Genomic DNA, 55,887 nt, shown 5'->3' on the forward strand with positions numbered 1-55,887 from the left:
CGAACAGCGCCCCGAGCCAAGGGGCGCGCCGCTGCCGAAAGCGACGAGCGACCAGCGAGGTACGAGCGCCGGAGCGAGGAGCGTCGGCAGCGGACCAGAGCGCCCCGGAGGCGAGCGCCCCAGCAACGCACGAGCCCCCGTCCACAGGCTGTGGACGGGGGCTCGTGCGTTGCTGGGGCGCGTCAGTGGGTCTCGGTGACCTTGGCGAGCGCGCGGGGGGCGTCCGGGTCCTGGCCGCGGGCGATGGTGACCTCGTAGGCCAGCAGCTGCAGCGGCAGGATCTCCAGGATCGGCTGCACCTCCTCGGGCACGCCGGCCGGCAGCGCGAAGCCCGCCGAGGCGGCCTCGACCTGCGCCTGCTGGCCGACCACGACCAGGTCGGCGCCGCGGCCGCGCAGGCGGTCCAGGACCGGCTGCAGGGCCTCGCCGCCCTTGCCGTCCGGGACGATCGCGATGACCGGCGAGACGTTGTCGACCATGGCCAGCGGGCCGTGCAGCAGGTCGGCGCCGGAGAACGGGGAGGCCGGGATGTAGGTGGTCTCCATGAGCTTCAGCGCCGCCTCGCGGGCGGTCGGGTAGCCGTAGCCGCGCGAGGTGATGACCAGGCGCTGGGCGAAGCGGTAGCGCTCGGCCAGGGCCTTGACCTCGTCCTGGCGGGCCAGGATGCCCGTGGCCAGCTCCGGCAGGCCCTTGGCGGCCGCGCCGTCGCCGCCGCGCAGGCCCTCGACCAGCAGGTAGAGGGCGAGCAGCTCGGCGGTGTAGGTCTTGGTGGCGGGCAGCGCCTTCTCCGGCCCGGCCAGCACGTCGATGTGGAACTCGGAGACCTCGGCCAGCGGCGAACCGGCGTTGTTGGTCACCGCCAGGGTGATCGCACCGGCCTCGCGGGCCGCCTTGGTGGAGGCGACGAGGTCCGGCGAGCCGCCCGACTGGCTGACGGTGATCACCAGCACGTCGGTCAGGTCCGGCTTGGCGCCGTAGGCGGTGGTGGTGGACATCGAGGTCAGGCCGGCCGGCTTGCCCAGCAGGATCTCGATCAGGTACTTGGCGTACAGCGCCGCATTGTCCGAAGTGCCCCGCGCGGTCAGGAGGACGAACCGCGGCTTGCGGGCGGCGATCCGGGACGCGATCTCGAAGATCCTGGGGGCGCCCTCGTCGAGAATGCGCTGCAGGACGGCCGGCTGCTCGGCCATCTCCGCCGCCATGATCCGGCCAGGGACGGTCTGCGTGTCGGACATCGTGTGGGGCCTCCGATGAGATGGTTCCACCCCGGCCGGGCGGGAATGCCCGGCGGGGACCTCTACGGCGGCGAGTCCGCACACTCGCTGCGGTGAATACTGCGGCAATCCTACGGGGGCCGCCCGCCCGGGGCACATCCGAGGAGGCCCCTCACGGCGGATGCCGCGGGCCCCGGCGTGCGCGGAGCCCCTCCCGGCGGTGCGGGGAGGGGCTCCGGCGTCCGGGGGACGGCGGCTCAGCCGGCCTTGTTGATCAGCTGGTCGATGGCGGCGTCCGCCTCCTTGGCGGCCTGGTCCACCGGCTTGCCCCGCAGGATGGCGGTCAGCATGTCGGGCAGGATCTTCTGCTTCTCCACCAGGCCCCAGCCGGGGGCCAGCGGGGTGAACCAGGCGTCCGGCACCGCGTTGGCCGCGGCGGCGGTGGCCGGCTTGCTCTTCAGCGGGTTCAGCTGGGTGAGGTTGTTCGGCAGGATGTCCTTGTCGGCCAGCGCCTGCTCGGACTTGGCGCTGGTGAACATCCGGACCCAGTCGGTGGCCAGGGCCGCCGAGGGCGACTTCGCGGTGACGGCGAGGGCCGAGCCGCCGATGAAGGTCGGCAGCGGCTTGCCGCCCGGGCCGGGCATGGTGGCGACCTTGACCGAGTCCTTGAGGCTCGGGTCGCCGGTCACCGGCGCGACGACGCTGGACGCCTCGTAGCCGTTGCCGTAGAAGGACGCCGCGTGGCCGCGGGCCATCGCCTCGTACTGGTTCTGCTCGTTGACCGCCTGGTCGCCCTTGTTGTACTTGCGCACCAGGTCGACGAAGTGGTTGATGCCCTGCTGGGACTTGGGGTCGCTCAGGGTGCCGTGCCAGTTGCCGCCGCTGTCGAAGCGGGCGATGGCGCCGCCGTACGCGGAGACGTAGCTCATCGCGGCGTACCAGTACGGGCCGGGCAGGTAGAGCGAGGAGAAGGTCCGGTCGTTCTTGTTCTTCTCCGCGATCTTGTCGAGCGCCGCACGCAGCTCGTCCTCGGTCTTGGGGAAGTCGGCGCTGCCGGTGGCCTGCTGGAAGGCCGTCGAGTTGTAGATGGCGACCCGGGCGCCCGCGTAGTAGGGCACGCACCAGAGCTTGTCCTGGTAGGTGCAGGTGTTGGCGAGCGCCTTGATCCAGGTGTCCGAGTTGTCGAAGGTGGTGCGCTCCACCGGGGCCAGCGCGCCGGAGAGCACGTACTTCATCGTCTCGGTGTTGCCGAGCTCGACCACGTCCGGGGCGTTGCCGTCGGTGATCGCCTTGTCGAGCTTGGCCACCTTGTCGGCCCAGCCCTGGTAGGCCAGCTTGAGGGTGGCCTTCGGGTACTTGGCGGCGAACTCGTCGTTGACCCGCTGGACGAGGTCGGGCCAGTTCTTCTGGGCGTCGTCCATCAGCCAGACCGTGACGGTACCGGTCGCGGCCTGCGGGTCCGCCGAGGCGGTCTTGGCGTCGTCCGACGCCGAGCCGCCCGATGAACACGCCGTCAGTCCGGCGGCCAGCGCCATGATTCCGACCGTCGCCATGAACCGACGCTTTCTCACGCCATCCTCCGAGGGTTTAGAGCTTGTGCCCGCCGGCGGCGCGCCGGCGCCCGACGGGACGGGTGTCCAGGGAGGGGCGGCGAAGAGCTTCGGGGTGGGCCAATACCACATCCGACGAAATTGAAATTCGAACCGGATGGACTGGAGCCTGGCCTAGACCACTGTTGGTGTCAACGCCAAATGGCCTGGCGGTCAAGGCCGTTGCAGACCTGTTGTACCGCGTGGCGATCAGTCGCCCGACGGTCACCCTAAGTAGAACTTAAGACTGCCTTAAGGCCGATTTGAGGGAACACCGTCAGATGACGAAGCCGCAGGTCACACGGCGTCCGAACAGTCGGGAAACGCAACGGGCCCGCCATGCGACATGCGCATGACGGGCCCGCTGGGCGGATGCCTTCGACACCCGGCGTAACGGTCCTACGTGGCCTCAGCCGACGGCCACCGACTGGCCGGTGAGCACCTCGACGGCGGCCAGCCCGCAGACCCGGGCGGCGCCGTGGGTGGCGATGTACAGCGCGCCGACGGGCTCGGACTGCGGCAGGCCCATCTCGACCACCGCGGCGTCCGGACGGGCCGCCAGCAGGCGGGCCAGCGCGGCCGTCATCCACTCGTGCCGGTGGGCGTCGCGGACCACCAGCACCAGGTGGCGGTCGGCGGCGCCGGCCAGCACCTCGGACACCAGCGCGTCCAGCACCGCGGCCTCGGCGATCTCCGGGCCGACCTCGCGGGTGCGGGTGCCCGGGAAGCGGTCGGCCAGCATGCCGGCCACGCCCCACGGGGTGACGTCGCCGACGGCGATGTTCGGCTCGGCGGAGAACGAGGCCACGAACGGGCGCTCGGTCACCGGCAGGGCCTCGCGGCCCGGCGCGCGGACCACCCGCAGCGCCCGGCGGGCCGCCCGCAGGCCGACCGCGAGGTCCGCCTCCGGCCGCTCGCCCTGGGCCGCGATCCGGGCCCAGCTGCCGAGCGCGCGCACCCGGGCGGCCGCGTCGGCGAGCCGCTCCTCCGGGATCCGGCCGGAGCGCACGCCCGCCACGATGGCGTCGCGCAGCATCAGCACGGTGTCCTCGTCGGCCAGGCCGCCGCCCACGCAGATCGCGTCCGCGCCGGCCGCCAGGGCCAGCACGGTGCCCTCGCCCATGCCGAAGGTGTCGGCGATGGCACCCATCTCGATCGCGTCGCTGACGATCAGGCCCTGGTAGCCGAGGCCGCCGTCCGCGGGGGCCGCGCGCAGCAGGTCGCGCAGCACGGCGGGGCTGAGCGTGGCGGGCAGCTTGGGATCGAGCGCCGGGATCATGATGTGGGCCGTCATCACGGCCTTGGTGTCGGCGGCGATCGCGGCCTGGAACGGGATCAGGTCGCGGGCGCGCAGCACGTCCAGGTCGACGTCGATGACCGGCAGGCCGTGGTGCGAGTCGACGGCGGTGTCGCCGTGGCCCGGGAAGTGCTTGGAGCAGGCCGCGACACCGGCCGACTGCAGGCCCTCCACCCAGGCGGCGGTGTGCCGGGCGCACAGCTCCGGGTCGGCGCCGAAGGAGCGCACGCCGATGACCGGGTTGCGCGGGTTGGAGTTGACGTCCGCGGTGGGCGCCCAGTTGTAGTTGACGCCGGCGGCGGCCAGCGCGCGGCCCAGCTCGCGGGCGACGTCGCGGGTCAGCGCCGGGTCGTCGATGGCACCGAGGGCGAGGTTGCCCGGCCAGGACGAGCCGGAGCCGGCCTCCAGCCGGGTGACGTCGCCGGACTCCTCGTCGATGGCGATCAGCAGGTCGGGGTTCTCGGCCCGCAGCGCGGCGGTGAGCGCGGCGAGCTGGCCGAGGTCGGCCACGTTGCGGTCGAACAGCGCGACCGAGCCGAGGCCCGCCGCCAGGTGGCGGCGCAGCCACTCCGGCGGCTCGGTGCCGACGAAGCCGGGCTGCAGGACGGTCAGCGCGTCACGGTGCAGCTGGTCGGAGGCCGGGAGGGTGGGGACGAGGATGCTCACGGGGATCAGCCCTTCACGGCGCCGTCGGTGAGGCCACCGACCGCCTTGCGCTGCAGGAAGACGAACAGGATCAGCACCGGGAGGGCGAACAGCGTCGACGCCGCCATCGTGGCGCCCCAGTCGTTGCCGAAGGCGGTCTGGAAGGAGGACAGCCACAGCGGCAGGGTCTGGCCGTCGGTCTTGTTGACGATCAGGACGAGCGGGAACTCGTTCCAGGCCGTGATGAAGCCGAACAGCGAGGTGGACATCAGGCCCGGCGCCAGCAGCGGGAAGATCACCTTCACGAAGGCCTGGGTGCGGGTGCAGCCGTCGACCATCGCGGACTCCTCCAGCTCCTTCGGCACCGCGGCGATGAAGCCGCGGAGCGTCCAGATGGTGAAGGGCAGCACCATCATCATGTAGAAGGCGGTGAGCGGGACGAGGCTGTTCAGCATGCCGTTGTCGCGGGAGATCAGGTAGACCGCGATGGTCATGACCTCCCAGGGCGCCATCTGGGCGGCCATGATGACCAGCACGAAGGTCTTGCGGCCGCGGAACTTCATCCGGGCGATGGCGAAGGACGCCAGGGTGGCGATCACCAGCGAGATCACCACGGCGAGGATGGTGACGATGAAGCTGTTGGCGGTGTACGTCCAGAACTTGGGGACGTTGACCGCGGTCTTGAAGTGCTCCAGGGTCGCGTCGAACGGGATGAACACCGGCGTCTGGCTGGCGATGTCCTTCGTCGGCTTGAAGGCCGTGCTGATCATCCAGTAGACGGGGAACGCGAAGAAGACGAAGAGGACGACCGCGATGACGTTCGGCCAGGTGCGTCCGATGAGCGAGCGCCTCACAGCTCGTCCTCCTGCTTCAGAATGATCCGGAAGTAGTACGCCATCAGGACGCCCAGGATCAGGATGGTGAGCACCGCGATCGCGGCACCGGTGCCGTAGTGCTGGCGGCCGGAGCCCTCCAGGAAGGCGTGGATCGGCAGCGTGCGGGTGAGACCGTCGGGGCCGCCGGCCTTGATCGCGTAGATCTGGGTGAAGGCCTTGAAGATCCAGATGACCTCGAGGAAGGTCGTGGCCAGGAAGAACGGCTTCAGGTTGGGGAACATCACCGCGGTGAAGATCTTGACCGGGCCGGCGCCGTCCATCCGGGCCGCCTCGTAGAGCTCCTTCGGGATGGTGGTCAGCGCCGCGTACATGTTGAACGCCACGAACGGGATCGAGCCCCAGACCAGCAGCAGGAGGATCACGAAGAAGGTCGAGTACTGGGTGCTGGTCCAGTTGTAGGCGGCCATCGAGTGCCAGCCCAGGGCGTCCAGGATCCAGTTGACGACGCCGAAGCGGGCGTCGAACAGCCAGGTGTAGACGGTGGTCGAGGCGACCACCGGCATCGCCCAGGCGAACAGCAGGCCGACCGACAGCAGCAGCCGCATCCTCTTGCCGAGCCGGTTGAGCAGCAGACCGACCAGCGCGCCGCCCACCATGATCAGGAAGACGTTCAGCGCGGTGAACGCCACGGAGCGGCCGGTGACCGACCAGAACTCCGGGTCGGACAGCTGCTCGGTGTAGTTCTCGAAGCCGTTCCACTCGGTCAGGTGCTGGACGAGCTGGCGCGCGTTCAGGTTCTGGAACGAGACCAGAATGGTCTTCAGCAAGGGCCAGCCCAGCAGGCCCAGGGTGGCCACAGTGGCCGGCAGGAGCAGCAGGTACGGCGCGAACTTGGAGCCGAGGCTCCGTCCGTCCGCCGCTCTGGCGCTCTTCTTCGGGGTGCCGCCGCCACCGCGCACGGCGTCCGTCTTCATAGGGGCCACAGCAGCCTTCCCTGAATCCGGGGACTGTGTCTGCACCCGCTCCGAATGCACAGCCATCGTTCTCTCTTCCTCACAACCCGACCACGACGGACAGGCGCCGCCCACCGGCCCCCCGCCGGGAGCCGGTGAGCGACGCCGCTCGACTGCTACTGCTTGGCGTTGAGGCGCTTCGCGATCTCCTCGTCGGCCTTCTTCGCCGCGGCGTTGTAGTCGCCGGTCAGGGCCGCGGTCAGGAACTCCTTGATCGGGTTCGGGTCGTTCTCCACGGCCGACCAGTTCGGGGTGGTCGGGGTGATGCCACCGACGCCCGAGGCCACCTTCGCGGCGGTGGCGAAGTCGCCGACGACCTTGTCGTTGAGCGAGGTCTTGTTCGGGATGAGACCCGAGGCGGCGACGGCGCCCTCGTTCTTGTCGTTCAGGGCGATCTTGAGGAAGTCCTTCGCCATGTCGGTGTTCTTGCTCGCCGCCGAGATGGCGATGTTCGAGCCACCGAGGAACACGCCGGAGGGCTTGTCGGCGGTCTTGCCCGGGAGCGCGAAGTGGCCGATCTTGTCCTTGGTCAGCGGGGCCTTCTCGTCCGGCACCTCCCAGCCGAGGCCGATGATGGTGCCGATGTTGCCCGCGCCGAAGATGTCCTTCTGCTGCGGCTTGGCCTCGTCCTTGTCCTTGAGACCCGTGGTCGAGTAGCTCTGGAGCTTCTTGTAGACGTCGAAGGCCTTCTGCGCCTCGGGGGTGGACAGGCCGCCCACCCACTTGTCGCCGTCCTTCTTCGCCAGCTTGCCACCCTCGCTGGTGAGCAGACCGAAGTAGACGTACCACTCCTGGCCCGGCATGTAGAGCGGGTCGGTGACGCCCGCGGTGGTCTTCAGCTTCTCCAGGGCGGTGTAGAACTCGTCCAGGGTCTTCGGGATGCTCAGCCCGGCGGCGGCCCAGAGGTCCTTGTTGTAGGTGACCGCGCGGTTGGTGACGAACCACGGGGCGGCGTACTGCTTGCCGTCCAGGATCGCGGACTCGCTCTGGTTGGCGGCCCAGTCGGCACCCCCGAGGGCGGCCTTGTCCTTGGTGATGTCCAGCAGACCACCGGTGGCGGCGTAGCCGGCCGTCTGGGTGTTGCCGATCTCCAGGACGTCGACGGAGCCCTCGGACAGCGCGGCGGTGATCTTCGGACCGATGCCGGTCCACTCCTGGGTCTGGTACTCGACCTTGGAGCCCGGGTAGGTGGACTCGAACTCGGTCTTGACCGCGTCGTCCCAGCCCTTGGGGGCGGAGCCCGACATCAGCCACACCTTGAGCGTCTTGCCGTTGTAGTCCTTCTTGCCGGCAGCGGACGTGTTGCCCGACCCGTTGTTGCCGCTGTCGTCCTTCTTGGCGTCCGAGCCGCAGGCCGCGAGACCAACAACCATGGCCGCGACGCCGACCGCCGCGATGAGCTGACGCTTCACGCCATCCTCCTGAGGGATGCCTTGGTGACCCCCGTCGGGTGGCAGCGGCATACCCACGCAAGGTGGGAGGAATGGGCCGCGGACTCCAGCGAACGGGTGGGGGGATTCATAGTGACCGGCCTAGTGGTGTAGACCAGATGCCAGGAGCTTGGCCTAGACCAATGGGCCTGTCAACGGCTGTTCGACCGATCCGGACCACCCGTTATCAAGCCGACACCGCACATCGTTCATCGCGTGATGAGGTATTCGTTCCGTAGCCATACATGCAACGATGTGAGCCGTTAATCATGTGGTGGGGCTCCCCGGAGCCCTGCGAGAAGCGGGAGACAGGTCCGATGAGCAGCGACGGGGGCAGCACGGCCCAGGTCAACGACCCCCAGGTGAAGAATCTCGCCGCCCAGGGCGGCGCGGACCCGACCGCCCGGGTGCCGAAGTACTACGGCCTCAAGCGCCACCTGCTGCAGCTTACCGAGACCCAGCCCGCCGGCACCCCGGTTCCGCCCGAACGGGCCCTGGCCGCGCAGTTCGACACCTCCCGCACCACCGTGCGGCAGGCCCTGCAGGAGCTCGTCGTCGAGGGCCGGCTGGAGCGCATCCAGGGCAAGGGCACCTTCGTCGCCAAGCCCAAGGTGGCGCAGGCCCTCCAGCTCACCTCCTACACCGAGGACATGCGCGCCCAGGGCCTGGAGCCCACCTCCCGGCTGATCGAGATCGGCTACATCTCCGCCGACGACCGGCTGGCCCCGCTGCTGGACATCAAGCCCGGCGGCCGGGTGCTGCGGATCGAGCGCCTGCGGCTGGCCAACGGCGACCCGATGGCCATCGAGGTGGCCCACCTGTCCGCCAAGCGCTTCCCCGCCCTGCGCCGCAACCTGGCCAAGCACAACTCGCTGTACACCGCGCTGCGCGAGGTCTACGGGGTGACCGTGGCCGAGGCCGAGGAGACCATCGAGACCACCCTCGCCAACCCCCGCGAGGCCGGGCTGCTCGGCTCCGACCTCGGCCTGCCGATGCTCCAGCTCGCCCGGCACTCCTTCGACCCGGACGGGGACCCGGTCGAGTGGGTGCGCTCCATCTACCGCGGCGACCGCTACAAGTTCATCACCCGCCTCAAGCGGCCGGAGTAGTCCGGCCCGGCGCCCGCGAACTTTCCGGGCCCCGGCGTGCGCGAGGAGCGCGCGCCGGGGCCCGTTGCGTCGAGGCGGCGCGCGGGAGGTCCGGACGGCGGGAAGTTGTCCTGAATCCGGTGACACGGATCACCTGATGCTCTAGATTCCGCATCCGTACCGACTGCCGATCACCAGTGGTGCCGCTCGGCGGACCCACGGGGGGCGTGCGGCTCCCCGGGGGTTGCGGCGCCGGCGAGGTGAGCCCTCCGAAGCGGAGCCGAACCATGTCGTCAGACCTCACCGACCGACCTGTCATGCCCGAGCCAGAAGAACCCGGGGAACCCGGCCTCCCGACGGTCACCCCCGAGCGGGTGCTGGCCGCGCTCGCCCTGCTGGTGCCGATCGTCGCGATGCTCTGGGTGGGCTCGTACGACAAGCCCGAGCCCGAAGCGGGCGGCGTCCCCTTCTTCTACTGGTACCAGCTGCTCTGGGTGCCGGTCTCGGCCGTCTTCACGGTCGCCGCCTACCTGCTGGTCGACCGGGACGAGAAGGCCCGCCGGGCCGCCCGGGCGCGGAAGGCGGGTGGCGCCCGGTGAACGGGGTCAACGTGCCCGCGCTGGCGGTCTTCGTCCTCTTCTTCCTGCTGGTCACCGTGATGGGCTTCCTCGCCTCCCGGTGGCGGCGCGCCGACAACGCCCTCCACCTCGACGAGTGGGGCCTCGGCGGGCGCAGCTTCGGGACCTGGATCACCTGGTTCCTGCTCGGCGGCGACCTCTACACCGCGTACACCTTCGTCGCCGTCCCCGCCGCCGTCTACGCGACCGGCGCCGCGGGCTTCTTCGCCGTCCCCTACACGATCATCGCCTACCCGCTGGTCTTCCTCTTCCTCCCCCGGCTCTGGTCGGTCTCCCGGGTGCACGGCTACGTCACCCCGGCCGACTTCGTGCGCGGGCGCTACGGCTCCCGGCCGCTGGCGCTGGTGGTCGCGCTGACCGGCATCCTCGCCACCATGCCGTACATCGCGCTCCAGCTGGTCGGCATCCAGGCGGTGCTGGACGTGCTGGGCGTCGGCGGCGGCGAGAGCGCCAACTGGTTCGTCCAGGACCTGCCGCTGTTCATCGCCTTCGGCGTGCTCGCCGCCTACACCTACTCCTCGGGGCTGCGCGCGCCGGCGCTGATCGCCTTCGTCAAGGACGCCCTCGTCTACGTGGTGATCATCGTCGCGGTGATCTACATCCCGATCCGGCTCGGCGGCTACGGCCACATCTTCGACGCGGTCGGCGAGCGGTTCGACGCCCCCGGGTCGGGCGGCTCGCTCACCCTGCCGGAGAACAAGCAGTGGACGTACGCGACGCTGGCGCTCGGCTCGGCGATGGCGCTGTTCCTGTACCCGCACTCGGTGACCGGCGTGCTGGCGAGCAGGTCCCGCAACACGGTGCGCCGGAACATGGCGATCATGCCCGCGTACTCGCTGATGCTCGGGCTGCTGGCGCTGCTCGGCTTCATGGCGATCGCGGCCGGGATCGGCAGGGGCGACAAGGACTTCAACACCCAGCTCGCGGTGCCGCAGCTGTTCGAGAGCATGTTCCCCGACTGGTTCACCGGCGTCGCCTTCGCGGCCATCGGCATCGGCGCGCTCGTCCCGGCGGCGATCATGTCCATCGCGGCGGCGAACCTGTTCACCCGCAACGTCTACAAGGAGTACCTGAAGCCCTCCGCCACCCCGGCCGACGAGACCCGGGTCGCCAAGCTGGTCTCGCTGCTGGTCAAGGTCGGCGCGCTGGTCTTCGTGCTCGGCATGGACAAGCAGGCGGCGATCAACCTCCAGCTGCTCGGCGGCCTGTGGATCCTGCAGACCTTCGTCTCGATCGTCGGCGGCCTGTTCACCCGCTGGTTCCACCACTGGGCGCTGCTCGCCGGCTGGGCGGCCGGCATGGTCTACGGCACCTGGAAGGCCTACGGCATCTCCAGCCCCAAGACCAGGCACTTCGGCGGGAACGCCGCCGAGATCCCCGGCATCGGCGAGATCGGCTACATCGGGCTCACTGCCTTCGTCCTCAACCTGCTGGTGGCGGTGGCGCTCACCCTGGTCCTGCGCGCCGTGAAGGCGCCGGACGGGCCGGACGAGACCCGGCCGGGCGACTACAGCGCCGAGAGCGGCGACGAGGAACCAAAGAACGCGCCGGAGCCCGTGGCGGCGCACTGATACGCCCCGCGCGCCCTGTGGTCGCGCCGTCTCCTCCGTCAACACTGGAGGGGGCGGCGCGATCATATGTATGAACAGCCGGGTGCATGGGGCACCACACTCAGGGCACCAACCAGACCGGACCGGCAACCGGCCGGCAACTGATCGACCCACGGGGAGCGGCGGCAATGGCAGAACTCGGCACCACCCTCAACGGCCAGCACCACACCGACGGACGGCACCGGCCGGCCGCCCCGCACCGGACCGCCGGCGCCGCCGCGGCGACCCCGGCCACCGGGCTGCCCCCCGTCCCCTCCGTCCTGATCGCCACCCGCCACGGCGAGTCCACCGCCAACGTCGAGTTCCAGCTCGCCGAGGCGGCCGGCGCGCTCAGCGTGCCGATCAGCTGCCGGGACGCGGACATCCCGCTCTCCCTGCACGGCCGGCAGCAGGCCCACGCGCTCGGCCGCTGGTGGGCCGGCCTGCCCAGCGCCGACCGGCCGCGCAACGTCTGGTGCTCGCCCTACGTCCGCACCGCCGAGACCGCCCGGATCGCGCTCGCCCAGGCCGCCGGCCTCGGCGCCGTCCCGGTCTCGCTCGCCGTCCGCTACGACGAGCGGCTGCGCGACCGCGAGCTCGGCGTGCTGGAGATGCTGCCCAAGGCCGCCATCGAGACCGACCACCCCGGGGAGGCGGCCCGGCGGCGGAAGATGGGCGAGCTGTACTACCGCCCGCCCGGCGGCGAGTCCTGGGCCGACGTGGCGCTGCGGGTGCGCAGCGTACTGCGCGACATCTGCGCGGAGGAGGCCGGGCGGCCGGTCCTGCTGGTCGCGCACGACTGCACGGTGCTCATGCTCCGGTACGTGCTGGACCGGCTCACCGAGGAGCAGCTGACCGCGCTGGAGCCGGTGCGCAACTGTTCCGCGAGCGTCTGGCGGGCCGAGGGCGGCCGGCTGTGTCCGGACCGCTGGAACCAGACCGGGCACCTGGAGGACGCGGGCTGACCGGAGGGGTCTAGAACCGGGTGGCGACGGCGGCGGCGGGCTCGGCGAAGCAGCGGCGGTAGGCCAGCGGCGTCGTGCCGAGCCGGCGGCCGAAGTGGTGCCGCAGGGTCGCCGCGTTGCCGAAGCCGCAGCGGGCGGCGATGGCGTCCACCGGCTCGGTGGTGGACTCCAGCAGCCGCTGGGCGAGCAGCAGCCGCTGCCCGGTCAGCCAGCGGTGCGGGGTGGTGCCGGTCTCCTGGTGGAAGCGCCGGGCGAAGGTGCGCGGCGACATGTGGACCCGGGCGGCCAGCTGCTCGACGGTCGACTCCTGGTCGAGGTGGTGGCGCATCCAGTCGAGCAGCGGGGCCAGCGACGCGCCGTCGCCCTCCGGAAGCGGCCGGTGCACGAACTGGGCCTGACCGCCCTCCCGGTGCGGCGCCACCACCATCCGGCGGGCGATCCCCCGGGCCACCTCGGCGCCCTGCACCTTGCGCACCAGGTGCAGGCAGGCGTCGATGCCGGCCGCCGTGCCGGCGGAGGTGATCACCGGGTCGTCGTCCACGTAGAGGACGTCCGGCTCGACGGTGGTCCTCGGATGGCGGGCGGCCAGTTCGGCGGTGTACCGCCAGTGCGTGGTGGCCCGGCGGCCGTCCAGCAGGCCGGCCGCGCCGAGCACGAAGGCGCCGCTGCAGATGGACAGCGCCCGGGCGCCGCCCTCGACGGCCGCCCGCAGCGCGTCCAGCAGCGGCGCCGGGTACTCGCCGCGCAGGGAGGTGGCGGTGACCACCACCAGGTCGGCGGCGGCGAGGCGTTCGGGCCCGTGCGGGACGTCGACGGCGAAGCCGGCGTGGGTGCGGTGCGGACCCGGCCGGGCGCCGGCGATCGCGAAGTCGTAGGCGGGCAGCCCGTCGTCGCTGCGGTCCAGCCCGAACACCTCGCAGGCGACCCCGAGTTCGAAGGGGTGGACGTCCTCCATGACCACGGCCACGACGTTCTTCAGCATGCCGCCAGGGTAACCCGCCCGCTGGCAGTTTTTCGATGCAAACGGGCGTTCCTGCCACTCGCCCCGGCCCGGCACTGCGGCGAAGGTGGAGCCATGGATTCCGACACGCTCGCCAGCGCACTCGCCCTGCTCGGGGCCGTCGGCGGGTTCGGCCTGCTCGGCGCCCTGATCGGACGCGAGGTGGCGCGGCAGAAGGCCACCGGACGCGACAACTGGCACCGTCCGGGCGGCTACCCCGACGATCCCGCCCTGCCCGACCGGCTCTACGGCACCCTGCCCGCCGCCTCGCTCCGCCCGGCCGCCGACCCCGCCACCGCCGCCACCCCCGTCGCGGCCACCGCCACCGCTGCCGCCACCGTCGCCGCCGAAGCGGAGGCCCGCCCCCCGCTCGGCGCCGTCCTCCGGGATTCCGGCAAACTGGCCGGATGGACATCGTCATCCGCCCGGCCCGCGCCGAGGAGCTCGAGGAAGCCGGCCGCATAACCGTCGAGGCCTTCGTCGGCGACGGCTTCACCTCACCCGACAGCGCCTATGTGCAGCGGCTGCGCGACGCGGCCACCCGGGCCGCCGAGGCCGAACTCCTCGTCGCGGTGGACGCGGCCCACGGGACGGTCCTCGGCTGCGTCACCTTCGCCGTCGGCGGCACCGAGTGGGCGGACATCGCCACCCCCGAGGAGGGCGAGATCCGGATGCTCGCCACCGCCGCGGCCGCCCGCGGGCGGGGCGCCGGCGAGGCACTGGTGCGCGCCGCGCTCGCCCGCAGCCGCGAGCTCGGCCTGGCCGGCATGGCGTTCTCCACCCAGCCGGAGATGACCACCGCGCACCGGATCTACGAGCGGGTCGGCTTCCGCCGCACCCCGGAGCGGGACTGGTCGCCGGTCCCGGGCATCGACCTGATGGTCTACAGCATGGCCTTCTGAGCGACGGTCAGGCCTCCGGGACGGCAGCCTGAGGCCCAAGGTCGCGATCCGCCATCGGATATGACGATCGCATTTAGCCGACTGCTAGGATCCGCCGCATGACGACGGGGAGTACGCCGGCTGGCTGGTACGACGATCCTTCCGGGCAGCTCCATACGGAGCGCTGGTGGGACGGTTCCGCATGGAGCGGCCGCACCCGGCCGACCACCGCGGCCGACGCCACCACCGCGCCGGCCGGGACCGCCGGCAGCATCCCGAACCAGGGCGCCCCGGGCGCCTTCGGCCCCGCCCCCTCGGTCGCCGCGACGCCCACCGTGACCGCGCCCGCCGCGCCCGCCGCGTCCACCGCCCCGGCCGCGCCGCGGCAGCCGTTCACCCCGACCTCCGTCGTCTTCGAGACCGTCGAGCCCAACACCACCCGCCGCCGGGTGCTGCTCGGCGTCGGCGCCGTGCTGCTGTCCGTGGTCATGGCCGGCGGCGGCTACGTCGTCGGCAACCGCACCGCCGACAAGACGGGAGCCACCCCGTCGGCCGGCGGCACCGCGGGCCCGACCGCCGACCCGAAGAGCCCCAACGGCTTCATGGGCACCGCCCTGACCGGCGGTCAGCAGTTCCCCGGCGCGAAGGCGGTGACCGGCCAGGACTCGAAGATGAACTTCATGCTGCCGGCCGACTGGCAGGTCCAGACCGACGCCAAGAACCCCACCGACGTGCGCTACGCGGTCTCCCCGTACGCCTGCGTCGGCCACGGCAGCGGCGCCTGCACCCGCGGCCTGGTCGTGCAGAACCTCCGGGTGTTCAACGGCGGTTGGTCCGACCCGAAGTCCATGGTCCTCGGCATGGGCCAGCTGCTGTACAACACCCGCTTCGGCTCCGACGCGCCCACGCCGCCCGAGCCGGTGAAGCAGTCCGCCGTCAAGATCCAGGGCATGGACGGCTACCTGGCGCTCTGGCACGTGCCGATGACCAACGGCTCGTCGACCCCCGACGCCTACTGCGGCGTCCTGGAGGTGACCCCGGCGGCCGGGGCCACCACCGTGCCGGTGCTGCAGATCTGCCTGGACCAGTCCACCGAGGCCCCGCCGCTCGCGCTGATGGACCAGATCGCCAACTCGGTGAAGATCACCCCCTGATCCGGAGACGACCGGACGAACAGCGTCCGGCTGTTGCCCCCGCCCCCCGATGACCCGTCACCGGGGGGTTCCCTTATGCTCACTACCGGCCACCGGGCCCGCCGCCCGCACGGCGGGCACCAGGAAACGCACAGGCCAGGACGAGGACGACAACAGCCGCCCGGGACAACGGGGCGGCCCACAACGGGGGACCGGCTGGTGGACGCCACCGAGGAACGGACGACGCACGCCGCCGGCCGGCGCGGACGAGGACGCCACAGCAGGCTCCTGCCCGAGGCCCCGCACGAGCGGCGTGCCACCCGCAGCCAGTCCCGCAACGCCTCGGCCCGGCGGGCCTACCTGGCCTGCGCCGACACCACCGGCCCGCTGGAGGACGGCGAGGGCGTCGAGACGGTCCGCTACCGCCCCACCTCCTCACTCGGCGTCAAGATCGTGCTGACGCTGCTGGTCGCCCTCAACGCGGTGGCCGGCCTGGTGTTCGTCGGCTGGCTGCTGCTGCCCTCGCACATACCCGGGCCGGGCGTCGGCTGGTCCCCCGACTGGCGGGTGAACGTCGCCCGGATCTGCTTCTGCGCCGTGGTGACCGTCGAGGTGGTGCGGCTGGTCCAGAACCTCGCGGTCTGGGTGTTCGCCTTCCGCGCCAAGGACCCGATCCCGGTCACCGCGCAGCCCGGCCTCAAGGTCGCGGTGCTCACCACGATCGTGCCGTCCAAGGAGCCGATCGAGATCGTCGAGCAGACCCTCGCGGCGATGCTGGAGATCGAGTACGACGGCGAGGTCGACGTCTGGATCCTCGACGAGGGCGACGACGACCGGGTCAAGGCCATGGCCGCCCGGCTTGGCGTGCACCACTTCAGCCGCAAGGGCCGCCCCGAGTACAACCAGGCCGAGGGCGAGTTCCGGGCCCGGACCAAGTCCGGCAACCACAACTCCTGGCGGGCCGAGCACGAGCACAAGTACGACGTGGTGGCCCAGATGGACCCGGACCACGTCCCCCTGCCGTGCTTCCTGGAGCGCACCCTCGGCTACTTCCGCGACCCCGACACCGCCTTCGTCGTCGCCCCCCAGGTGTACGGCAACATGTACGACAACTGGGTCGCGCACGGCGCCTCCGTGCAGCAGTACCTCTTCTCCGGCCTGGTCGAACGCGGCGGCAACGGCATGGACGCCCCGCTGCTGATCGGCACCAACCACCTCTACCGGCCCGCCGCCTGGCAGCAGATCGGCGGCTACCAGGACTCGATCATCGAGGACCACCTCACCAGCATGCGGGTGCAGGCCACCGAGAACCCGGCCACCGGCCGCCGCTGGAAGGGCGTCTACACCCCGGACGTGCTCGCCATCGGCGAGGGCCCGACCTCCTGGACCGACTACTTCAACCAGCAGAAGCGCTGGGCGTTCGGGATCTGGGAGATCCTGCTCAAGACCCGGCTGCGCAAGGGCATCCAGCTGCGGATGCGCCAGCGGGTGCTGTACGGGCTGGTGCAGTTCTACTACCCGAGCGCGGCCGCGACCACCGTGCTGGGCAGCCTCGCCACCGCCGTCTACCTGGCCTGCGGGATCACCTCGATCAAGCTCGACACCGTGCTCTGGACCTCGCTGTGGGGCGCCAGCATGGGCAGTTGGTTCCTGCTCTGGCTGTGGCTGCGGCGCTTCAACCTGGCCGCCCACGAACGGCGCGAGATCGGCATGGCCGGCATGGGCCTGGCCCTGTTCGCCGGGCCGGTGTACGTCGCCGCCGCCGTCGCCGCGCTGCTGCGCCGCCCGCTCGCCTACGCGGTGACCGCCAAGGGCGACCTGCGCAGCGCCGAGCGGCTGTCGACCTTCCGGCTGCACCTGCTCTGGGCCGTCGTCGCCGCCGGGCTGCTCGGCGCGAGCTTCACCCTGCACCACGGCATCTGGCTGCTCCGGTTCTGGGCCGGTCTCAGCATGTTCACCGGCATCGCGCCACCGGTCATCTCCTTCGTCAGCGCGCGCCGGATCGCCCGCGCCGAGCGACGGGCCGAGCGCCAGTCCGAGCACCGGGCCGCGACCCGACTGCCCGCCCCGCGCCGCCCGGACACCGCCGCGGACACCGCCGCGGCCACCGCGGGAACGCACGACACGGACGCGGGAACGGACGGCACCGGGGAGGCCCCCGGGCCGGAGCTGGCGGAACTGCTGGAGCCGGCCCCGGCCGGCGGCGGTCGGAAGGGCGGCCGCTGATGCTGCGGATCACCGTGCCCCGGATCGTCGGCCTGCTCGCGCTCGCGCTGATGGTCAGCTACACCTTCGTGCTGGCGCCGAAGTACAACGCCCGCAACGCGCCCGCCCCGTACGCCTTCGCCGGCGCCGCGCCGACCGCCATGCCGGACTGGCTGGTCGCCGCGCTGGCCGAGCAGGCCCCGACCGCCACCGGCACCACCCCGGCCCCGACCGCCACCGCGACCGACCCCTCCGGCGCGCCCGCCACCACCCCGGCCCCGGCCGAACCGGCGCCGGCCCAGTTCCCGGCGCCCGGCGGCGCCTTCATGGGCATCATGACCAAGGCCGGCCCCTACGACCTCGACCCGGTCGAGGAGTTCGCCACCGCCGTACAGCACCGCCCGAACGTGCTGGAGTTCTCCGTCGGATGGTGGGACAAGCAGTTCGACCGCCGGATCTTCGACACCGTGGCCGAGCGCGGCATCATGCCGATGGTCGCCTGGGAGCCCTGGGACTTCCACAAGGAGTCCAAGGTCGACAAGCTCCGCGGCGAGCAGCCCGACTACGCGCTGAGCCGCATCGTCGGCGGCGAGTTCGACGGCTACATCAAGCAGTGGGCGGAGGGGGTCAAGAACCTCGGCTACCCGATCGCGCTGCGCTTCGCCCACGAGATGAACGGCTACTGGTACCCGTGGGCCGAGCAGGCCAACGGCAACCGCCGCGGCCAGTACGTCCAGGCCTGGAAGCACGTCCACGACCTCTTCCGGCAGGTCGGCGCCGACAAGGTGGTCTGGGTGTGGAGCCCGAACATCGACTACGAGAACGCCACCCCGCTGGACTCGCTCTACCCCGGTGACGACTACGTCGACTGGATCGGCCTGTCCGGCTACTACGGCACCGTCGGCCTGGAGAAGTACGCCTCGTTCGACCAGATCTTCGAGCCGACGCTGCGCAAGCTCCGGGCCTTCAGCCAGAAACCGGTGGTCATCACCGAGACCGCCGCCACCGACAGCTCCGGCCAGAAGGCCCGCTGGATCACCGAGATGTTCACCCAGCTCCCCCAGCACCCCGACATCATCGGCCTGATCTGGTACGAGGCCGTCAAGGAGGTCGACTGGCGGGTCACCGCGTCCGACGCGGCCAGCGCGGCGTACGCCGCCGGGGTCTCCGCGCCGCGGTACGCCGGGCAGTGGACCGTCCACACGCAGCCGCTCCGGGCGGCCCCGCCGACGGCCCCGCCGTCCGCTCCGCCCGCGCCGTCCGGCTCGCCCGCGCCGTCGCCCTCGCCGAGCGCGAAGCCCACCACCGGATCCACCGGCACCAAGCCGTCCGGCTCGGCCGGCCCGGGGAAGAAGCCGACCTCCACCAAACCCCGGACGACTCCGCCGGCCGACGCCGGATAGCCTCGACCGACCGCGGGCCCACCGGCCCGCCGAACGCCGCCGGAAGCCCCGGACGGCCCGCACACCGAACACCGGTACCCGTCGGGAGGCGACGACCATGGCCCGCCCGTTCCTGCCCGGCCCCGGGCGCCCCCGTCCGCGCGCCTGGTGGTGGCTCGCCCCCGCCGCCCTCCTGGTGCTCTGTCTGTGCGCCGTGCTGATCCCGCGCGAAGGCTCCCCGTCGACCGCGGCCGTCGCCCCGCCGCCCCCGCCGCCCCTGAGCTCGGCCGAGCCCGGCGAACTGTGCTCCACCGCGCAGAACCGCTACCCCTCGCAGCCGGTGGACTCGGGGCGGTACATCATCAACCCCAACGAGTGGAACGCCACCGGCGGCCTGTGCATCCGCGGCGGCGCCGACAGCGCCGCCTTCACCGTCACCCGCAGCGCGGTCGCCCGCGGCAACCTCACCGACCCGGCCCGCGGCCCCGGCGCCTACCCGCACATCAGCACCCCGGTCGGCGGCGACGGCGTCAGCCCGCTGCCCGTCGCCGTCGACAACCTGCGGTACGCCACCAGCAGCTGGCGCACCACCCAGGTCGACGGCGGCATCTGGAACGCCTCCTACGACCTCTGGTACAGCACCACCCGGGGCAGCTGCTCCTTCACCGAGAGCGCCGAGGTGATGGTCTGGCTGCGCGGCAACGGCACCTCGCCGTTCGGCAAGCAGTCCGGCGAGCTGCGCACCGGCGGTCAGTCCTACCGGGTGTACGAGGCGCCGAAGAAGAGCAGCCACACCCTGATCACCTACGAGTCGGCCTCCGCCACCAATGTCGTCACCGACCTCGACCTGCGCGCCTTCACCCGCGACGCGGTCCAGCGCGGCTACGTCCCGGCCGGCTCCTACCTGTGCGCCGTCCAGGCCGGCTTCGAGATCTGGGAGGGCGGCGCGGGCCTCACCACCGACGCGTTCTCCTTCGACGTCGCCGCGGGCCGCCCCAGCGGCGCGATCACCTCCGCGGTGCCCGGCTACTGCCTGGACAGCCGGGTCGCCGGCGATCCGGCCGCGGTCGGCGCCGCCACCTGCGACGGCTCCCCGGCCCAGACCTGGACCATGGGCGAGGACGGCTCCGTCGGCCAGGCCGGACGCTGCCTGGAGGACCCGGACATCGGCTTCCCGGTCCTGACCGGCTGCACCCGCCGGCCCGACCAGCGCTGGCGCGCCACCGACACCGGGCAGCTGCGGAACGAGGGCACCGGGAAGTGCGCGGAGAATCCCGCCACGGGGCCCACCGGCATCGGCACGGACTCCCCGCAGGTGCGGATGCGGCTGTGCGCCGCACGCCCCGCGCAGGAGTGGCACGCGCCCGTCTGACGGGCGCCCGAGGCCCCGGCAGCTTATCGCACCCGACCCCCGACACGCAGCCTCGCGACACTACATGTGGGGCTTCGTCTGACGGACGCCACTAGATGTATGCTCACTCCTGCTGTCGACGCAGGGGAACCCGGTGCGATTCCGGGACTGCCCCGCAGCGGTGTGCGGCCGCCTCCCCAGGTGTGCCGCGAGTCCGAGGACCTGCCGACGGCGTGCCGAAGCCTCCCCGCAGGGGCCATGGCACCAGCACAACCTTCCGGGCCTCGCGGGCGGGCCGGGGACGACACACGCGCGACGCCTCCGGGCCCGCGCGGCGTTCTCCCCTGCCCCGAACGGCCCGGCACCCGAGCCACCGCCGTCGACCGCCGCCAGGAGAGAGCGCCTTGACCACCGCTGCCTCAGCCACCCTGCCCGCCCAGGGTTCCAGCTCCGCCCCCGCCGACCCGACGGTCTCCGACCCCGGCGGTTCGCTCCTGCGCCTCCTGACCGACCGCAGCGCCGACCTCCCCCAGGTCGACCCCGGCCATGTCGCCGCCGCCGCGCTCCGCGGCCGCCACGCCGGCTCGGACTTCGCCGAGCTGCGCGGGCTGGCCGTCGACGCCGCCGCGTCGATGATTGCCGAGGACCCCCAGTACTCCAAGCTCGCGGCCCGGCTGCTCGCGCTGGAGATCGTGGACGAGGCGGCGAGCCAGGGCGTGGTCTCGTTCTCCACCTCGATCGCGGTCGGCCACGACGAAGGCCTCATCGGCGACACCACCGCCGCCTTCGTCGCCAAGCACACCGCCGCCCTGGACGCCCTGGTCGACCCCAGCGGCGACGACCGCTTCGAGTACTTCGGCCTGCGCACCGTGCAGTCCCGGTACCTGCTGCGCCACCCGATCACCCGCAAGGTCGTCGAGACCCCGCAGTACTTCCTGCTCCGCGTCGCCTGTGGCCTGGCGGTCGGCGACAACGAGCAGTCCGTCGCGGAGGTCGCCGAGCTGTACCGCCTGATGAGCCGGCTGGAGTACCTGACCTCCTCGCCGACCCTCTTCAACTCCGGCACCCGGCACCCCCAGATGTCCAGCTGCTACCTGCTGGACTCCCCGCTGGACAACCTGGACTCGATCTACTCGCGCTACGCGCAGATCGCCCGGCTGTCCAAGCACGCCGGCGGCATCGGCCTGTCCTACTCCCGGATCCGCTCGCGCGGCTCGCTGATCCGCGGCACCAACGGCAAGTCCAACGGCATCGTGCCGTTCCTGCGCACCCTCGACTCCTCGGTCGCCGCCGTCAACCAGGGCGGCCGCCGCAAGGGCGCGGCCTGCGTCTACCTGGAGACCTGGCACGCGGACATCGAGGAGTTCCTGGAGCTGCGCGACAACACCGGTGAGGAGGCGCGCCGCACCCACAACCTCAACCTGGCGCACTGGATCCCGGACGAGTTCATGCGCCGGGTCAACGCCAACGCGGACTGGTCGCTGTTCTCCCCCGCCGACGTCCCCGAGCTGGTCGACCTGTGGGGCGAGGAGTTCGACGAGGCCTACCGCAAGGCCGAGCTGGCCGGCAAGGCCGTGCGCACCATCCCCGCGCAGACCCTCTACGCCCGGATGATGCGCACCCTGGCGCAGACCGGCAACGGCTGGATGACCTTCAAGGACGCCTCCAACCGCGCCGCCAACCAGACCGCGCTGCCGGGCCGCACGGTGCACAGCTCCAACCTCTGCACCGAGATCCTGGAGGTCACGGACGACTCCGAGACCGCCGTCTGCAACCTCGGCTCGGTCAACCTCGGCGCCCACGTCGCCGACGGCGCCACCGCCGCCGACCTGCTGAACGCGCTGGACTGGGAGCGCCTGGACGCCACCGTCCGCACCGCCGTCACCTTCCTCGACCGCGTGGTGGACATCAACTTCTACCCGACCCCCGAGGCCGGCGCCTCCAACTCCCGCTGGCGCCCGGTGGGCCTCGGCGTGATGGGCCTCCAGGACGTCTTCTTCAAGCTGCGGATCGACTTCGACTCCGCCGAGGCCGCGCGGCTGTCCACGCTGATCGCCGAGCGCATCATGCTCACCGCCTACGAGCGCTCCGCCGACCTGGCCGAGCAGCTCGGCCGCCACGAGGCCTACGGCGAGACCCGCGCCGCCCGCGGCGAGCTGCACATCGACCACTTCCCGACGGCCGCGCCGGAGTGGGCCGACCGCTGGGCCGCGCTGCGCACCCGCATCGCCACCACCGGCCTGCGCAACTCGCTGCTGCTCGCGATCGCCCCGACCGCGACCATCGCGTCCATCGCCGGCGTGTACGAGTGCATCGAGCCGCAGGTGTCCAACCTGTTCAAGCGCGAGACCCTGAGCGGTGAGTTCCTCCAGGTCAACCCCTACCTGGTGCGCGACCTCAAGGAGCTGGGCGTCTGGGACCAGCAGACCCGCGACGCGCTGCGCGACGCCAACGGCTCCGTGCAGGAGCTCGGCTGGCTGCCCGCCGAGATCCGCTCGCTGTACCGCACCGCCTGGGAGCTGCCGCAGCGCGCGCTGATCGACCTGGCCGCGGCCCGCATGCCGTACATCGACCAGAGCCAGTCGCTGAACCTGTTCATGGCCGCGCCGACCATCGGCAAGCTCAGCTCGATGTACGCCTACGCGTGGAAGGTCGGTCTGAAGACCACCTACTACCTGCGCTCGCGCCCGGCCACCCGGATCGCCCAGGCCGCGTCCGGCACCGCCCGCGCCGCCGCGCCGGTGCCCGCCAACACGATCCCGGTCGGCACCCCGACCCTCACCCCGGAGGAAGAGGCCGCGCTGGCCTGCTCCCTGGAGAACCCCGAGTCCTGCGAGGCCTGCCAGTAATGTCCGACGACCGCGAGAAGATGCTGCTCGACCCCGGCTTCGAGCTGACGCTGCGCCCGATGCGCTACCCGTCGTTCTACGACCGGTACCGCGACGCCATCAAGAACACCTGGACGGTGGAGGAGGTGGACCTTCACTCGGACGTCGCCGACCTGGCGAAGCTGAGCGAGGGCGAGCGGCACATGATCGGCCGGCTGGTCGCGTTCTTCGCGACCGGTGACTCGATCGTCGCGAACAACGTGGTGTTGAGCCTCTACAAGCACATCAACTCCCCGGAGGCGCGGCTCTACCTGTCGCGTCAGCTGTTCGAGGAGGCCGTCCATGTGCAGTTCTACCTGACGCTGCTGGACACCTACCTGCCCGACCCCGAGGACCGCAACGCGGCCTTCGCCGCGGTGGAGAACATCCCCTCCATCCACCAGAAGGCCCAGTTCTGCTTCAAGTACATGAACGCGGTCGACCACATCGACTCGCTGCAGACCAAGGAAGACCGGCGGGCCTTCCTGCTGAACCTGATCTGCTTCGCGGCGTGCGTCGAGGGCCTGTTCTTCTACGGCGCGTTCGCCTACGTGTACTGGTTCCGGAGCCGGGGCCTGCTGCACGGCCTGGCGACCGGCACCAACTGGGTGTTCCGCGACGAGTCCATGCACATGGACTTCGCGTTCTCGGTGGTGGACACCGTCCGCGAGGAGGAGCCCGACCTCTTTGATGAGGAGATGGCGAAGCAGGTCACGGAGATGCTGGAGGAGGCCGTCGAGGCCGAGCTCCAGTTCGCCCAGGACCTGTGCGGTGACGGCCTGCCCGGCATGAACACCGAGTCGATGCGGGAGTACCTCCAGGCCGTCGCCGACCAGCGCCTCGCCCGCCTCGGCCTGCCGATCCGGTACGGCTCGACGAACCCGTTCGGCTTCATGGAGCTGCAGAACGTCCAGGAGCTGACCAACTTCTTCGAGCGCCGGGTGTCGGCCTACCAGGTCGCCGTCGAGGGCTCGGTCTCCTTCGACGACGACTTCTAGGAACAGAAGACGACAAAGAGGTGCCCCGCACGGCCACAGCCGCGCGGGGCACCTCTGTTTCTTCAGCCGGTCGGAAACTCCCCACCCTTGACCCCGGCCACGAAGGACACCCAGGCATCAACCGCGAACAGCAACGCCGGCCCACCCGGATCCTTCGAGTCCCGCACCGGCACAGCATCGGCCGCGCCGAGCGCCACCTCGACGCACTCACTCTGCGCACCTGAATACGAAGACTTGCGCCACTCACCTGGCGAGAACTCGCTCACGATCGAGACCTCCTCACTCGCGATGCGCTCGACAAGCGCGATCGACTTGAAGACTTCGCCTAGCTCCTCGTCTTGCAGAGGTGCCCCGCCCGCGCGGGGCACCTCTGTTGGCTCAGTTCTCTGGAAACTCCCCACCCTTGACCCCGGCCACGAAGGACGCCCACGCCTCAGCATCGAACAGCACCACTGGCCCGGCAGGGTCCTTCGAGTCCCGCACCGGCACAGCATCGGCCACACCGAACGCCACCTCAACACAGTTGCTCTGAGCCCCTGAGTATGAGGATTTTCGCCAGACCAGGCCAGCCGCAGCCGGGCCCAGGAGAGCGTCAATCATCGCTGTGCTTTCCCTTCGCGATGCGCTTGATGAGCGTGGTTCTTCGCCCTGCCTCAGCGTTCACGCTGAGGCAGGGCGATCCCGTCTTCGACAACACCCTCTACCAATGAGGCCAGAAGTGGAGGTGCCCCACGTGGCTGTGGCCACGTGGGGCACTCTCTCGTTTCAGCCGCTCGGAAACTCCCCGCCCTTGACCCCGGCCAAGAAGGCCAACCAGGCATCAGCCGCGAACAGCAGCATGGGCCCACCGGGATCCTTCGAGTCACGAACAGCCATCCCAGCCGATGCGAGGCGGCCAGTCTCCACGCAATCGTTCGCCTGAGCGCTGTAGCTGCTCTTGCACCAGTTTCGAACAGCGACTTCCGGTACGGTCATTGCGCTCACACCTCTGTCTGGTCTTGTGCTCACATCTCCGTCGCGATTGCGGAGATCATATCCAGCGAGTTCGCAGGGTTCAGGGCTGATGAGCGGAGGTACTCGAAGACCAGCCCATAGCCGTCCAGCTCTGCTTGCTGCTCCATGTAGTGGCTGCTTGTCAGCGTCTCCAGGAAGACCGCCCCAGGGTTCGGGGAGTCGGTAAACCCGAACATCACGAATGCTCCGCAAGCGCCAGCCGTGGCTCCGACCTCCATTGGAACAACCTGCAAGGTGATGTTCGGAAGCTGGGCGACCTCGGCGAGATACTCCAGCTGCGCTCGCTGGATACCCCTGCCTCCGACAGGGCACCTGAGCGCCGGCTCCCAGATGATCGCCCAGAATCTGGCCGGGTCTGCCCTGGAGAGAACCTCCTTCCGCTCCATCCGAATCTCAACAAGCTGATCGATGCGCTCTGGACGGACGGCAGCCGGATTGGCTTCCAGCACTGCGCGGGCGTAGTGCTCGGTCTGCAACAGGCCCGGCACCACCATGGATTGCCACGTGCGAATGTACCGGGCGTCCCCTTCGAGCCCCAAGAAGTCCGCATAGGCTGGCGGGATCGTATCGCCGTAATCGTGCCACCAACCGCGCTTCTTGCTCTCCCTGGACAACTTCTCAAGAGCTTCACGCTCTCCCCCGGCCACCCCGTACAGGTCCAGCAAGATCCCGAGATCCAGCCGACGAACCCCGGATGCCCCGGTCTCTATGCGGCTGATCTTGGCGCGGGAGCAGGCAAGGGCCTGCGCCGCATCGTCGGTTCCCTTGCCGACGGCTTCGCGTAAACGGCGAAGCTCCGATCCAAGTCGGCGGGCACGGACCGTCGGCCTCGGTTCATCAGCCATGCGCAAGTCCTCTCCCTGGCGAGCCTCAGTCTGCCTTGTGACGATTCGTCAATCCAGCGTAGCCAGAACTGCATCATTGCAGCTGTTCCGCTTGCAGGTTGCACCAGAACGAGTGCATGCTACCTACAGTTGTGAGCTGCGCCACAGAGAGTGATCTCGGCAGGCTCGCCACCGGGCATCCCCATGCCTGCTTCAGCTGCCGTCACCCAGACCGACCAGAGGTGGCTCCGCCATGCCTGAAACCGTCTCCCCCACCCCCATCGAGCGGACCTGCTGGCTGCCCCGGCACCGCAAGTCGCCCCGCCTCGCCCGCCAGGAGCTCCGCTCCTTCCTCCTCCCCCTCCCCTCCGGCGAACTCCTCCTCCCCAGCGGCGAGCTGCTGGTCAGTGAGCTCGTCACCAACGCCGTCCAGCACGCCCGCACGCCGCGCGACCGGCTGATCTACGTCCGCTTCCACCTCTCCCCCGGCCTCACCCTCCGGATCGAAGTGCACGACGCGGACAACGAGAAGCCCGCCCTCCGCGCCGCCTCCGACTCCGAGGAGGCCGGCCGGGGCCTGCTCCTCGTCCGCGAGTTGGCGTCCCAGTGGGGCTGCTGCCCGCGCATCGGCGGCGTCGGCAAGTTCGTCTGGTGCCACCTCTCCCCCGACCCGGCCGCCGCGTGAGCGTCGTCCGGGCCGGGATTTCGGGCATCATGCTGCCCACCGTCTTCCCGAGCCTCGACCACGCGCTGCCCATCCTCTGGGAGCGCGTCCGCCCGCTCCCGATCCGCGCGGCCCACCGCGACTTCATCCGCATCTGCATCGGCCCGGGCGGCGGCGACGGCATCGCCCGCTGCCTCGCCCGGGGCGGCCTCTGGAGCGTCACCCTCTACGTCGGCGAACTCACCAGCTGGACCGCCCACCCGATCACCATCACCACCCACCGGCCCTGACCTCCCTGCCCCGCACGGCCACAGCCGTGCAGGGCACCACAAAGAGGTTCAGCCGCTCGGAAACTCCCCGCCCTTGACCCCGGCCAGGAACGAAGCCCAGGCATCGGCCCCGAAGGCCAGCACCGGCCCACCCGGGTCCTTCGAGTCACGGACCGCCATTCCGCCTGACACCGGCCGCCTCGTCTCAACACACTCGTTGGCCTGTGCGCTGTAGGTGCTCTTGCACCAGCCGACTTCTCTCATCACGACTCACCGTCCCCTGCCCAGAGTTCAGAGCTCCCGCGATCCACCGGTCTTGTTATCCCCAGCCCCCGCCCGGCGTTCACGCCGGGCGGGGGCTGTCCGGATGAACTCGGGGGGTGCACCGGCGGGCTGTGACCGCATGCGATCCGTTCCGAACTACGGTCCGGCCACGAGCGATCGAAAGGGGACGCGTTATGGCCACCGGGGTTCTGGACTACGAGAGCGACGCGATCGTCCAGCTGATGAACATCGCCGAGGACGACTGGACCGAGCAGGAGCTCAAGGACGCCCTCCAGCGGGCCATCATGCTGGAGCTCTCCACCATCCCGCCCTACGCCACCGCGCTGTGGTCGATCACCGACCCGGACAACAGCAAGCCGGTCCGGCACACCATCCGCGAGATCGTCTTCGACGAGATGTCGCACTTCGGGCTGGTCTGCAACATGCTCACCAGCATCGGCGGCACGGTCGTCCTCACCGACCCGCTCACCGTCCCCAAGTACCCCGGGGAGCTGCCCGGCGGCGTCAACCCCGGGCTTGAGGTGTTCCTCAGCGGGCTGACCAGGGACTCCGCCGCGCTGTTCGCCGCCATCGAGAAGCCCGAGTTCCCGCTCGGCTTCGCCGCGGACGGCAACACCATCGGCGCCTTCTACCAGCGGATCGCCGACGTCTTCCCCAAGTTCGCCCACCTGCTCACCGGCCGGCAGCAGGTGAGCTTCCCGCTCGGGTCGAGCCACGGGGCCGGCAACGACATCGTCCCGATGAACGCCCTCGGCGACGTCCTGGCCGCCATCCACGTCATCCAGGCCCAGGGCGAGGGCACCACCGCCTCCCCGGAGAACCCCTTCCCCGGTGCTCCGGGCGAACTCGCCCACTACTACGCGTTCAAGGAGATCGCCGTCGGCAAGAAGTTCGTCCGCGACGAGCAGACGGGGAAGTTCGACTTCATCGGCGCCGACGTGCCGCTGCCGGACACCTTCCCGGTCGGCCGGGTCCCCCGGGGCGGCTGGGCCGACTCCCCCGGCAACGAGCCCGACGCGACCACCGCCGACCACCTGCGCACCTTCAACCAGCAGTACAGCGACATGCTGCGCGCCCTGGAGGCCGCGTGGGGGCCCGGCGGGGCGGACATCTTTCCGGCGATCGGCCTGATGGGCGACCTGCGCCGGACCGCCCAGAAAATCAACAGCATCAAGCTGCCCGTCGACCCCCGTTTCACCTACGGCCCGGAGTGGCTGTTCGTCACCTCCTGAGCCGCGGGCCGCCGTCGGCTCAGCCCTTGACCGAGCCGGCGGTGAGCCCCTGGGCGAGGTAGCGCTGGAGGAACTGATAGACCACGATCACCGGCAGCGAGGTCACCAGCGCCCCGGCCGCGAAGAGGCCGTAATTCTGGTCCTGCTGGCCGGAGATGATCCCGTAGAGGCCGACCGCCACCGTCTTGGACTCGTTGGAGGTCAGGAAGATGCCGGCCAGGATGACGTCGTTGAGCGCGGTGGTCAGCGAGAGGATCGCGACCACCACCAGCATCGGTGCGGCGAGCGGCAGGATGATCCGGAAGAAGATCTGCGCGTGCCCGGCCCCGTCCACCTTGGCGGCCTCGTCGATCTCCTTCGGGATGGTGTCCAGGTACCCCTTCATCAGCCAGGTGTTCACGCCCATCGCCCCGCCGAGGTAGACCAGGAGCAGCCCCCAGGGCGTGTCCAGGCCGATCGCCGGCAGCACGTCGCCGATCCCGGCGAACAGCAGGTAGAGCGAGACGACCGCGAGGAACTGCGGGAACATCTGCGCCAGCAGGACGGTGAGCAGCCCCACCCGCCGGCCCCGGAAGCGGAACCGGGAGAACGCGTACGCCGAGCAGACCCCGAGCAGCACGTTGAGGACGGCGAAACTGCCGCAGATCAGCGCCGTGTTGGCCAGCCACCGCCCGAACGGGTACTGCTCGTCGGTGAACAGCGCGGTGAAGTTGGCGAACGAGGCGTGCTCGGGCAGCAGCGTGGAGGACTGCAGGGTGCCGAGCGGGTTGAGCGCGGCGGAGAACACGAACAGCAGGGGGAGGAGCGCGAAGCAGACGGCGAGGACGGCGACCAGGTGCCGCCAGCCGAACCGGCGCAGCCATCGGGCGGTGGTGGTCATGCGTTCAGCTCCTCGAGGGCCCGGGTGCGGCGGAAGCCGACCAGGGTGATCAGGCCGACCAGCAGGAAGATGAAGATCGACAGGGCGGCGGCGAAGCCGTACTGGGCGCCCTGCCCGCCGAAGGCCACCCGGTAGGTGTAGCTGATCAGGATGTCGGTGGAGCCGGCCGTACCGCCGGCGCCGTCGAACGGTCCTCCGCCGGTGAGCAGTTGGACGGCGTTGAAGTTGTTGAAGTTGAAGGCGAAGGAGGAGATCAGCACCGGCGAGGCGGCCACCAGCAGCAGCGGGAAGGTGACCGCCCGGAAGGCCGTCCACGGCCCGGCGCCGTCGATCCGCGCGGACTCGTTCAGTTCGGCGGGCATCGACTGGAGCACCCCGGTGCAGATCAGCAGCATGTTGGGGAAGCCGAGCCACAGGCTGGTCAGGACGACCGCGAAGCGCGCGCTCCAGGTGTCGCCGAGCCAGTCGATCCGGGTGTGCAGCAGTTGGTTGAGCAGCCCGAAGTCCCGGTTGTACATGCTCTGCCAGATCAGGATGCCGATGAACGCGGGCATCGCGTACGGCAGTAGCAGCAGTGAGCGGTAGAGCCGCTGCCCGCGCAGCCGCGGGTGGTGCAGGGTGAAGGCGAGGCCGAGGCCGAGCGCGAAGGAGGCGCCGGTGGAGAGCGCGGCGAAGCCGAAGGTCCAGGCGAGCACGCCGAGGAAGGGGCCGCGGACGGCCGGGCTGGTGAGCACGGCGGTGAAGTTGGTGAAGCCGACGGTGCGGTGCCAGCCGGTGGGCAGGGTCCGCCCGGAGCCGTCGGTGGCGGTGAAACGGCCGCCCCCGGAGCGGTAGACGGTGCCGGTGCGGGTGTCGGTGAGGGTGTCGGCCCGGGCGTCGTACGCCAGGGTGGGCCGGGCGGTGGTGGCCGAGGAGAGTCCCTGGCCGACCACGAAGCCGCCGTCCACCGGGACCCGCAGCTCCTTCAGCTCCTGGGCCCGCCCGTTGACCTGGCCCAGGGTGAGGATCCGCAGGCCCGGCGCGGCGGTCACCCGGCCGTCGGGGGCGGTCACCGTGCCGGCCGGGGCGGGGGCCAGGCCGCGCGCGGTGCCGGCCTCGGTCCGGCCGGTCGCCGGGTCGGTGAGCAGCAGGACGAGCGGGCCGCCGGCCGGGTCGGCGGCGACGGTGAGCGTGTACGAGGCGCCGTCGGGGACGGCTTCCACGGAGTTGTCGACCAGGGTGCGGACGGCCTGCTCCTTGGTGAGCAGGTGCCCGTCGCCGTAGTCGGTGAAGGAGACCGCGACGATGTGGAGCACGGGGTAGACCACGAAGGCCAGGAAGAGCACGGTGGCCGGCAGCAGGTACTTGGCGGCGAGCCGGCGCGGCGAGAGGTAGACCCAGAAGGTCGCCCCGGTCCCCGCGGCGAGGACGCCGAGGGCGGCCCAGTGGCCGGCCTGGTAGAGCTTGGGCGCGGCGAAGAGGGCGAGCGCGGTGACGCCGGACAACAGGATGATCTTCACCAGCTGCGCGGTCACGGCGCCGGCCCGGCGGGGCGGGGGTTCGGGGGCGCCGGCAGAGGGGCGGGCCGGGCTCCTGCTGTCCTGAAGGGTGGGGGAGGTCATGGGGATGGTCCCTGGTCCGTCCGGGAGGGGCGCGGGGCGCCGGGGGTGTCAGTGGCCGGCGGCCAGGGCGGCGCGGATCGCCTCGCCGGCCTGGCGCATGGTCTCGGCCGGGTCGGCGCCGGCCACGATGTTGGCCTCGGCCTGGCCGAGCGGGCCCCAGATCGCGTTCATGGCGGGGATGGTCGGCAACGGCTGCCCGGCCGCGCCCGCCGCCGCGAAGGCGCCGATGTCCGGGTCGCCGGCGGTGGCCTTGGCGAGGGCCGAGGTCAGCGCGGGCGGCTCCGGCGAGGCCTGGTAGAGCGCCAGCTGGCCCTCCTCCGAGCCGATCGCGCGCAGCAGGAACTCCTGGGCCAGCGGCTGGTTCTTCGCCTTGGCGGAGAGGTAGAACGCCTGCACGCCGATGAAGGGGCGGGCCTGCTCCTTGCCGGCCCAGCCGGGCACCGGGGAGATCGCGTACGGCAGGCCGGCCTGCTTGACCTGCCCGAGCGCCCACGGCCCGGCCACCAGGTAGGGCGACTTGCGCCCGGTGAACAGCGAGATGGCGTTGGTGTCCACCGAGCGGTTGAACAGTCCGGCGCCCTTCTCCCCGTACTGCTTGAACAGTTCGCCGGCCGCGATCGAGCCCGGGCCGCCGACCCCGAGGTCCGCGGTGTCCCAGCCGCCGTCCGGCTTGCTGCCGAACAGGTAGCCGCCGGCCGAGGTGAACAGCGGCTGCAGGGCGTAGGCGTTGCCCTGCTGGCCGATCGGCAGCGCCAGCGGGACCTCAGCCTTCCCGGCCCGGACGGCGCCCTGGGCGGTGCCGGCCAGGTCCTCGAAGGTGGCGGGCGCGGCCGGGGCCAGTTCGGTGTTGCGGAACAGCACCAGGGTCTCGGTCGCGTACGGCAGGCCGTACTGCTGGCCGCCCTGGGCGACGGCCTCCAGGGCGGCGGGCTGGAACAGCGCCTTCTGCTGCGCGGTCAGCGGGACGGGGGCGACCGTGCCGTTCTGCACCAGGTTGCCCAGCCAGTCGGAGGCGCCGACCACCAGGTCGGGGCCCTTGCCGGCGTTGGTGGCCGTGACGTACGCCTGCTGGGTGTTGACGGACTGCGGGGCGACGGTGACCTTGACGCCGTGCTCCTGGCCGAAGCGGTCGGCGAGCGGCTGCAGGGCGGCGGCCTGCTGGGTCTGGGCCCAGATCACCAGGTCGCCCTCGGCGGCGCCGATCGGCGGGGCGGTCGTCGGCCCGTCCGCGGCGGCGCCGGCCGGCGCGGGGCCGGCGGAGGGCGAGGTGCCGCCGCAGGCCGTGACCAGCAGGGCGAGCAGGCCGAGTGCGGCGGTTCTGCGGTGGCGGGTGATCCGGTGGCTCATGGTCCGAGACTCCTTCGTCCGGGAGGGGTGCGGGGGTGGGCCGCAGGGGGGGATCGCCGGGGGGTGGGGGGTCAGATGCCGTCCGCCGGCCGGTGCCAGCGCTCGACGGTGAGGTCGAGCCGGGTGTCGCGGTCGACCCGCAGCGGGTGCAGCACCCGCCGGCCGTCGGCGTCGACGGCGTCCAGGCCCCAGCCGCGCGAGACGCCGCCGTCGAAGCCGGTGCCGCGCGGGACGGCGATCCGGCCGCGGAACCGGCCCGGCCCGGCCGGGGCGCAGGGCAGCGGGCCGAACATCACCGGGGCGTCGTCGGGGGTGCCAGGCGGGACGGTCACGGTGACCTCCAGGACCGGGTGGGCCGGCAGCTCCGGGACGACCGCGACCTCGGTGCGCGCGGCCAGCCCGTGCGCCCGGACGGTGACCGCCGTGCGTCCGGCGGCCAGCGGGCGCAGTCCGCCGTGCGGCGAGACGGCCGCCACCTCGGGGCGCTCGACCCGGTAGCCGGCCTCCAGCGCGGTGTACCGCACGCCGTCGGCGCGGACCGCGACCGGGTTGACGGCGCTCCAGGTCTCGCCGGGCGCGAGCAGGATCTCCGGCTCCACGGTGAGCGAGCGCACCGGCGAGGGCGCGCCGAACAGGTGCAGCAGCGCGTGCCGGGCGCGCGGGCGCCAGGCGTTCTCGTGGTGCGGCGCGGCCGGGTCCTCGTAGTAGAGGAGGTCGGCGCCGGAGGTGTAGCCGGCCTCGTCGACCAGCCGGCCGGCCAACTCGCGGGCGGGGCGGGCCATGATCAGCCCCTCCCGGCCGCCGATGTCCAGCCAGATCCGGCGCGGCCCGCGCCGCCGGTAGCGCTCGTGCACCACCCGCTCGCCCAGGCCGTCCGGGTCGACGTGGGTGAGGAACGGGGAGAGGACGGCGGCCAGGCCGAAGACCTCGGGGCGGCGGAAGGCGATGTGGTAGGTGACCAGGCCGCCCATCGAGGAGCCCATCAGCGCGGTGTGCTCCGGGCCGGTCCTGGTCCGGTAGCGGGCGTCGACGAACGGCTTGACCTCGTCGGTCAGGAACGCCTCGTAGCGGTGGCCCTTCAGCGGGGTGCCGGGGGTGCGCCAGTACTCGGCGACGTGCGAGTACTCGACGCCCCGGTCGACGCCGGCGTTGGGCACCGCGACCGCGATCAGCTCGGGGATCAGCCCCTCGGCGTACAGCGCCTCCAGCGTCCGGTCCACCGCCCAGGTGGGCTGCTGCCCCTGGTCGAAGACCTGCTGGCCGTCGTGCAGGTAGAGCACCGGGTAGTCGGCGTCCGGCCGGTCGTCGTAGCCGGGCGGCAGGTGGACCAGCAGGTCCCGTTCGTTGCCCAGCGGCTCGGAGCGGAAGGCGGGGATCCGTTCGATCCGGCCCCGGCGCACGGCGGACCGGCCGTGCGGGGCGGTGTCACCGTGCGGGGCGGACCAGGCGGTGTCGGCGCTCATCGGGCCACCGACCAGACGTGCACGGCCGGGCCCTCGCAGGGCAGGTCACGGCCGGGGACCAGCTGCGGCCCGCCGAGCAGGTGGGTGGCGTGCCACTCGCCGGCCACCGGCGGGTGGTCGGCCCGGCTGATCTGCACCAGGATCCGCTCCCGCTCGTCCTCCCGCTCGAACAGCAGGACGTCGCCCTCGGCGAGCAGCCAGCGCAGCCCGCCGCCGGTCAGCGCGCTGTGGCCGCGGCGCAGCCGGACCAGGTCGCGGTAGGTGCGCCAGGTGTGCTGATCCCAGGCGGACTCGTCCCAGGGGAACGGCTTGCGGCCCTCCTCCAGGCCCTCGCCCAGGACGCCGACCTCGTCGCCGGAGAACACCATGGGGATGCCGGGCAGGGTGAACAGCAGGGCCGCGCCGAGCAGTTGGCGATCCGGCCCGGCGAAGGTCCGGAACCGGGCGGTGTCGTGCGAGTCCAGCAGGGTCAGGTTGTGGGCGCGGCTGCGCCAGGGCAGCGCGGCGCCGAAGGCCGTCATGGTGGCGCGCACCCGGGCGGCGTCGTAGTCGGGGATCGGCCCGGGGACGGCCCAGAAGTCCTTCTGGTCGTGCTTCTCGACGAGCCAGCTCCAGACCGGCCGGGTGAAGCCCGCGTAGCTCATGGTGCCCTGCCAGCCGTCGCCGGCGAGGGCGAGCGAGGCGTCGTGCTGGTGCTCGGCGAGCAGGACGGCGTCGGGGTTGGCGGCCCGGACGGTGGCCGCGGTGGTGGTGGCGACCAGGTGGTTGAGCTCGACGTCGCCGCGCCGACCGGCCATCTGCGCCACGTCGACCCGCCAGCCGTCCAGGTGGAACGGCGCCCCGAGGTACTTGGCGATCACCGAGTCCGGGCCCTCGTAGAGGCGGCGGCGCAGTTCGGCCGAGCGGTGGTCGAAGGTCGGCAGGGTGCGCACGCCGAGGAAGGTCGCGTAGTCCTCCGGTCCGCCCTCGCCGAAGAAGTAGAAGCCGGCCTCGGGGCTCGCCGGGTCGGCCTGCGCGGTGCGGAACCAGTCGTGCCGGTCGCCGGAGTGGTTGAGGGTGATGTCGCCGATCACCTTGATGCCGCGCCGGTGCGCCTCGGCGGTGAGGGCGATCAGCGCCTCGTCGCCGCCGAGCGCCGGGTCGACCCGGTCGAAGGAGACGGCGTCGTAGCGGTGGTTGGAGCGGCCCTCGAAGAACGGGGTCAGGTAGATGACCGTGGCGCCGAGCCGCTGGATGTGGTCGATCTTGCGCACCACGCCCCAGAGGTCGCCGCCGTACATCTGCTGGAGGGCCTCGGCGTCACCGGTGCGCAGCGGGGTGTCCCAGTCGGCCGGGCGGGCCCAGGCGGCGAGCGGGGCGTCGCCGGAGCGGTGGTAGCGGTCCGGGAAGATCTGGTAGACCACCGCGTCGGCGGCCCAGGCGGGCGGGGCGGGGTGGGTGGTGAGGCGGAAGTCGGTGGCGTCGGGCAGGTCGTGGTCGTGCAGGCCGGCGGCGGTGAGCCAGCGCCCGCCGTCCGGGGTGTGCAGCCAGAACCGGTAGTTCATCTCCGGGTTGACCATCTCCAGGGCGGCCCGCCACCAGATGGTCCCGGTGTCCTCCACGCGGTCGACGGCGGCGGCCGTGAAGTGCGGTTCGCCGTCCGGGACGGAGCGCAGGAACACCCGCTCGACGTCCTGTCCGGCGGGCACCCGGACCAGCAGGTCGACGTGCTGCCCGAGGCGCGGGGCGAGATCGCCGACGTACCGCGCGGACCCGTCGTGGTGCGGCTGGTGGCGGGCGGCGAGGCGGTGGCTGCTGGCCGGGTCCATGGGGCTCCTCGGGGCGGGTGGACAGGTTAACGGATGCCGACATTCCGCTTATCGGGGCCGACGAGGGAACCGTAACGGCGATGAAACTGTTGCGCAATACGTTGCTAAGATCGTTTCATCCTGTTGCGCGGCCCGCCGGGCCGGGCTTTGTAAGATGCAGGCCCGACCAGACCGGAGGACCAATTGAGCGGCCCGTCACTGCGCGACATCGCCGCCCGGGCGGGCGTCAGCGCCGCCTCGGTGAGCAGGGTGATCAACGACCGGCCGGGCGTCTCCGACGACACCAAGGTGAAGGTCGCCGAGGCCATGCGGGAGCTCGGCTGGCAGCCCGACCAGGGCTACGACCCGCACCAGGGCGCGCTGATCGGCATCGTCGTCCCCGAACTCGACAACCCGGTCTTCCCGCTGCTCGCCTCCGCGATCGAGGTGCAGCTCGCCAAGCACGGCCTGACCGCCGTGGTCGGCACCTCCACCCGCCAGGGCACCGCCGAACTCGGCTACATCGACGTCCTGCTCCGCAAGGGCGTCTCCGGCCTGGTCCTGGTCTCCGGCCGGCACGCCAACCCCGACGCCGACCACGGCTTCTACCGGCTGCTGCACGAGCGCGGCATCCCGATGGTGCTGGTCAGCGGACGGGTGGAGGGCCTCGCCGTCCCCACCGTCGCCACCGACGAGGCGCTCGGCGCCCGGATCGCCGTCGCCCACCTGCGCGAACTCGGCCACCGCCGGATCGGCCTGGCCGGCGGCCAGGGCTATCTGCGCCCCTCGCTCAACCGCCTGGACGGCTACCGGCGCGCGATGCGCGAACTGCTCGGCGGGGAACCCCCCGCCGACTGGTACGCCGAGTCCGCCTACTCGATCGCCGGCGGCGCGGCGGCCGCCCGCCAACTGCTCGACGCGGACGTCACCGCGGTGATCGCCGGCAGCGACCTGATGGCCCTCGGCGTGGTCCAGGCCGCCCGCGAGGCCGGCCGCAGCGTCCCCGGCGACCTCTCGGTGATCGGCTACGACGACTGCTACCTCGCCGCCCACAGCAACCCGCCGCTCACCACCGTCCGCCAGCCGATCGACGAGATGGGCGCCGCCGTCGCCGACGCGCTCTGGCGCCAGCTGGAGGGCCACGGCGGCCGGGCCCGGGACTACCTGTTCACCCCCGTCCTGGTCGCCCGCGACTCCACCGCCCGCGCGCGCGGCTGACCCCGGACACGCCGGAGGGCCGGTGAGCTGCTGCCCACCGGCCCTCCGTCAGCTCCCGGGCGGCGTCAGTCGTTCGGGGCGGTCGCGTAGCGCGCGGTGCCCTCGGCCATCTGGCGCAGGGCGTCCTTGCGGTCCCGCTTCGACAGCTTGTCGATGTAGAGGAAACCGAACAGGTGGTCGGTCTCGTGCTGCAGGCAGCGGGCGAAGAAACCGGTGCCCTCGACCCGGATCGGGTTGCCGTCCTTGTCCTGGCCGGTCACCGCCGCGTAGTCCGGGCGGGGCAGCTCGGCGTAGGCGGTCGGCACCGACAGGCAGCCCTCGTTGCCGTCGTCCAGCACCCGCCGGCGGTCCTTCGGGAACTCCTCCAGCACCGGGTTGACCACGTGGCCGACGTGCCGCACGCCGTCGTCGTCCGGGCAGTCGTAGACGAAGACCTTCAGGTCCACGCCGATCTGGTTGGCGGCCAGGCCCACGCCCTCCGCCGCGTACATCGACTGGAACATGTCGTCGATCAGCGCGGACAGCTCGCCGTCGAAGGCCGTCACGTCCTTCACCTCGCGGTGCAGCACGGGGTTGCCGTAGACGGTGATCGGGCGCGCCGTGCCCCTGGAGAGGTCCGGCTGCTCGCCGACCACCTTCGGGGTCTCGTCGTGCTCGTGCTGCTCCTGCTCCGCCATGTCTTCCGCTTCCATAGGCCTACGCGTACCGCACCAGGGTACTCAGCGGGCTCAGCACACCTCTTCGAGATCCCGGTACGCCCGGGTTCCCGGCGACGCCGCGGCCCAGCGGTCCAGCAGCACCCGCACCAGGTGCGCCGGGGCGGCGATCCCGCACTCGCGCTCGGCCAGCCAGGACATCCCGCCCGCGCCGGGGCTCAGGTGGCTCAGGTGGCCGGGGTGCGCGGCGTCCCCGTCGTCGTGCGGGTCGTGGTGGGCAGTGTGGCCGTCGTCCGAGGCCATCCGGCTCTCCGAGCAGGCCCGGCACAGCAGCCGCACCGAGGACGTCCAGTCCTCCGCCGCGTAGCCCGCGTCCGCGACCAGCCGCTCCAGCGCGTCCCGGTCCGGCTCGGTCGCCGCCTGCAGCAGCACCACGTACGTCGGCACCGGGGACGGCGCCCACAGCTCGATCTCGTCGAACACCGGGTAGGCGACCCCGTCGGTGACCCGCTCGCCGTGCGGGGCGCCGTCGTGCAGCACCACCTCGCCCCAGCGTCTGCCGGAGGACGGCAGCGGGATCGACAGCACCTCGATCCGGGCCGGGTCCAGCCGGCGGCCCCACACCACCTCGGACTCGCCGTCCGGGGAGAGCCGCACCGGGGTCGTCCCGAGGTCCAGGCTGACCGGCCCGTCCTCGCGCGAGCCGGGGCCGCCGGGCAGCTTCAGCCCGTACGCCTGCCAGGCCCGGCGGGCCAGCGGCCAGTCCTGCAGCGCGGTCGCGGTGATGCCGAGGTTCCACCAGTCCGGGGCGCCCTGCTCGCGGTCCAGCAGCGCCACCGCCCGCAGCCCGGCCGCCCGGGCCTGCTCCCAGTCGCGGCGGAACTTGTGCAGCAGCGCCAGGTTGAACCACGAGTCCGACAGCCACGGCTCCAGGTCGGCCGCCATCACCAGCAGGGCGCCGGCGTCCTCGTACCGGCCGTCGCCGATCAACGTGAAAGCCCGGTCGGTCGTCTGCCGCCAGGTGGCGGACGGCCGGTGCCGTGCCCGGTGGAAGATCCTCACGTTCGTCCCTGCCGTCGTCGTCCGCTCGAGTCCCGCGACCGCTCCCGCGTCACGGGCCCGGTGTCCCGGGTCGGTTTTCCACGCTACGACCGCATCCAACCACGACGGCCGCCGCCCGCGCTCCCCACCGCCGGGGTTGCCCGGTTCCGTCCCGGCCCGTTTCCGGCCCCTCCCCCAGCCTGCCCGCCCGGCCCCGCCGCCTCAACCCCGGACGCCCCCCGCACGGGCCCGGACCCGGTGGTGCGGCCCGCCCGCGGCCGCCCGGGCGCGGTCAGCCGCGCACCCGCACCAGGGCGTCCACCACCCGGGCGTCGTACACCCGCCCCCGCCCCAGCCGCAGCGCCTCCAGCACCTCCAGCCGGCCCACCGCCTCCCCCGCCCCGCGCCCGCGGGCCGCCGTCAACAGGTCGTCGTGCGCGTTCGCCACCCGGATGATCCGCGCCGCCAGCGGCACCGCCCGCCCGCCGCCGTCCGGCCCGGGGAACGGGTCGGCCAGCCGGGCGACCTGCTCGGCGACCCGCCGCGGCACCCCGGTGCGCCGGATCACCTCACTGCCCAGCCGGGCGATCCGCTGCTGCTCCTCGTCCGGCAGCAGCGCCGTCGCCCCGCCCGGCACCGGCTCCACCAGCGACAGCTGCCCGACGTCGTGCATCAGCGCCGCGTACTCCAGCAGGGCCAGCTCGCGGGTGCCGAGACCCAGCTCGCGGCCGACCGCGCACGCCGTGTCGGCGACCCGGCGGGCGTGCCCCGGCGGCGTGTACCCGGCCACCTCGGTGGCCTTGGCCAGGCTGGCGATGGTCTGCCCGGTGGTGGCCCGCACCGCCGCCGCCCGCCGGAACGACACCTGCGCCAGCAGCAGCGGCGCGCAGAACAGCGGCAGCGCCCACAGCCCCACCTCCCCGGCGGCCAGGCTGACCAGCATGCCGGTGGCGGCGATCGCCGAGCCGATCCCGAACAGCGAGCGCAGCTCGTCCTCCAGCGCCGCCGGGAACCGCAGGCCGCTGCGGGCCCGCCGCAACAGCGCCGCCAGCACCGCGTCGCACAGCGCGGCCAGCGCGGCCACCGCCGTCAGGAACACGCCGTACGCCGGGCCGTCGGCGGAGAACCGGTCCACCACTCCGCTGTTGTAGAGCGGCTGGAACACGGCGGCCGCGAACCCCGCCCCGAGCAGCCGCCGCGCCGCGCCGTCCCGCCGGGCCCGCTCGCGCCACGGCGCCGGCCCGGCCGGCCCGGGCGGCCCTGCGCCCGCCGCCCGGCCCGGTGCCCGAGCGGCCGCCGCCCGCACCGCCGCGGGCAGCAGCGCCAGCAGCAGGCCCGCACCGGTCACCGCCACCACCTGGAGCACCCCCGGCCCGGCCGGCAGCCCGCGCAGCGGCCCGAGCAGCGCGTACGCCAGCGCCCCCGCCGCCCCGATCGGCGCCTGCTCACGGTCGCCCGGAAGAGTGATCCGCACGCACTCGCCGACCGCGATCAGCGCGGTGAACGCCAGCGCCACCCCCGGCTGGACCGGGCCGCGCACCGCCACCGCCCCGAAGGACGTCGCCAGCAGCGCGAGCGCCGCCCCGTGCACCGCGCGCACCGCACCGGCGCGAGCCCGCGGCGCACCCACGCGCCCGGCGCCCGACAGTCGCCGCACGCCCCCCGGTGAGTTCGTCGCGCCTGCCCGCGCACCCCGCCGCGCGCTCACGAGGACCCGGCCGTCGGCACGCCGCCGCCGCCCTGGACCGGCACCCCGCGCGGGGCCGCCCTGGGCGCCGGCTCCGGGACGCCGAGCGGGATGTCCGGCACCGCCTTGATGCAGTCCGGGGACGGCGGCAGCACCGGCTGCCAGTCGTGCACGGCCAGCGCGTCCACCAGCGCCCGCACCATCACCGGGTCGAACTGGCTGCCCGAGCAGCGCTCCAGCTCGGCGACCGCCTCGGTGACCGGCCGGCCGCGCCGGTAGGAGCGGGTGGAGGTCATCGAGTCGAAGGCGTCGGCGACCGAGATGATCCGGGCGAACTCGGGGATCTGCTCGCCGGCCAGCCCCGCCGGGTAGCCGCGGCCGTCCATCCGCTCGTGGTGGTGCAGGATCGCGGCGTGCGCCTCGCCGAGGAAGGCGATCCCGCGCACCAGCTCGTACCCGTGCACCGGGTGCACCTCGACGGCCCGGCGCTCCGCCTCGGTGAGGGGACCGTTTCTGCGCAGCAGCTCGGTGGCGACGCCCAGCTTGCCGACGTCGTGCAGGATGCCCGCGAACCGCAGGGTGCGCAGCCGCTCGGCCTCCATGCCCAGCTGATCGGCGATCAGCACCGCCGCCCGGCCCACCCGTTCGCTGTGGCCCCGGGTGTAGGCGTCCTTGATCTCCACCGCCTGGACCAGCGCCTGGACGGTCGCCTGGTGGGCGTCGCGCTCCCGGTGCCCCTGGGCGAACACCCAGGCCGAGATGGTCAGCGGCAGCAGGGCCAGCAGCGCGGCGAACGCGCCGTACGGCCCCTGCCACAGCACGGCGAGCATCAGCCCGCCCGCCGCGTGCACCAGCACCGGCACCCCCAGGGCGGCGGAGGCGCCGCGCAGCAGCACGGTCGGCCGCCGCCCCTCCGCCAGCACCCGCATCCCGCCCACCAGCACGCCGTTGACCAGGCAGAACGCGCCGAGCGCGGCGAACGCGGGCAGCAGCGCGGCCGGGAAGCGGGAGCCGAGCAGCAGCTGCGGCCCGGCCAGCAGGTGGAACACCGCGGAGGCCGCGAAGGCCGACAGCGCGAGCTGCGCGCCGTTCCACACCTGGCGCCGCCGGCCGTCCGCCTCGGCGGCCCCGAGCAGCGCGGCCGGGACGGCGACCAGCCCGGCGGCGGCCGGCGGCAGCATCAGCACCCCGGCGAACAGCACCGGGAAGAAGGCGTTGACGCCGGGCCGGACCGGCCTGCGGGCGCGCAGCGGCGGGCGGCGCAGCAGCAGCAGCGTCAACCGCAGGCAGGGCGTCGCCAGGCCCTGGGCGAGCGACTCCCAGCAGGCGTGCAGGAAGGACAGCAGCCCGACCTTCGGCCAGTCCACCGGCGCGCCCAGCCAGCGCGCCACCGCCGGCGGGGCGGGCAACGGCAGCAGGGGCAGCAGGCAGCAGGCCGCCAGCACCGGCACGGCCACCAGGTAGCGCGCGGCGCCCGGCGGCAGGTCCGTGTCTCCACTGTCGGTAGCGATAGCGATATCGACCTCCCCGCGTGCTGGCCCGCGCCGCCCTGGCCCGTCGTCCCGGCCCGCCGCCCGCCCGGGTGCGCGCCGAAGCGGCGGCGGACGGGCGGTGGTGAGCGTCCGTCAGGAGGATAGGACGCCGCCCCGGCACGGGGACGCGTGATCGCGCAATGCCGCTGCTGGCACACCGCCAACTCACTCGAACGAGTGACGGCGCGGTGCGGGCGGAGGGGACGCGGACAGCGGGCGGCCCCGGAAGCATCCGCTCCCGGGGCCGCCCGCGTCCGTCGTCCGCTGTGCGCCGTCCGGCGCACCCGTGCTCAGGTTCCGGCCGCCGCCTCCGCGGCGCGGCCCGGCCCGGCCGGCTCACCGGCCGCCTCCGCGTGCACCTCGACCGTCGTCTCGACCGCGACCACCAGCGCCTCGCCCGGCCGCTGCCCGGCCCGGATCGAGTCGATCCTGGCCAGCACCTTGCCGCGCAGGTCCGCCGGGGTGTCGTCGCAGCCGCAGGAACGCTTGATCAGCGCCTTGATCGCCTGCTCCAGCCCGTACTGCCGCAGGCACGGCGTGCACTCCTCGAAGTGCACGCGGAGCTTGACGCAGTCGCCCTCGGCCATCTCGTTGTCGAGGAATTCGTAGAGGTGGTCGAGGACCTCGCCACACTCGGTGTCGTGCGGATCGCCGCAGCTCATGAGCCCGAGCCCTTCGCTTCCTGCCCTGCCCCGCTGCCGGCCGGGACCAGCCCGCGCTCACGGGCGTAATCCTCCAGCATGCCGCGCAACTGACGACGGCCGCGGTGCAGCCGGGACATCACCGTACCGATGGGAGTACCCATGATGTCCGCGATCTCCTTGTACGCAAAGCCCTCTACGTCCGCCAGATACACCGCGATCCGGAACTCCTCCGGGATGGCCTGGAGGGCGTCCTTCACATCGCTGTCCGGCAGGTGGTCCAGGGCCTGGGTCTCCGCCGAGCGCAGACCCGTCGACATGTGCGACTCGGCCCGGGCCAGCTGCCAGTCCTCGATCTCCTCGGCGGCGGTGCGCTGCGGCTCCCGCTGCTTCTTGCGGTACGAGTTGATGAAGGTGTTGGTGAGGATGCGGTACAGCCACGCCTTGAGGTTGGTGCCCTCGCGGAACTGGTGGAACGACGCGTACGCCTTCGCGAACGCCTCCTGGAGGAGGTCCTCCGCGTCGGCCGGGTTGCGGGTCATCCGCAGCGCCGCCGAGTACATCGGGTCCAGGTAGCCCAGGGCGTCGCGCTCGAAGCGCTCCCGCCGGGCCTCCTCGGTCTCCTCCGCCGACACCCGGAAGGTGTCCTCACCGATCGCCTCGGCCAGCTCCTCACCGGTGAGCGCCTCGCCCGCGGGCAGGCCCTCCTCCGGGCCCCGGCCCGGTTCGGTCTCGTGCTCGGTCCCGACGACCGGACCCACCTCCTCGGCATGACGGTCACGGCCTACGGCAGGCCGCCCCGAAAGCGAGGATATCGGGCCGACGGGCTTCTCGCTCCCGACAACCCAGTCCGACCAGGAGGGGGCGAACGCCGATGCGGCCTCTCGCTCCTCCGACCGCTCGGGGCACGCGATCGAACCCATCTGCCCTGCCTTCCATGGGACTCCGACTGACGACCGTGTCAACCACGGCGGCCCCGCCCGCATTCCCGGCCCCCGGTGGCCCGGCTCACACCACCCGCAGCACCCAGTCCCCCACCGCCGAGACGACGAGGTCCAGCAGTTCCTGCTGCCCCGTCGCCGACCGCTTCGGCACCTCGAACCCGTGGTTGCCGGCCGGCAGCGCCACCAGCTCGTGCGAGGCCGGCAGCTCCGGGAACTCCGCCGGCCCGCCGAACGGATCCGCCGGCCCCTGCACCACCAGCGTCGGCAGCCCCGAGCCGAGCAGTTCCCCGGCCCGGCTCTTCTCCGGCCTGCCCGGCGGGTGCAGCGGGAACGCCAGCGCCACCACCCCCGCCGCCCCGCTCGCCGCCCCGGTCCGGCAGGCCACCCGCGCCCCGGCGCTGCGCCCGCCCACCACCAGCGGCAGGCCCGTCCCGGCCAGCCGCTCGGCCACCGGCACCCACCCCGCGTCCAGCGTCCGCGGCGCGGGCGCCACCTTCCTCCCCGCCACCCGCCAGGGCTGCTCCACCAGCGCCACCGACACCCCGCGGGCCGGCAGGGCGGCGGCCAGCGCCGCCAGGTCCCGCGCCTCGATCCCGCCGCCGGCGCCGTGCCCCAGCGCCAGCACCGCCCTCGGCGCGGCCGCCGGGTGCAGGGTGATCCGGGCGTCCCCGGCGGGTGTGGGCACCGGCTCCGTGGTCACGGCGGCTGGCTTCCGGTCGGTCACGGCTGCGGTCCTCTCGACGGCGGACGACGGTCAGAACGGGTCAGGACGGGTGCAGGACGGATCAGAACAGGGTGGTCTCGTACTCGACCTCGGTGTGGGGCTCGGTCAGCCCGGCGTGGTTGTTGCGGATGCTGCCGACCTCCGGCGACACCGGCGTCACCCGCAGCGCGCCCGGCGGCGGCGGTATCAGCAGCCGCCGCAGCTCCTCGGACCCGCCGTCGTCCAGCCCCGGGTCCAGCCACGCGTCGAACGAGCCCGGGTCCAGGAACAGCGGCATCCGCTCGTGGATCGGCGCCAGCAGCTCCTCCGCCTCCGTCGTCACCACCGTGAACGTCACCAGCCAGCCCTCCGGGTGGTCCGAGGGCACCGCCCGGTTGCGCCAGAACTCGTACAGCCCCGCCAGCGCCAGCGGCGCGCCGTCCGCCCGGGACACGAAGAACGGCTTCTTCCGCGCCTTCCCCCGCTCCCCCGGCACCGTCTGCCACTCGTAGTAGCCGTCCACCGGCAGCACGCACCGGCGCGAGGCGAACGCCTGCCGGTACGCCGGCTTCTCGTGCACCGTGTCCGCCCGGGCGTTGATCATCTTCACCGCCGTCTCCGGCGACTTCGCCCACTGCGGCACCAGCCCCCAGCGCAGCACCCGCAGCTGACGCACCGGCTCCGGCGCCCCCCTCGCCAGGCGCTCCAGCACCACGAAGGCGCTCTGCGTCGGCGCGACGTTCCAGCTCGGGTCCAGCGTTTCGGCCGGATCCCACTGCCGGACGCCGAACAGCTCGACGATGTCCTCGGGCCGGGTACTCGCGGCGAAGCGACCACACATACCGTCAGCTTGCCACGGCCCCGCCCGCCCCCGGATCCGCGCCCGCCGCACAGAACCACCCGGCCCCGGCCCGCCGTCCTCCCCATGGCAGGCTGCCACCCCGGGAGAGACGGCCGAACCGAGACGGAGGAGAACCATGGACGCCAGGACCCTCGACGAGCTGTGGACCGCCGTCACCGGCACCCAGCCCGCCCCGCCCGGCTGGCTCGTGCTCGCCACCGGCGCCGCCGCGCTGCTCACCGTCCTCGCCCGGCCGCTGTGGCTGGTCGCCCGGGGCGCCGTCACCATCGCCCACGAGGGCGGCCACGGCCTCGCCGCCCTCGCCACCCGCCGCAGGCTCGCCGGCATCCGGCTGCACTCCGACACCTCCGGCCTCACCCTCTCCTACGGCCGGCCCACCGGCCCCGGCATGGTCCTCACCGCCGCCGCCGGCTACACCACCCCCGCCCTGCTCGGCCTCGGCTGCGCCGCCCTGCTCGCCGCCGACCGGATCACCCTGCTGCTGTGGCTCGCCGTCGCCCTGCTGCTCGCCCTGCTCGTCCGGGTCCGCAACGCCTACGGCTTCCTCACCGTGCTGCTCACCGGCGGCGCCTTCTTCCTCGTCTCCTGGTTCGGCTCCCCCGAGGTCCAGGCCGGCTTCGCCTACCTCGGCACCTGGTTCCTGCTCCTCGGCGCCGTCCGCCCGGTCCTCGAACTCCAGCAGCAGCGCCGGCACGGCCAGGGCGGCGACTCCGACGCCGACCAGCTCGCCCGCCTCACCGGCATCCCCGGCCTCGCCTGGACCACCCTGTTCCTGGTCACCGCCCTCGCCGCCCTCGCCCTCGGCGCGAGCTGGCTGCTGCACCCCCTCTGACCGCCCCCGCGCCCCGCCGCACCCCGCCCGGCCACCGCATCGGAGGCGAACGGGCGCCCCGCACCACGGCCCCTAGACTTGGCCCCATGACCGAGACCCTGTGGCCCGCCCCCGTCGCGACCACCCCCGTGGACGCCACCGTCACCATCCCCGGCTCCAAGTCGGTCACCAACCGGGCCCTGGTGCTGGCGGCGCTCGCCGACGGCCCCGGCTGGGTCCGCCGCCCGCTGCGCAGCCGCGACTCCCAGCTGATGGCCGACGGCCTGCGCGCACTCGGCGTCACCATCGAGGAGCAGGTCAACAACGACACCGGCGGCACCGGCGGCGGCGAGGCCTGGCGGGTCATCCCGGCCCCCGTGCTGCGCGGCCCCGCCTCGGTCGACGTCGGCAACGCCGGCACGGTCATGCGCTTCCTGCCCCCCTTCGCCGTCCTCGCCGACGGCCCGGTCCACTTCGACGGCGACCCGCGCAGCCACGAGCGCCCCCAGCACGGCGTCATCGACGCGCTGCGCGTGCTCGGCGCCCGGATCGACGACGGCGGGCGCGGCACCTTCCCGCTCACCGTGCACGGCACCGGCGCCCTCGACGGCGGCACCGTCGAACTCGACGCCTCCGCCTCCTCCCAGTTCGTCTCCGCCCTGCTGCTCTCCGGCGCCCGCTACAACAACGGCGTCGAGGTCCGGCACATCGGCGGGCCCGTCCCCTCGCTGCCGCACATCCGGATGACCGTCGACATGCTGCGCCTGGCCGGCGTCCAGGTCGACGCCCCCGAGGACGGCGGCGAGAAGGACGTCTGGCGGGTCACCCCCGGCGCCCTGCTCGGCCGCGACCTGGTCGTCGAGCCCGACCTCTCCAACGCCGCGCCGTTCTTCGCCGCCGCCCTGGTCACCGGCGGCCAGGTCACCGTGCGCGACTGGCCGAAGCACACCACCCAGCCCGGCGACCAGCTGCGCGACCTCTACACCCGGATGGGCGGCGACTGCGCGTTCACCGACGAGGGCCTGCGCTTCACCGGCACCGGCCGGATCCACGGCATCGAGGCCGACCTGCACGACGTCGGCGAGCTCACCCCGGTGATCGCCGCGGTCGCCGCCCTCGCCGACTCCGAGTCCCACCTCTACGGCATCGCCCACCTGCGGCTGCACGAGACCGACCGGCTGGCGGCCCTCGCCAAGGAGATCAACGGCCTCGGCGGCGACGTCAGCGAGACCGAGGACGGCCTGCGGATCCGCCCGCGCAAGCTGACCGGCGGCGTCTTCCACACCTACGAGGACCACCGGCTGGCCACCGCCGCCGCGGTGATCGGCCTCGCCGTGCCCGGCGTCCAGGTGGAGAACGTGGCCACCACCGCGAAGACCCTGCCGGACTTCCCCGCCATGTGGGACGAGTTGCTCGCCGGACCGGTGGCGGGCGGCTGAGCGGGAGACTGGGCACATGCGCCGCTACGGCAAGGACGCCGACGAGGACGACATCCGCAACCGCCCCGCACGCCGGGGATCCCGGCCGCGGACCCGGATCCGGCCCAAGCACGAGGACGCCGCCGAGGCGATGGTGCTCACCATCGACCGCGGCCGGCTGACCTGCCTGGTCGACCCGGGGACCAAGCAGGAGCACGAGGTCGTCGCCATGAAGGCCCGCGAGCTGGGCCGCAAGGGCGTCGTCGTCGGCGACACGGTCTCCCTGGTCGGCGACCTCTCCGGGGACGCCGACACCCTGGCCCGGATCGTCCGGGTCGAGGAGCGCACCTCGGTGCTGCGGCGCACCGCGGACGACGACGACCCCTACGAGCGGATCGTCGTCGCCAACGCCGAACAGCTCGCCATCGTCACCGCGCTGGCCGACCCGGAGCCGCGGCCCCGGCTGATCGACCGCTGCCTGGTCGCCGCCTACGACGCGGGCATGGAACCGCTGCTCGTGCTCACCAAGGCCGACCTGGCCCCGGCCGCGTCGGTGCTGGAGTCCTACGCGCCGCTCGGCATCCAGTACGTCGTCACCCGCCGCGACGAGCTGGAGAGCGCCGGCGCCGAGGCCGTGCGCGAGCACCTGCGCGGTCTGCGCACCGTGTTCATCGGCCACTCCGGCGTCGGCAAGACCACCCTGGTCAACGCCCTCGTCCCGGAGCGGCAGCGGACCACCGGCCACGTCAACGCCGTCACCGGCCGGGGCCGGCACACCACCGTCTCCGCGCTCGCGCTGCGGCTGCCGCCGCCGCCCGGCGCCAAGGCCGGCTCGAAGAAGGCGCTGAACGCCGGCTGGGTGATCGACACGCCCGGCTTCCGCTCCTTCGGCCTGTCGCACATCGACCCGTCCCGGGTCATCCAGGCCTTCCCCGACCTGGAGTCCGGCACCGAGGACTGCCCGCGCGCGTGCAGCCACGACGAGCCGGACTGCGCGCTGGACGCCTGGGTGGCCGACGGCCACGCCGACCCGGCGCGGCTCTACTCGCTGCGCCGCCTGCTGGCCAGCAAGGAGGCGCGCGAGGGCGACTGACGGCCGTCGCCGCACCGGTTTCGGCATTCGAGGTGTCGAAGCGCCCTCTCGTGGTGATCATAGGAAAGTCGGGCCGGTTCACGGCCCGGCCCGCCGACCGATCCCGCCGACCGACAGGGAGAGCACGCGATGGCATGGGCCCTGGTGATCCTGGCCGGCCTGCTGGAGACCGGCTTCGCGATCAACCTCAAGCTCAGCGAGGGCTTCACCAAGCTCTGGCCCACCATCAGCTTCTGCGTCTTCGCCCTCGGCAGCTTCGGCCTGCTGACCCTCTCCCTGAAGACCCTCCCGGTCGGCCCCGCCTACGCGGTGTGGACCGGCATCGGCGCCGCCGGCACCGCCATCTACGGCATGCTCTTCCTCGGCGAGTCCAGCTCGGTGCTCAAGCTCGTCTCGATCTCCCTGGTCATCGCCGGGGTCATCGGCCTCCAGCTCAGCTCCACCCACTGAGCGGGGCGGGGCGCTAGGGTTTCGACCATGGCCGACTACCACGACGACCTCCGACTCGCCCATGTCCTCGCCGACTCGGCCGACGCGGTCACCATGGAGCGCTTCCGCGCGCTCGACCTGCGGATCGAGACCAAGCCCGACCTGACCCCCGTCAGCGACGCCGACAAGGCCACCGAGGAACTGGTGCGCAGCATCCTGCAGCGGGCCCGCCCGCGTGACGCGGTGCTCGGCGAGGAGTTCGGCCTACAGGGCTCGGGCCCGCGCCGCTGGGTCATCGACCCGATCGACGGCACCAAGAACTACATCCGCGGCGTCCCGGTCTGGGCCACCCTGATCGCACTGCTGGAGGACGGCCCGGACGGCGTGGAGCGCCCCGTCGTCGGCATCGTCTCCGCGCCCGCGCTGAACCGCCGCTGGTGGGCCGCCAAGGACCTCGGCGCGTTCGCCGGCCGCAGCCTCGCCAAGGCCGGCCGGATCCGGGTCTCCGGCGTCTCGCGGATCGAGGACGCCTCCTTCTCCTACTCCTCGCTCACCGGCTGGGAGGAGCGCGGCCGCCTCGACCCGTTCCTGGACCTCACCCGGGCCTGCTGGCGCACCCGCGCCTACGGCGACTTCTGGTCGTACATGATGGTCGCCGAGGGCGCGGTGGACATCGCCGCCGAGCCCGAGCTGTCGCTGTGGGACATGGCGGCGAACTGCATCATCGTCGAGGAGGCCGGCGGCCGCTTCACCGGCCTGGACGGCGTCCCGGGCGCGGGCGGCGCCGACGCCGTCGCCTCCAACGGCCTGCTCCACGACGAGGCGCTGCGCCGCCTGAGCGTCTAGCCGCCGCCCCCGTCGCACGATGCGGGCCCCGGGTGCCGGTTCTCCGTCGGCTCCCGGGGCCCGCCGCTCGGCGGGGCCCCTCACCGGGCCCCGCGCCGGGGTGCGTCAGCGCTGCTTGCGCAGCTCCCGCACCGCCGTCTCGAGCCGCTGGCCGAAGTCGGCGTCGGCCTTGCGGAAGTTGCCCACCGCACGCTCGACGATGTCCTCGCGGTCGGCGGAGACCTTGGCGATGAAGCCGGACAGGTTGTCGACCAGCCGCTGCTTCTCGTCCTCGCCCATCAGCCGGTAGAGGTCGCCGGCCTGCACGAAGTCGTTGTCCTCGGCGTGCGAGGGCGCCTCGTGGGTACCGGTGGCACCGTCGACCGGCAGCGGCGCCCACAGCGGGCGGCCGGTCTGCACCGGGCCGCCGAAGCTGTTCGGCTCGTAGTTCTTGCGGCGCCCGTGGCGGCCGTCGTACAGGTGGCCGTCCCGGTGGTTGGTGAGCGCCTCGGTGGCGTGCGGGCGGTTGACCGGCAGGTGGTCGGCGTTGACGCCGACGCGGTAGCGGTGCGCGTCCGCGTAGGCGAACAGGCGGCCCTGGAGCATCTTGTCCGGGGACGGGCCGATGCCGGGCACGAAGTGCGCCGGGGAGAAGATCGACTGCTCGACCTCGGCGAAGACGTTGTCGGGGTTGCGGTTGAGCTCCAGCCGGCCGATCTCGATCGGCGGGTAGTCCGCGTGCGGCCAGACCTTGGTCAGGTCGAACGGGTTGAAGCGGTAGGCCGCCGCGTCCGCCGCCGGCATGATCTGGACCTGCACCGTCCAGGCCGGGAACTCGCCGCGCTCGATGGCCTCGCGCAGGTCGCGCTGGTGGCTGTCCGGGTCCTCGCCGGCGAGCCGGTTGGCCTCGGCCTGGGTGAGGCTCCTGACGCCCTGGTCGGTCTTGAAGTGGTACTTCACCCAGAAGTACTCGCCGGCCTCGTTCTGCCACTGGTAGGTGTGCGAGCCGTAGCCGTTCATGTGCCGGTACGAGGCCGGTATGCCGCGGTCGCCGAACAGCCAGGTCACCTGGTGGGTCGACTCGGGCGACAGGCCCCAGAAGTCCCAGACGTTGTCCGCCTCCTGCGAGCCGGTGTACGGGTCGCGCTTCTGGGTGTGGATGAAGTCCGGGAACTTGCCGGCGTCCTTGATGAAGAACACCGGGGTGTTGTTGCCGACGAGGTCGTAGTTGCCCTCCTCGGTGTAGAACTTCAGCGCGAAGCCGCGCGGGTCGCGCACCGCGTCCGCCGCGCCGAGGTTGCCGGCGACGGTCGAGAAGCGCAGGAAGGTCTCGGTCTGCTTGCCGACCTCGGAGAGGAAGGCGGCCCGGGTGTACGCGGTGACGTCCGCGGTCACCGTGAAGGTGCCGTAGGCACCGGCGCCTCGGGCGTGCACCACGCGCTCCGGGATGCGCTCGCGGTTGAAGTGCGCGAGCTTCTCGAACAGCTGCTGGTCCTGGATCAGCGCCGGTCCGCCGACGCCGGCGGTCTCGGTGTTCTGGTTGTCGGCGACAGGGGCACCCGCCTCCGTGGTGAGGGTGGGGCGCAGCTCGTCCTGGGTAGTCATGTGAGGGGGCCTCCGCGTGATCCGGTCTGGACGAATCGATCCTAACTTGGACTTTGTCTAAGTCAACACTGGAACCAGACTCGGAGTGTCACTTACCCTGATCCCATGAGTGACCTGCTGGAGAGACTTCGCGGACGTGGATGGCGGCTGACCTCGCAGCGCCGGGTCGTGGCCGAGGTCCTCGACGGCGAGCACGTCCACCTGACCGCCGACGAGGTGCACGCCCGCGCGGTCGAGCGCCTGCCCGAGATCAGCCGCGCCACCGTCTACAACACCCTCGGCGAACTCGTGGGCCTGGGCGAGGTGTTGGAGGTCGCCACGGACGGCCGCGCCAAGCGCTACGACCCCAACGCCCACCACGCGCACCAGCACCTGGTCTGCTACGGCTGCGGCGCCATCCGCGACGTCCACCCCCAGGGCGACCCGCTGGCCGCGCTGCCCGTCGCCGAGCGGTTCGGCTTCACCCTCTCCGGCGCCGAGATCACCTACCGCGGCCTGTGCCCGGACTGCTCCGCCGCCAGGCCCTGAACCGCCCCGGCGCGCGCCACGACGCGCCCGCCGCCGGGCGCGGCCGCACGCCCGGTTACGCGCTCAGCTCCGCGTGCAGCGCGCCCAGCAGCCGGCCCGCCCGCTCGGCCACCTCCGCCGGACCGTAGTCCGCGGCCCGCCGGCACCAGCCCTCCGCCAGCACCGGCTCCCCCCGGCGCAGCGCCAGCAGCGCCAGGCGCAGCGCCGCCCGCCCGTGCCCGGCGTCCGCCGCCCGGGTGTACCAGAGCATCGCCTCGGCCTCGCGGTCCTGCCGGGCCAGCAGCAGCCCCAGGTTGAACGCGGCGCTGCGGCTGCCCGCCTCCGCCGCCCGCCGGTACCAGCTCTCCGCGATCTCCAGCGCCCCCCGCTCGGCCGCCCGCACCCCCATCCGCACCTGCGCCCGGCGGTGCCCGGCGTCCGCCGCCAGCGCGTACCAGTGCTCGGCCTCCGCGTCCGCGTCCCCGCGCCGGTCCAGCACCGAGGCCAGCCGGAACGCGCCCTCCGCCGACCCGCCCGCCGCCGCCTGCCGGTAGCGCTCCAGCGCGCCCGCCGCGTTGCCGCGCTGCTCCTGCGCCACCGCCAGCTGCAGCGCCGCCTCGCCGTGCCCCTCCGCGGCGGCGCGCGCGTACCACTCCTGGGCCTGCCGGTGCTCGCCGCGCCCGGCGTGCAGCACGCCCAGGTTGAACGCGCCGTCCACGCTGCCCGCCTCGGCGGCCTTGGAGAACCACGGCTCGGCGCCCGACTCGTCGCCGCGCTGCAGCAGCACCACGGCCAGCGCGTTGCACGCCTCCCGGTGCCCGGCGTACGCGGCCCGGCGGTACCACTGCTCGGCCTGCTGGTCGCGGCCCGCACCGGCGCACAGCAGGCCCAGGTTGAACGCGCCGTTCTGGTCGCCGGCCTCCAGCGCGCTGCGGTACCAGCGCTCGGCCGCGGCGGCCTCGCCGCGCGAGGCGTGCAGCGCGCCCAGCGCGTTGGCCGCGTTGCCGTCACCGGCCTCGGCCGCCTCCTGCCACCACTCGGCGGCCGAGGCGAGGTCCCCGCCGTCGCGCAGCAGGTAGCCCAGCGCGCACGCCGCCCGCGGCTCGCCGTTCTGCGCCGACTGCCGGTACCAGCGGGCCGCCTCGTCCAGCAGCGCCTGCTCGCCGCCGGCCCGGTCCTCCAGCAGCACGCCCAGGCGCAGCGCGGCGCGGGCATGGCTGCGGGCGGCCGCGATCCGGTACCAGGCCTCGGCGGTCTCCTTGTCCCCGGCGGCCTCGCGCATCCGGGCCAGCCGGTAGGCGGCCTCCCGGTGCCCGGCGTCCGCGGACACCTTGAACCAGCGCTCGGCGCGCACGTCCCGGCGGTGCTCCATGAGGTCGCCCAGCGCGTAGGCGCCCAGCGGGTGGCCGTGGTCGGCGGCGAAGTGCAGCCAGTACTCGGCGGCCTCCTCCTCGCCCTGGTCGCGCAGTTGCAGGCCGAGCGCGTGGGCGGCGGGCGCGCTGCCGGCCACCGCGGCCTGGCGCCACCACTGGGCGGCCTCGGCCCGGTGGCCCCGCTGGTGCAGCAGCACGCCCAGGTTGTTGGCGGCGGCCCGCAGCCCGGCGGCCGCGGCGCCGCGCAGGTACCGTTCGGCGTCCTCCAGGTCGCCGCGGCGCAGCAGCAGGGTGCCCAGCCGGGCGGCGGCGTCCGGGTCCCCGCCGTCGGCGGCGCGCCGGTGCCGGGCCTCCAGGGCGGCCTGCTCACGGGCGGCCAGCGCGGTCTCGAAGCTCGCCGAGTCGAAGCCGGCGTCGCTCTCGACGCCGGGCCCCGGGGGCCCCTCGGACGGCGCGCCGCGGGCGCCGGGCGCGGCGGCGAGGCCGCCGGCCGGGACGTGCACCAGGGAGTCCGGACCCCAGCCGCCCGCGGGGCGGCGCTCGGCCAGACCGCTGGTGCGCTGGGCGGGCAGGGCGCCGGGCTGCCGTTCGGGGCTCTCCGCCCAGGCATCGGTGTCCGCCTCGGTGGTCGCCGCCGGCCTCGCCCCTGTCCCGTTCCTGCCGATCAGCCTCATGCCGACTCCCACTCCCCCCGAGTGTCGCGGCGTCCTCCTCCGGCCCGGGGCCGGGGGGACCCCACGGGGAGCGCGCGGACCCGACGGCCGGTCAGCAGCCGGGCAGCGTCCCCCATGTGTCCCATCGTCGCATCACCCGCAACCCGCGTACACCTGCCCCGGCCGATTTCGGCGGGGCGGACCCGAAGCCGACGAAATTGCTTCGGCGCTTTGTCGATTTCCCGACACTTGGCCCCCACAAACCCCGCTGCCGTCGTCCTTGGCGACGCTCGATGGTACCGGAGCGGCCCCGCCCGTCCGCGCGCGCAAACGCCGAAGGCCCGGAGGAAGAATCCTCCGGGCCTTCGTGCTACTGAGTAGCGGGGACAGGATTTGAACCTGCGACCTCTGGGTTATGAGCCCAGCGAGCTACCGAGCTGCTCCACCCCGCGTCGGTAGTTGAACCATAGCACGGGCGCGGGGTGGAGCCGAAATCGGCTAGCGCGGGATCACCGCAGCTCAGGGACCGCTGCTCGGTGCGGGCGAGGCCGCACCGGTCGCCGGCGGGGTGGCCGGCGGGGTGGCCGGCGCCGTGCCCGCCGGCGCCGGGGCCGGGGTGATCCCGGCCTTCTGCTCGGCCGCCTCGACCGCCTTGAGCGCGTCGTTGAGCGCCTTCTGGGCCTGGCCCCAGGCCACCCAGTCACCGTTCTTGAACGCGCTCTGGCTGTCGTTGTTGGCCTTCACCGCGTCCGCGATCGCCTTCTGCAGCTCCGGCGTCACCGTGCCGCCCGGTGCGGGCGCGGTCGGAGTCGTGGGCGTGGTGGGCGTGGTGGGCGTCGTCGGAGCGGTCGGCGCGGTGCCGGGCGCCGTGGGCGTCACCGGCGCACCGGTCACCGCACCGCCGAGCACCTTCGCCAGCGCCTTCTCCAGGTTGTCCTCCACCGCGACGACCGCGTTCTCGTTCCCGTACGTCGCCAGCACCTTCTTCAGCACCGGCACCTTGGCGCTGCGGCCGATGAGGTAGACCGGCTCGACGTTCAGCAGGCCGCCGCCGACCGGCAGGGTCAGCAGGTTGCCGTACTCGATGTCGGAGTCGGTGCCGGTCTTCAGCAGGGTCAACTGGTTGGCGACCAGCGGGTCCGAGTTGAACTTCGCCTGCACCTGCTTGGGGCCCAGCGCCCCCGCACCGGTCGGGATCTTGGCGATCCGGATCTTCCCGTAGTCCGGGCCCGGGTCGGCGCTGACCGACATGAACGCGGCCAGGTTGTCCCGGCCCTGCGGGGCGAAGGTCGTGGTGAGCGAGAACGACGCCTCCTTCGCGTCCGGCATCCGGACGGTCAGGTAGTACGGCGGCTGGACCTCGTTGCTGTTGGTCGTCGGGTCGGTCGGCACCTGCCAGATGTCGGTGCCGTTGAAGAAACCGCCGGCGTCGGTCATGTGGTACTCGGCGAGCAGGTCGCGCTGCACCTTGAACATGTCCTGCGGGTAGCGCAGGTGGGGCGCCAGCTCCGACGGGATGTCGGCCTTGGCCTTCACCGTGCCCGGGAACGCCTTCATCCAGGTCTTCAGCACCGGGTCGGTCTCGTCCCACTGGTAGAGCGTCACCTCGCCGGTGTACGCGTCCACGGTGGCCTTGACCGAGTTGCGGATGTAGTTGACCTGGTTCGCGGCGGTCAGCAGCTCACCGCGCTGGTTGGTCAGCGAGTCCTTGGTGACGTCGCCCAGCGTCGTCTTCGACGAGAACGGGTAGCCGTCCGAGGTGGTGTAGCCGTCCAGCACCCACACCACGCGGCCGTTCTCCACCACCGGGTACGGGTCGGCGTCGATCGACAGCCACGGCGCGACCTTCTCGACCCGCTCCTTCGGCGTGCGGTCGTAGATGATCTTCGCGCCGTCCCGGATCGCGCTGGAGTAGAGGATCTGCGGCTCGGCGAACTTCACCGCGTACGCGGCCCGGGTCAGCGGGTTGCCCAGAGCGACACCGCTGTCGCCTTCGTAGGAGGAGTGCACCGGGGTGCCGTCCTCCGCGGTGTAGTCGATGTCCTGGTAGCCGCCGCCGACGATCGAGTACGTCGACGTCTTCTCGCCGTAGTAGATCCGCTGCTGGTAGTCGCCGAACGCGCCCTTGGTCGGCAGCGCCGACTCGGTGTAGACCGGGTTGCCGTTGGCGTCCACCTGGTTGCCCTTGGCCGCGATCACGCCGTAGCCGTGGGTGTAGTTGAAGTGGTCGTTGATCCAGTTCCGCTGGATGCCGTTCAGGTCCAGCTCGCGCACGCCCAGCACGGTGTCCTGGTCGCCGTAGCGGTCCACGTCCAGCGACTTGGGGAACGCGTAGTACTTGCGCAGCGCCTCGTTCTGCTGGAAGGTCGGGCCGACCACGTTCGGGTCCAGCAGGCGGATGT

Annotated in this window: 50 protein-coding genes, 1 tRNA gene and 1 riboswitch (1 of these 52 cut by a window edge); of the genes, 22 read left to right on the forward strand and 29 right to left on the reverse strand. The window is 72.7% G+C overall.

From position 1 onward, the window contains the following. Positions 1-182: 182 nt before the first annotated feature. From ACFCLZ_RS15440 to ACFCLZ_RS15465, 6 genes are all read right to left on the reverse strand, one after another. A complete protein-coding gene (locus ACFCLZ_RS15440) occupies positions 183-1,235 on the reverse strand; it encodes an SIS domain-containing protein (protein ID WP_380285459.1) in 1,053 nt (350 codons plus the stop codon). Positions 1,236-1,471: 236 nt separating this feature from the next. Continuing rightward, positions 1,472-2,767, reverse strand: a complete 1,296-nt coding sequence (locus ACFCLZ_RS15445) for an extracellular solute-binding protein (protein ID WP_380285460.1) — start codon at positions 2,765-2,767, stop codon at positions 1,472-1,474. Between the two features lie 445 nt (positions 2,768-3,212). Further along, on the reverse strand, positions 3,213-4,766 hold the full coding sequence (locus tag ACFCLZ_RS15450; protein ID WP_380285461.1) for a glycoside hydrolase family 3 protein: 1,554 nt from the start codon (positions 4,764-4,766) through the stop codon (positions 3,213-3,215). A gap of 5 nt (positions 4,767-4,771) precedes the next feature. After that, positions 4,772-5,599, reverse strand: a complete 828-nt coding sequence (locus ACFCLZ_RS15455) for a carbohydrate ABC transporter permease (RefSeq protein ID WP_380285462.1) — start codon at positions 5,597-5,599, stop codon at positions 4,772-4,774. Further along, the gene (locus ACFCLZ_RS15460; RefSeq protein ID WP_380285463.1) at positions 5,596-6,621 is read right to left on the reverse strand and encodes a carbohydrate ABC transporter permease; all 1,026 of its coding nucleotides are present in this window, start codon (positions 6,619-6,621) and stop codon (positions 5,596-5,598) included. Before ACFCLZ_RS15460 ends, ACFCLZ_RS15455 begins: the two co-directional genes overlap by 4 nt. A gap of 89 nt (positions 6,622-6,710) precedes the next feature. Next, positions 6,711-8,006, reverse strand: coding sequence for an extracellular solute-binding protein (locus ACFCLZ_RS15465; protein WP_380285464.1), 1,296 nt, complete (start codon positions 8,004-8,006; stop codon positions 6,711-6,713). A gap of 335 nt (positions 8,007-8,341) precedes the next feature. On the opposite strand from ACFCLZ_RS15465, the gene ACFCLZ_RS15470 reads away from it, so the two are divergent. The 4 genes from ACFCLZ_RS15470 (at position 8,342) to ACFCLZ_RS15485 (ending at position 12,304) form a co-directional block, all read left to right on the forward strand. Then, on the forward strand, positions 8,342-9,133 hold the full coding sequence (locus tag ACFCLZ_RS15470; RefSeq protein ID WP_380285465.1) for a GntR family transcriptional regulator: 792 nt from the start codon (positions 8,342-8,344) through the stop codon (positions 9,131-9,133). Positions 9,134-9,429: 296 nt separating this feature from the next. After that, positions 9,430-9,711 carry a DUF3311 domain-containing protein gene (locus ACFCLZ_RS15475; protein WP_380285466.1) on the forward strand — a complete coding sequence of 94 codons (282 nt, stop codon included), beginning with the start codon at positions 9,430-9,432 and terminating at the stop codon, positions 9,709-9,711. After that, on the forward strand, positions 9,708-11,321 hold the full coding sequence (gene mctP / locus ACFCLZ_RS15480) for a monocarboxylate uptake permease MctP (RefSeq protein WP_380285467.1): 1,614 nt from the start codon (positions 9,708-9,710) through the stop codon (positions 11,319-11,321). The genes ACFCLZ_RS15475 and mctP overlap by 4 nt, the downstream gene beginning before the upstream one ends. Before the next feature lie 167 nt (positions 11,322-11,488). Continuing rightward, positions 11,489-12,304 (forward strand): histidine phosphatase family protein, encoded by an 816-nt coding sequence (locus tag ACFCLZ_RS15485; protein ID WP_380285468.1) that lies wholly within the window; start codon positions 11,489-11,491, stop codon positions 12,302-12,304. A 10-nt stretch (positions 12,305-12,314) separates the two neighbouring features. Here ACFCLZ_RS15485 and ACFCLZ_RS15490 read toward each other — a convergent pair whose 3' ends face one another. Next, the gene (locus ACFCLZ_RS15490) at positions 12,315-13,286 is read right to left on the reverse strand and encodes a helix-turn-helix domain-containing protein (protein WP_380285469.1); all 972 of its coding nucleotides are present in this window, start codon (positions 13,284-13,286) and stop codon (positions 12,315-12,317) included. Positions 13,287-13,379: 93 nt separating this feature from the next. Between ACFCLZ_RS15490 and ACFCLZ_RS15495 the strand changes: the two genes are divergently transcribed. From ACFCLZ_RS15495 to ACFCLZ_RS15530, 8 genes are all read left to right on the forward strand, one after another. Then, positions 13,380-13,769, forward strand: a complete 390-nt coding sequence (locus ACFCLZ_RS15495) for a hypothetical protein (protein ID WP_380285470.1) — start codon at positions 13,380-13,382, stop codon at positions 13,767-13,769. Continuing rightward, entirely contained in the window at positions 13,712-14,206 is a 495-nt protein-coding gene (locus ACFCLZ_RS15500) for a GNAT family N-acetyltransferase (RefSeq protein WP_380285471.1), read from the forward strand. The genes ACFCLZ_RS15495 and ACFCLZ_RS15500 overlap by 58 nt, the downstream gene beginning before the upstream one ends. A gap of 98 nt (positions 14,207-14,304) precedes the next feature. Beyond that, the gene (locus tag ACFCLZ_RS15505; RefSeq protein WP_380285472.1) at positions 14,305-15,339 is read left to right on the forward strand and encodes a DUF2510 domain-containing protein; all 1,035 of its coding nucleotides are present in this window, start codon (positions 14,305-14,307) and stop codon (positions 15,337-15,339) included. A gap of 198 nt (positions 15,340-15,537) precedes the next feature. Next, the gene (locus tag ACFCLZ_RS15510) at positions 15,538-17,544 is read left to right on the forward strand and encodes a glycosyltransferase family 2 protein (RefSeq protein WP_380285473.1); all 2,007 of its coding nucleotides are present in this window, start codon (positions 15,538-15,540) and stop codon (positions 17,542-17,544) included. Further along, positions 17,544-18,926: a glycoside hydrolase family 26 protein gene (locus ACFCLZ_RS15515; RefSeq protein WP_380285474.1), complete on the forward strand. Its 1,383-nt coding sequence runs from the start codon at positions 17,544-17,546 to the stop codon at positions 18,924-18,926. Before ACFCLZ_RS15510 ends, ACFCLZ_RS15515 begins: the two co-directional genes overlap by 1 nt. Before the next feature lie 97 nt (positions 18,927-19,023). After that, positions 19,024-20,277 (forward strand): ricin-type beta-trefoil lectin domain protein, encoded by a 1,254-nt coding sequence (locus ACFCLZ_RS15520; RefSeq protein WP_380285475.1) that lies wholly within the window; start codon positions 19,024-19,026, stop codon positions 20,275-20,277. 82 nt (positions 20,278-20,359) lie between these two features. Then, a riboswitch (cobalamin riboswitch) is annotated at positions 20,360-20,501 on the forward strand. Between the two features lie 183 nt (positions 20,502-20,684). Further along, positions 20,685-23,105, forward strand: coding sequence for a ribonucleoside-diphosphate reductase subunit alpha (locus ACFCLZ_RS15525; protein WP_380286182.1), 2,421 nt, complete (start codon positions 20,685-20,687; stop codon positions 23,103-23,105). Next, on the forward strand, positions 23,105-24,121 hold the full coding sequence (locus ACFCLZ_RS15530; RefSeq protein ID WP_380285476.1) for a ribonucleotide-diphosphate reductase subunit beta: 1,017 nt from the start codon (positions 23,105-23,107) through the stop codon (positions 24,119-24,121). Before ACFCLZ_RS15525 ends, ACFCLZ_RS15530 begins: the two co-directional genes overlap by 1 nt. Before the next feature lie 62 nt (positions 24,122-24,183). On the opposite strand, the gene ACFCLZ_RS15535 is transcribed toward ACFCLZ_RS15530, so the two are convergent. From ACFCLZ_RS15535 to ACFCLZ_RS15550, 4 genes are all read right to left on the reverse strand, one after another. Further along, a complete protein-coding gene (locus ACFCLZ_RS15535; protein WP_380285477.1) occupies positions 24,184-24,387 on the reverse strand; it encodes a DUF397 domain-containing protein in 204 nt (67 codons plus the stop codon). Between the two features lie 112 nt (positions 24,388-24,499). Then, positions 24,500-24,721, reverse strand: coding sequence for a DUF397 domain-containing protein (locus tag ACFCLZ_RS15540; RefSeq protein WP_380285478.1), 222 nt, complete (start codon positions 24,719-24,721; stop codon positions 24,500-24,502). Between the two features lie 165 nt (positions 24,722-24,886). Continuing rightward, a complete protein-coding gene (locus ACFCLZ_RS15545; protein WP_380285479.1) occupies positions 24,887-25,096 on the reverse strand; it encodes a DUF397 domain-containing protein in 210 nt (69 codons plus the stop codon). A 29-nt stretch (positions 25,097-25,125) separates the two neighbouring features. Continuing rightward, the gene (locus ACFCLZ_RS15550) at positions 25,126-25,980 is read right to left on the reverse strand and encodes a helix-turn-helix domain-containing protein (RefSeq protein WP_376092012.1); all 855 of its coding nucleotides are present in this window, start codon (positions 25,978-25,980) and stop codon (positions 25,126-25,128) included. Between the two features lie 232 nt (positions 25,981-26,212). Here ACFCLZ_RS15550 and ACFCLZ_RS15555 point away from each other — a divergent pair, with 232 nt between their 5' ends. Next, entirely contained in the window at positions 26,213-26,644 is a 432-nt protein-coding gene (locus ACFCLZ_RS15555) for an ATP-binding protein (RefSeq protein WP_380285480.1), read from the forward strand. After that, positions 26,641-26,913, forward strand: coding sequence for a hypothetical protein (locus tag ACFCLZ_RS15560; protein WP_380285481.1), 273 nt, complete (start codon positions 26,641-26,643; stop codon positions 26,911-26,913). Before ACFCLZ_RS15555 ends, ACFCLZ_RS15560 begins: the two co-directional genes overlap by 4 nt. Positions 26,914-26,961: 48 nt before the next feature. Here ACFCLZ_RS15560 and ACFCLZ_RS15565 read toward each other — a convergent pair whose 3' ends face one another. Further along, positions 26,962-27,156, reverse strand: coding sequence for a DUF397 domain-containing protein (locus ACFCLZ_RS15565; RefSeq protein WP_380285482.1), 195 nt, complete (start codon positions 27,154-27,156; stop codon positions 26,962-26,964). A gap of 194 nt (positions 27,157-27,350) precedes the next feature. On the opposite strand from ACFCLZ_RS15565, the gene ACFCLZ_RS15570 reads away from it, so the two are divergent. Then, positions 27,351-28,409 (forward strand): ferritin-like protein, encoded by a 1,059-nt coding sequence (locus ACFCLZ_RS15570; RefSeq protein ID WP_380285483.1) that lies wholly within the window; start codon positions 27,351-27,353, stop codon positions 28,407-28,409. Positions 28,410-28,428: 19 nt separating this feature from the next. Here the strand turns inward: ACFCLZ_RS15570 and ACFCLZ_RS15575 are convergent, their stop codons facing one another. From ACFCLZ_RS15575 to ACFCLZ_RS15595, 5 genes are all read right to left on the reverse strand, one after another. After that, positions 28,429-29,289, reverse strand: a complete 861-nt coding sequence (locus tag ACFCLZ_RS15575) for a sugar ABC transporter permease (RefSeq protein WP_380285484.1) — start codon at positions 29,287-29,289, stop codon at positions 28,429-28,431. Continuing rightward, positions 29,286-30,890 carry an ABC transporter permease subunit gene (locus ACFCLZ_RS15580; RefSeq protein ID WP_380285485.1) on the reverse strand — a complete coding sequence of 535 codons (1,605 nt, stop codon included), beginning with the start codon at positions 30,888-30,890 and terminating at the stop codon, positions 29,286-29,288. Before ACFCLZ_RS15580 ends, ACFCLZ_RS15575 begins: the two co-directional genes overlap by 4 nt. A gap of 48 nt (positions 30,891-30,938) precedes the next feature. Continuing rightward, entirely contained in the window at positions 30,939-32,237 is a 1,299-nt protein-coding gene (locus ACFCLZ_RS15585; protein ID WP_380285486.1) for an extracellular solute-binding protein, read from the reverse strand. 71 nt (positions 32,238-32,308) lie between these two features. Continuing rightward, on the reverse strand, positions 32,309-33,700 hold the full coding sequence (locus ACFCLZ_RS15590) for an alpha/beta hydrolase (protein ID WP_380285487.1): 1,392 nt from the start codon (positions 33,698-33,700) through the stop codon (positions 32,309-32,311). Then, positions 33,697-35,508 carry a glycoside hydrolase family 13 protein gene (locus ACFCLZ_RS15595; RefSeq protein ID WP_380285488.1) on the reverse strand — a complete coding sequence of 604 codons (1,812 nt, stop codon included), beginning with the start codon at positions 35,506-35,508 and terminating at the stop codon, positions 33,697-33,699. Before ACFCLZ_RS15595 ends, ACFCLZ_RS15590 begins: the two co-directional genes overlap by 4 nt. A 183-nt stretch (positions 35,509-35,691) precedes the next feature. Here ACFCLZ_RS15595 and ACFCLZ_RS15600 point away from each other — a divergent pair, with 183 nt between their 5' ends. Next, positions 35,692-36,705, forward strand: a complete 1,014-nt coding sequence (locus tag ACFCLZ_RS15600; protein WP_380285489.1) for a LacI family DNA-binding transcriptional regulator — start codon at positions 35,692-35,694, stop codon at positions 36,703-36,705. A 65-nt stretch (positions 36,706-36,770) separates the two neighbouring features. Here ACFCLZ_RS15600 and def read toward each other — a convergent pair whose 3' ends face one another. From def to ACFCLZ_RS15640, 8 genes are all read right to left on the reverse strand, one after another. Continuing rightward, on the reverse strand, positions 36,771-37,382 hold the full coding sequence (gene def / locus ACFCLZ_RS15605) for a peptide deformylase (RefSeq protein WP_380285490.1): 612 nt from the start codon (positions 37,380-37,382) through the stop codon (positions 36,771-36,773). A 51-nt stretch (positions 37,383-37,433) separates the two neighbouring features. Continuing rightward, on the reverse strand, positions 37,434-38,423 hold the full coding sequence (locus tag ACFCLZ_RS15610) for a tetratricopeptide repeat protein (protein WP_380285491.1): 990 nt from the start codon (positions 38,421-38,423) through the stop codon (positions 37,434-37,436). A gap of 271 nt (positions 38,424-38,694) precedes the next feature. Further along, on the reverse strand, positions 38,695-40,002 hold the full coding sequence (locus ACFCLZ_RS15615; protein ID WP_380285492.1) for an HD-GYP domain-containing protein: 1,308 nt from the start codon (positions 40,000-40,002) through the stop codon (positions 38,695-38,697). 104 nt (positions 40,003-40,106) lie between these two features. Further along, positions 40,107-41,540: an HD-GYP domain-containing protein gene (locus ACFCLZ_RS15620; protein WP_380285493.1), complete on the reverse strand. Its 1,434-nt coding sequence runs from the start codon at positions 41,538-41,540 to the stop codon at positions 40,107-40,109. A 371-nt stretch (positions 41,541-41,911) separates the two neighbouring features. After that, on the reverse strand, positions 41,912-42,283 hold the full coding sequence (rsrA, locus tag ACFCLZ_RS15625; RefSeq protein ID WP_380285494.1) for a mycothiol system anti-sigma-R factor: 372 nt from the start codon (positions 42,281-42,283) through the stop codon (positions 41,912-41,914). Further along, positions 42,280-43,023, reverse strand: coding sequence for a sigma-70 family RNA polymerase sigma factor (locus ACFCLZ_RS15630; RefSeq protein ID WP_380285495.1), 744 nt, complete (start codon positions 43,021-43,023; stop codon positions 42,280-42,282). The genes rsrA and ACFCLZ_RS15630 overlap by 4 nt, the downstream gene beginning before the upstream one ends. A gap of 247 nt (positions 43,024-43,270) precedes the next feature. Then, positions 43,271-43,930, reverse strand: coding sequence for an alpha/beta family hydrolase (locus tag ACFCLZ_RS15635; RefSeq protein ID WP_380285496.1), 660 nt, complete (start codon positions 43,928-43,930; stop codon positions 43,271-43,273). 61 nt (positions 43,931-43,991) lie between these two features. Next, on the reverse strand, positions 43,992-44,750 hold the full coding sequence (locus tag ACFCLZ_RS15640) for an SOS response-associated peptidase (RefSeq protein WP_380285497.1): 759 nt from the start codon (positions 44,748-44,750) through the stop codon (positions 43,992-43,994). Between the two features lie 136 nt (positions 44,751-44,886). On the opposite strand from ACFCLZ_RS15640, the gene ACFCLZ_RS15645 reads away from it, so the two are divergent. The 5 genes from ACFCLZ_RS15645 to hisN all read left to right on the forward strand — a co-directional run bounded on the left by ACFCLZ_RS15645 (position 44,887) and on the right by hisN (position 49,368). Beyond that, positions 44,887-45,603 (forward strand): M50 family metallopeptidase, encoded by a 717-nt coding sequence (locus ACFCLZ_RS15645; RefSeq protein ID WP_380285498.1) that lies wholly within the window; start codon positions 44,887-44,889, stop codon positions 45,601-45,603. 86 nt (positions 45,604-45,689) lie between these two features. Continuing rightward, entirely contained in the window at positions 45,690-47,021 is a 1,332-nt protein-coding gene (gene aroA / locus ACFCLZ_RS15650) for a 3-phosphoshikimate 1-carboxyvinyltransferase (RefSeq protein ID WP_380285499.1), read from the forward strand. Between the two features lie 16 nt (positions 47,022-47,037). Then, positions 47,038-48,093 (forward strand): ribosome small subunit-dependent GTPase A, encoded by a 1,056-nt coding sequence (gene rsgA / locus ACFCLZ_RS15655; protein ID WP_380285500.1) that lies wholly within the window; start codon positions 47,038-47,040, stop codon positions 48,091-48,093. Positions 48,094-48,222: 129 nt separating this feature from the next. Further along, complete coding sequence (locus ACFCLZ_RS15660; RefSeq protein ID WP_380285501.1) at positions 48,223-48,543, forward strand: DMT family transporter; 321 nt, start codon at positions 48,223-48,225, stop codon at positions 48,541-48,543. A 27-nt stretch (positions 48,544-48,570) separates the two neighbouring features. Next, positions 48,571-49,368, forward strand: coding sequence for a histidinol-phosphatase (gene hisN / locus ACFCLZ_RS15665; protein WP_380285502.1), 798 nt, complete (start codon positions 48,571-48,573; stop codon positions 49,366-49,368). A 105-nt stretch (positions 49,369-49,473) separates the two neighbouring features. Here the strand turns inward: hisN and ACFCLZ_RS15670 are convergent, their stop codons facing one another. Beyond that, on the reverse strand, positions 49,474-50,952 hold the full coding sequence (locus ACFCLZ_RS15670; RefSeq protein ID WP_380285503.1) for a catalase: 1,479 nt from the start codon (positions 50,950-50,952) through the stop codon (positions 49,474-49,476). A 105-nt stretch (positions 50,953-51,057) separates the two neighbouring features. Between ACFCLZ_RS15670 and ACFCLZ_RS15675 the strand changes: the two genes are divergently transcribed. Beyond that, positions 51,058-51,480, forward strand: a complete 423-nt coding sequence (locus ACFCLZ_RS15675; RefSeq protein WP_380285504.1) for a Fur family transcriptional regulator — start codon at positions 51,058-51,060, stop codon at positions 51,478-51,480. Between the two features lie 55 nt (positions 51,481-51,535). Here ACFCLZ_RS15675 and ACFCLZ_RS15680 read toward each other — a convergent pair whose 3' ends face one another. The 3 genes from ACFCLZ_RS15680 to ACFCLZ_RS15690 form a co-directional block, all read right to left on the reverse strand. Then, positions 51,536-53,506, reverse strand: coding sequence for a sel1 repeat family protein (locus tag ACFCLZ_RS15680; protein WP_380285505.1), 1,971 nt, complete (start codon positions 53,504-53,506; stop codon positions 51,536-51,538). 357 nt (positions 53,507-53,863) lie between these two features. Further along, positions 53,864-53,937 (reverse strand) — tRNA-Met (locus ACFCLZ_RS15685). A gap of 67 nt (positions 53,938-54,004) precedes the next feature. Further along, positions 54,005-55,887, reverse strand: partial view of a UPF0182 family protein gene (locus ACFCLZ_RS15690; protein WP_380285506.1) — the 3' portion only. Its footprint extends 1,117 nt past the window's final position; only the last 1,883 of its 3,000 coding nucleotides appear in the window; its start codon lies beyond the right edge, outside the window; the stop codon is at positions 54,005-54,007.

Origin of the sequence: Kitasatospora purpeofusca, assembly GCF_042691725.1 — a bacterium.
Classification (GTDB): Bacteria; Actinomycetota; Actinomycetes; order Streptomycetales; family Streptomycetaceae; genus Kitasatospora; species Kitasatospora purpeofusca_B.

Excerpts from the sequence above, each read along its gene's own strand:
- ACFCLZ_RS15440 (WP_380285459.1), bottom strand. The coding sequence starts at position 1,235 with ATGTCCGACACGCAGACCGTCCCTGGCCGGATCATGGCGGCGGAGATG.
- ACFCLZ_RS15445 (WP_380285460.1), bottom strand. The coding sequence starts at position 2,767 with ATGGCGACGGTCGGAATCATGGCGCTGGCCGCCGGACTGACGGCGTGT.
- ACFCLZ_RS15460 (WP_380285463.1), bottom strand. The coding sequence starts at position 6,621 with ATGGCTGTGCATTCGGAGCGGGTGCAGACACAGTCCCCGGATTCAGGG.
- ACFCLZ_RS15470 (WP_380285465.1), top strand. The coding sequence starts at position 8,342 with ATGAGCAGCGACGGGGGCAGCACGGCCCAGGTCAACGACCCCCAGGTG.
- ACFCLZ_RS15475 (WP_380285466.1), top strand. The coding sequence starts at position 9,430 with ATGCCCGAGCCAGAAGAACCCGGGGAACCCGGCCTCCCGACGGTCACC.
- ACFCLZ_RS15485 (WP_380285468.1), top strand. The coding sequence starts at position 11,489 with ATGGCAGAACTCGGCACCACCCTCAACGGCCAGCACCACACCGACGGA.
- ACFCLZ_RS15490 (WP_380285469.1), bottom strand. The coding sequence starts at position 13,286 with ATGCTGAAGAACGTCGTGGCCGTGGTCATGGAGGACGTCCACCCCTTC.
- ACFCLZ_RS15495 (WP_380285470.1), top strand. The coding sequence starts at position 13,380 with ATGGATTCCGACACGCTCGCCAGCGCACTCGCCCTGCTCGGGGCCGTC.
- ACFCLZ_RS15500 (WP_380285471.1), top strand. The coding sequence starts at position 13,712 with ATGGACATCGTCATCCGCCCGGCCCGCGCCGAGGAGCTCGAGGAAGCC.
- ACFCLZ_RS15505 (WP_380285472.1), top strand. The coding sequence starts at position 14,305 with ATGACGACGGGGAGTACGCCGGCTGGCTGGTACGACGATCCTTCCGGG.
- ACFCLZ_RS15515 (WP_380285474.1), top strand. The coding sequence starts at position 17,544 with ATGCTGCGGATCACCGTGCCCCGGATCGTCGGCCTGCTCGCGCTCGCG.
- ACFCLZ_RS15520 (WP_380285475.1), top strand. The coding sequence starts at position 19,024 with ATGGCCCGCCCGTTCCTGCCCGGCCCCGGGCGCCCCCGTCCGCGCGCC.
- ACFCLZ_RS15530 (WP_380285476.1), top strand. The coding sequence starts at position 23,105 with ATGTCCGACGACCGCGAGAAGATGCTGCTCGACCCCGGCTTCGAGCTG.
- ACFCLZ_RS15540 (WP_380285478.1), bottom strand. The coding sequence starts at position 24,721 with ATGATTGACGCTCTCCTGGGCCCGGCTGCGGCTGGCCTGGTCTGGCGA.
- ACFCLZ_RS15545 (WP_380285479.1), bottom strand. The coding sequence starts at position 25,096 with ATGACCGTACCGGAAGTCGCTGTTCGAAACTGGTGCAAGAGCAGCTAC.
- ACFCLZ_RS15550 (WP_376092012.1), bottom strand. The coding sequence starts at position 25,980 with ATGGCTGATGAACCGAGGCCGACGGTCCGTGCCCGCCGACTTGGATCG.
- ACFCLZ_RS15555 (WP_380285480.1), top strand. The coding sequence starts at position 26,213 with ATGCCTGAAACCGTCTCCCCCACCCCCATCGAGCGGACCTGCTGGCTG.
- ACFCLZ_RS15565 (WP_380285482.1), bottom strand. The coding sequence starts at position 27,156 with ATGAGAGAAGTCGGCTGGTGCAAGAGCACCTACAGCGCACAGGCCAAC.
- ACFCLZ_RS15570 (WP_380285483.1), top strand. The coding sequence starts at position 27,351 with ATGGCCACCGGGGTTCTGGACTACGAGAGCGACGCGATCGTCCAGCTG.
- ACFCLZ_RS15575 (WP_380285484.1), bottom strand. The coding sequence starts at position 29,289 with ATGACCACCACCGCCCGATGGCTGCGCCGGTTCGGCTGGCGGCACCTG.
- ACFCLZ_RS15580 (WP_380285485.1), bottom strand. The coding sequence starts at position 30,890 with ATGACCTCCCCCACCCTTCAGGACAGCAGGAGCCCGGCCCGCCCCTCT.
- ACFCLZ_RS15585 (WP_380285486.1), bottom strand. The coding sequence starts at position 32,237 with ATGAGCCACCGGATCACCCGCCACCGCAGAACCGCCGCACTCGGCCTG.
- ACFCLZ_RS15590 (WP_380285487.1), bottom strand. The coding sequence starts at position 33,700 with ATGAGCGCCGACACCGCCTGGTCCGCCCCGCACGGTGACACCGCCCCG.
- ACFCLZ_RS15595 (WP_380285488.1), bottom strand. The coding sequence starts at position 35,508 with ATGGACCCGGCCAGCAGCCACCGCCTCGCCGCCCGCCACCAGCCGCAC.
- def (WP_380285490.1), bottom strand. The coding sequence starts at position 37,382 with ATGGCGGAGCAGGAGCAGCACGAGCACGACGAGACCCCGAAGGTGGTC.
- rsrA (WP_380285494.1), bottom strand. The coding sequence starts at position 42,283 with ATGAGCTGCGGCGATCCGCACGACACCGAGTGTGGCGAGGTCCTCGAC.
- ACFCLZ_RS15640 (WP_380285497.1), bottom strand. The coding sequence starts at position 44,750 with ATGTGTGGTCGCTTCGCCGCGAGTACCCGGCCCGAGGACATCGTCGAG.
- ACFCLZ_RS15645 (WP_380285498.1), top strand. The coding sequence starts at position 44,887 with ATGGACGCCAGGACCCTCGACGAGCTGTGGACCGCCGTCACCGGCACC.
- aroA (WP_380285499.1), top strand. The coding sequence starts at position 45,690 with ATGACCGAGACCCTGTGGCCCGCCCCCGTCGCGACCACCCCCGTGGAC.
- rsgA (WP_380285500.1), top strand. The coding sequence starts at position 47,038 with ATGCGCCGCTACGGCAAGGACGCCGACGAGGACGACATCCGCAACCGC.
- ACFCLZ_RS15660 (WP_380285501.1), top strand. The coding sequence starts at position 48,223 with ATGGCATGGGCCCTGGTGATCCTGGCCGGCCTGCTGGAGACCGGCTTC.
- hisN (WP_380285502.1), top strand. The coding sequence starts at position 48,571 with ATGGCCGACTACCACGACGACCTCCGACTCGCCCATGTCCTCGCCGAC.
- ACFCLZ_RS15670 (WP_380285503.1), bottom strand. The coding sequence starts at position 50,952 with ATGACTACCCAGGACGAGCTGCGCCCCACCCTCACCACGGAGGCGGGT.
- ACFCLZ_RS15675 (WP_380285504.1), top strand. The coding sequence starts at position 51,058 with ATGAGTGACCTGCTGGAGAGACTTCGCGGACGTGGATGGCGGCTGACC.
- ACFCLZ_RS15680 (WP_380285505.1), bottom strand. The coding sequence starts at position 53,506 with ATGAGGCTGATCGGCAGGAACGGGACAGGGGCGAGGCCGGCGGCGACC.